Raw genomic sequence first — 57,671 nt, 5'->3', positions numbered from 1 at the left:
CGCCCGAGCACAAGGTGCTGCTCGCGGCCACGCTCAAACAGAAGGGCGACGTGGTCGCGATGACCGGCGACGGCGTCAACGACGCGCCGGCGATCAAGGCCGCCGACATCGGCATCGCCATGGGCAGCGGCACCGACGCGGCGAAGAACGCGAGCCGCATGGTCCTCGCCGACGACAACTTCGCCACCATCGTCCACGCCGTGGCGGAGGGCCGGAAGCTCTACGACAACCTCACCAAGTACATCCGGTTCGTCCTGGTGCTGCTGGTGACGTTCGTGCTGACCTTCCTCGGCGCCACGATCCTGAACATCGCCGCGGGCGAGCCGTTCACCCCGGCGCAGGTCCTGTGGGTCCACTTCGTGGTCAACGCCCCGTTCGGCTTCGCCCTGGGCTTCGACCAGGAGAGCCCCGGCCTGATGCGGCGCACCCCGCGCCCGCGCGGCGAGACGGTGCTGACCAGGCCCGTGATGGTCACCGTCGGACTCGCCGGGCTGGCGATCACGGTCGCCCTGCTCGGACTGATCAAGCTCGGCGAGGTGCGCTACCACAGCGCGCACGTCGGCAACTCGATCGCGTTCACCGCCTTCGCGCTCTGCCTGATCGTGGCGGCCTACGAGTGCCGCAGCGAGCGCGCCACCGCGCTGAGCGTCCGCACCTTCGACAGCAGGCAGATGAACCTGGCGGCCCTGGGCGAGTTCGTCCTGGCGGTGCTGGTCACCCAGATGGACGCCTTCCACCGCATCCTCGGGACCACCGACATCGACGCCCGGCAGTTCGGCTGGGCCCTGCTGGCCGCCGTCGCCCTCCTGCTGCTGTGGGAACTGGGCAAGTTCGCGGCCCGCAGAACGCCGGCCGCCCGTGCCGCGGCGCCCGACCCCCGGCGGTGACGGTGTTCCGGAGCCCCTGAGGAGTTCTTGACGACCTTGCTTTCGAGGACGCGCTGGAAGAGCACCCGGGGGCGGCACCCGAGGGTCGGTACAGGCGAACCAGTCTCGGAGGGTTGGCGCGCCGAGGCGACCGCCACCGGCGCGCCGTCGGGAAGCTTTCAAGCTTCAGTGGTTCAGGCTGAGTTGCTCGAACAGCCGGTGCAGGGCGGCGCCGGCGAGGTGTTCGCGGTGGCTGAGGCAGTTGCGGGCGTCGAGCAGGACGAACAGGGTCTGGGCCTGGGCCTGGGTGAACCGGAGCCGGCCGTGGCGCTTGGCGGCCGCGAGCTGGCCGAGCTCCAGGGAGCGCAGCCGCTCGGTCGTGCTGGTGCCGGCGGGCATGGTGCGGTCGGAGCCGTAGACGGCGAGCATCTCGGCAGGGGGAAGAGTGGCGGTGGGCAGCACCCTGGTCGCCAGGGCCTCGCGGGCGTCGTCGATGAGCGGGAGCAGGGTGCGGTTCTGGGCCAGCCAGACGCGTTTGTCCAGAGTGGAGCCGCTGGACGTGGCGGGGTGGGGGCGCAGGTGGCCGTCCCAGGAGTCGACGGCGCCGGCGTTCCACCGCGGATGCAGGGCGGCGGGCGGTTGCGGGGCCAGGCCGCCGCTGTGCTGGGTGGGGGAGGGGGAGCCACCAGGGGCGGGCGCCGGGACACGGGTGTCCCCGCAGGCGCCGCTCAGGGCGGTGGACAGGCTCTCGGGCCGGCCGTCCCAGGAACGCGCGAGGGCGGCGGCGAGGTCGAGGTGGGGGCCGCAGACCTCGACGATGGTGGCCTGGACGAGCACCTCCTCGATGCGGTGGCGGCCGGTCAGCGCGGCGCGGGCGCGCAGCGGACGGTTGACGGCGGTGACCGAGGCAGTGTCGAGGCGGCCGAGGGCTCCCCACCACCAGTGGACGGCGACGTCCTCGCCCCTGAGCCGGTCCGGATAGTCGGGAGGCAGGTCGTCGGGGGTGGCGATGACGAGCAGCCGCGGGCGCTGGTCGGGCGCCAGGCCGGCGGCCTTGGCGGCGGCGGGCAGACGCAGCAGGAGCTGGGCGAGCGCCTCGGGGTCCTTCTCGTCGGCGGCGTCCAGGACGTAGACGCACCCGTCGGCGTGATCGGTGGTCAGCCGGTCGTACACGGAACCGGCCGACGCGCCGGGCAGGAGGCCTTCGAGGCGGGCCTCCAGGTCCCGGACGCGGTCGGGCGCGACGCGGGGGCGGGGGACGGGCGGTGCGGGCGCGGGGGCCACGGCCGGGCCGGCTCCGAAGATGGAGGCCATCATCCCGGTGAGGAAGCTGTCGTCGATGTCGAGCACGGGCGGCTGGCCCGACCACAGCGGCTCGGGCTCGGGCTCGTCCGGCTCGGGTTCGTCCGCTGCCGACGGTGCGCCCGGTGGCGGCACCCGCAGCCAGTGGGGCTGGGTGGTGAGGATGCCGGGCAGGAGCGCCGCCGAGTCCGGCATCGCGGCGGGGACGAGCAGCAGGCAGCTGTGCCCGGCGGCCAGGTCCTTGGCGACGCGTCGTATCCAGAGCCGGACGCCGGGCAGTGTGGTGAGGGAGTGGGGGTCGGAGCCCGCCGCGGTCCGAGGCCCGGAGTCGGCCGTCACTCCTGCCCCGCCGTGGCGGCCAGGGCGCGGAAGGTCACCGGGTCGAGCGCTATCCCGTTGTCGCCCTCATCCAGCACCCCGAGGTCGGTGAGCCGCCGGACGAGGTCCAGGACCTGGTCCTCGGGTACGTCGATGATCGACGCGATCCGGGCGGGGGTGTCCTCCTCAGGGGTCTCCAGGAGTTCGGTCCAGCGGGTGAGGAGCTCGGCGAGGTTCCTGTCGAGACCGACCTTCTGCAGGTGCACGGCACCGAAGTCGGCGCGGGTCGTCGCGTTGCGGACGCCCTCCAGGGCGGCGTCGACGGAGGTGCCGGTGCGGGAGACCTGGTGGACCGTCTGCTCCACCAGCTCCGGCCAGCCGCCGGTGGCCTCCACCAGCCGGCGCCGACGCTCGGGCGTCTCGAAGGGGGACTCGGGCCAGGCGCGCAGGCTGTCGGCCGTCCACCGCTGGGGCCGGATCGCCTCACCGATGAGGTCGGTGCGCTCGTAGACGCCCATCGGGTCGACGATGATCACCGCGGAGCGCGCGGCGGGGCTCGCCGCGGCGGTGTGCTCGCGCAGGCGGTCGAGGGCGTCGGTCAGTTCGGTCTGGCTGCGGCGGCGGAGGTCGACGATGACCAGCTGCGCGTCCTTCTCCTTCGCCTTCGCCTTGGCGAGCGCGGTGAGGCGGGACTTCAGACCGGGGCCGTCCGTGCGGTGCACGGTGATGCCCCGGGCGGCGGCGTAGGCCTCGACGGCGTCGACCACCAGGGACGGGCGCAGCACCTCGGTCACGCACACCGCGCTCACCCCCTGGCCCGTGACGGTGTGCAGCTGGTCCTCGGTGAGCGGACTGAACGTCTGGATTCCGCTGGGGGAGTGGCCGAGCAGCCGCCGGGAGTAGCGCGGGTTGTACTCGATGGGCAGCCGGAACTCGGTGTCGCGCAGCTCGTGTTCGAGCGCGTCGGGCGTGCCGAGGACACCGACGACGTTGGGACTGCGGACCGCGTAGGTCGGGTCGTCGCCGGGCTGGCGGACCAGCAGACCGAGGCCCACCATCTCGTCCAGGTAGATCCGCACCTGGCTGGAGTTGAGGTTGTCGAAGCCCTCCCGCCAGCGCTCGCGGGCCTCCTGGAGGAGCTCGTCGGGCTGGTAGCCGCGCCGGTGCGCGTCCTTGAGGCTGAGCAGGGCGATCACCAGGGTGAGCACCCGGTAGCGGTCCTCCAGGTTGATCGTGATGCGCATCCGCTCGGCGATGCGTTCGCGGACCTGCGGCGAGGCGGTGACGGCGCGCACGTCGGCCTCGGTGACGGTGATGGGCCACCGGTCGGCGACGGGCTTGGCACGCAGCGCCGAGACGAGCTGGTCGCAGAAGATCTGCACCAGTGACGCCTGGAAGTTGGTCGCCGCCAGCACCTGCCAGGCCAGCTCGGGCCGCTCGAAGGTGTAGCCGAGCGCGGCCATCGGCTCGACGACCAGCGGCTGTGCCTCGGTGGGGTGGAGCGGGCCGACCAGGACGTCCGGCCCGCCGTGGGTGAGCGGGACGTTGGACAGCGTGCCGAAGCGCTGGACCTGGTGGAGGCCGGCGAAGACGACCTTGAAGCGGCGCCCGGTGCTGTCCATCAGCCGCTTGAGCCGCAGGACGTTGGGGAACGTCGACTCGCCGCCGTGGCCGTTGGCGGAGCGGGAGTCGGCGGTCAGGAAGGCGTCGGCCTCGTCCGCCAGCACGAGCAGGCGCCGCTGGGGGTCGGCAGTGAGCCAGTCTTCGATCTGCTCCAGCACCTTGTCCGGGACCCACTTGGTGCCGACCTGCTCCAGCACGCCCACGCGCTGCAACTGGGCGGCGAGGTTGGGCCAGATCCGCTCCGCCGGCTCGGCCTCGCCGATCCCGTGGGCCTTCAGGTCGAGGTAGACGACCTTGTGATGCTCGGTGGCGAAGGTGGACTCGACCCGGCGCAGCAGTGCGGACTTGCCCAACTGGCGTCCGCCGTAGAGGAACAGGCCACCCAGGGGGTCGACGACCTGGTTGATCTCCTGGGTGCGGCCGTAGAACACCTCGGGCGGCACCAGGCCGGCGACGAACGGCGTGTAGGGGTTGAATCCGGTCCAGGGCAGGGTGACGCGCTGAAGCGCGCGGAAGCTGCGCGGCGAGCGTGCGGCGATCCAGCCGAGCACCGCCGGGTCGACGACCAGCGCCTGACGGGCGCCCGCCCGGGCGCGCTCGGCGAGCTTGCGGCGGCCGGCGAGCCCCAGCGGGTGCAGGTAGAGGATCAGCGTGGCACCGCTGTCCCGTGCGTCCAGCAGGTCCAGGACGCTGCGGCCGACCGCCTCCTCGGGGACGATGACGACGGTGTACCGGCCCTGGGCCCGGGAGCCGAGCGAGGCGACGTAGCCGGGCCTGGACTCGCTGACCTTGGCGCGTACGGTCGTGCGCAGCAACCCAATGCGACGCTGGCCGTCGTCGACGTGGGTCAGGGAGCCGGGGTCGACCTCCAGGCCCAGCAGGCGCAGCACCCGCGGGAGGTGCCGCTGCCACTCGCGCGCCCGGGTGGAGGCGTTGCACAGCGCCTCCCACGCCTCCAGCGCGGGCCCCACGGCCTCGGTCAGCTCGCCGTTCGGGGCGTAGCGCCGGGCCCAGGGCTCGGCGCTGTAGCCCTGGCCCTGCCGCTGGGTGACGCTCAGGCCCAGGCCGGCGGAGAACTCGGTGAGGTCGGCGCCCCAGTCCAGGGCGCTCCAGTCCGGCAGCGGCTCGCCGCGCCTGGCCAGCGCCAGGTACTCCGCGGCGGTGACCAGGTCGTGCTTGTCCAGCGCCTGCTCGAACCGGGTGCGGTCGGTCTCGGAGAGCTCCAACTCGGCGATGTCGGCGCGCAGTTGCCCGGCGTACGCGGAGACCGCCTCGCTCAGCCGCCCGGCCAGTGCCCGGACCTGCTCCACCGCCGCGCGGTAGGCGCCGTCGGGCCGGGGCTGCTCCAGTCCGGCCAGTTCGGCGCTGAACTTCCGCTCCGCGGCCGAGTCCGGCGCCTGCTGGATCCGCAGTTCGGCCAGCAGCCCGGAGGCGTCGGCGTGCTCGGCCCGCAGCCGGGTGCTCCAGCTCGCGCGCGCCGCCTCGATCGTCCGGGCGTGGTCGGCCCGCACGGGCGCCTCACCGACGGCCGGCACCGCGCCCTCGCCGAGCGCCGCGGCCAGCGCCTCGGCGAGGTGCAGGTCGCCGTGCTCGCAGTGCGCCCGCAGCGCCGCGTCGCCGTCGATCCGCGACAGCAGCGGCGACAGCGCCGCCTCGTCGAAGCCGTCCGCGTCGGGGTCGGGACTGCCGTCACCCAGCCGCGGCAGGCCGGCCAGGACGAGCAGCGGCCGTACGTCGGGCCGGTGGTCGCGCAGGTCCTCCGGGAAGCCCTCGTCGTCACCGACGCTCAGCGCGGTCGCCGCGGGCGCCTTGCCGCACAGCCACTGGCGCAGCAGGTGCAGCAGCGCGCCCTCCACCCCGGGAGGCGCCGGCTCGTTCGTCACACGGGTCAACACGCCCTTCAGCGACCCGGAGAGTCCGGCGCCGGCCTGGGACGCTGCGATGCTCCGCGCCCGGTCCAGCAGGTCGCTGACGCTCGCGATCGCCCGCAGCAGCGCCTGCTTGGCCTTGGCCTCGATCGGCTCTCGAGCCTGCTTGCTGGTGCGTACCATGACGTCGGCGTCCAGGATCAGCCGCTCACCGCAGTCCCGCCGCGCGAACTGCTCGGCCACCGCGTCCAGAGCCTCCAACCCCGCCCGGCCTTGCGCCCACTCCACGATCGTCTGCAGCGTGGTGCCCAGCGGCTGCCCGTCCGACGCCAGGCGGGTCAGCACCTGCGTCGCCCGCGCGTAGCTGGTCCTGCGCTGGGGCAGCGTCACCAGCAGCTCGCGCGCCTGGTCGCCGATCACCTCCCGGGTCAGCCCCGGCGCCGGGTCCACCAGCCATCCGCCGGCCGGGTTCACCCGCTGGCAGTGGCGCACGGTCGACGCGGCGGCCTCCAGCAGCCGCGCCCAGGGCGCGGGCAGACCGGTGATCGGCTCCGCCTGGTTGAGCAGGTCGTTAGGCCAGCCCGCCACCAGGCCCGCGCGCAGCGAGGCCACAGTGGCGGCGATCTGCGCGCTCCGGTCGTCCCGGAACTCGGCGGCGCCGTGCCCGAAGGCGGAAAGCACTGCAGTGGCCGTGTCGTTGTCCTGGCACGCGAACGCGGCCTCGGCGAACGCCAGGGTGTCGGCGCGCAGTGCGCCCTCGTCCGAGCCCCGGGTGTACCAGAACGCCTCGGCGAGCCGGCCCTGGCGCACCAGTTCGGCCACCGGGCCGGCACCTCCGGCCGACGGCTCCCAGGGGAGGAAGGCCAGGCGCTGCTCCTGCTCCTCTTCCTCCTCCGGCTCCGGCTCCTGCTTCGGTTCGGCGACGGTCACCGGCCGGGCCGTCGACTCGGACGTGGGCGGTTGCGCCGGGGTGGACTTCGGTACCGGCTCCTCCCGCAGTTCCGGCGTCGGCTCCGGGTCGGCCGCCGGAGCGGTGTCGTCGTCAGGCCCGTCCTCGTCCGCGGGGATGGCGTCCGCCACCGGCTCCGGCTCCTCCACCGCTTCCGGCGTCGGCTCCGCGGGCGGTTCCGGCTCCGCGGGCGGTACCGGCTCTGCGGGCGGTACCGCGGGCGGTTTCGGCGCCGCGTCCTCTGCGACGGCGGGCGCCTGTTCCGGCATCAACTGTTGGGGCAGGTCCAGGGATGCGGCCGCCGGTGTGGGCAGTACGCCGCCGAGTTCTACGATCTGCTCCGCGATCCGGCCCCGGGCCGACTCCAGGCCGGCGCGGGCGACCTCGTCGTCCTCCTCCTGCAGCATGTCGGCGTACCGGTCATAGCGGACCCGCAGCTCCGCGGCCCGTGCGTGGCGGGCCGCGGCCTGCTGCTGCGCCGCGGCGAGCTCCGCGATCACCGCGTCGAGGTCCTCGAATGTCGCGGCCGCGTCCCACCGTTGCCCGGTACCGGTGATCTGCTCGGCGAGCCGGGCCCGGTCGGCCGTGTACACGGCCAACCTGTCGTCCAGGTCCGCTGGTTCGACCGTGCCGCCGCTCTCGACCAGGTCCGCGAGGGCGCGCAGGTCCCCCGCCAGCGCGGCGGCCGCGTGCCGCAGGGCCTCCGCGGCGGCGGACAGGTCCTGGGGGGCCGGCTGGCTCTTCACCTGAACGTTCCTCTCCTGCTCGGATTCGGGGGCCAACGGCGCGGTCGCTTCCCGGCCCGCCGGATCACGGTGGTCGGGCACCGCCGTGCCGGGGGTGTCGGCGCACCGTAGCAGCTCCACGACGGCGACGTCCCAGTCCTCTTCGAGCTCCGGGCGGTGCTGAACGAGGTGGTGGAGGCGGGCGTGGGCCAGCACCGGGGGGAGCTGGGTCAGCATCCGGCCGAACCGCTCCGGGTCGGGGTCGCGCAGCTCCTCCGCGGAGAAACCGTGGACTCGCCTCAGCAGGTGGTCCGCGAAGTCGGCCGCCTGCTGCCCGATCGAGTTCAGGACGTCCAGCGGTGCACGCCCCAGGAACGCCCGCGCGGTCAGGAGTTCGCGGCGCTTCCACACGAACTCGCGCGGCCTGCCGTCGACCCGGATACCGGCCAGGAAAGGAAGTGCGGTCGGGACCCGAAGGAAATCGCCCAGCCGTTCGTCTGTGAGGGAGCGAAGCCAACCACGTAGATCACCCGCATCTTGCTGCACAAGCGGGGAGTTTGCCAGACCGCGCAACCGGCCGACACCCATACCGCGAGATCCGCCCACATGGCCGCGCGCATGTCAACCACGCCGCACCTGACCGTATGTCACAGTCCGGTCCCCGCCGTGTCCCGGCGATTGTGACGCCGTTCGTGGCACCGGAACCGGCCGGTCGGCCGTCCTGTGGTGTGTCCGTCGCCAACAGCACGCACCGCCATGGGGGAGCCACCATGACCGTCCGCCGCCACCGCCGCCCGCTGCTCGCCTCCGCCGTCCTCGTCGTCGGGGCGGGGCTCGCGCTGACCGCCTGCGGGCCGGAGAACACCGACGCGGCCGGCGGCTCGACGGCCTCCGCGGCCGCCACGCCCTCCGCGGCCGCACCCGCCACCGGGGCGCCCACCGCGGGCGCACCCGCCACCGGGGCGCCGTCGCACTCCGCTCCGCCGAAGCCGTCCGGCGCGAGCACGTCGGGCGGCACCAAGTCCGACGGGGGGAACGCCGGCGCCGCCGCCCGCCCCTGCGACATCCAGAACCTCTCGATCCAGGTGACGATCCGCTCCGGGGCGCCGAGCCAGCGGGTGATCGAGGTGCACAACACCGGTGCGAGCGCCTGCAGTCTGAGTTCCTCCCCGGCGGTCGACCTGGGCAACTCCACCTCGCAGGACCGGAGCGGGAACATCCGGCCGGTGCTCGCCGGCGGCACCTCGCGCTTCCCGGTCGCGGCCGGACAGAAGGCCTACGCGGTGATCGACCTCGACCCGAGCGGCGCCACCGCCGGCGCCGCCCCCGGCATCAACGAACTCAACGTGCTGGTCGACCAGGACGGCACCAACATGCCCCTCGCGAACACCCGGAACTTCCCGCTCGACAGCGGCGTGCACGTCCTGAACCCCAAGCTGGGCCTCTACCGCTCCACCGTGGCGGACGCGGTCGCCTCCATGGCGGCCGCCCCCAAGTAGCCCCCGAGCGGACCCCTGAGCAGGCCCCCTCCGGCTCGCCGTCCGTGGCGCCGTCCGACCCGCCGTCGCCGGGGGCGGGCGGTCCGCCTCGCACCGGCATCACGGAGCGTGGCCCCGATCACGGAGGGTGAGTCGGAACAAGGCCCCCAGCGACGGTGTTTCCCGGATGAACGGGCACGGCTGCCCGACGGTGGTCCCGCGTCCCGTGGTCCTGTGGTTCCGTGGCACCGGGCACGGCTGACCGGTGTCCGCGCCGCCGCGGTAGGAGGCCGGAATGACATTCGACGATGCCGGATTCGGGGGAGTGGACGGCTCGCGCTACCTGCCGATCGCCGAGCACGGCCTGATCGGCGATCTCAGGTCCGCCGCGCTGGTGGGGACGGACGGCACGATCGACTGGTACTGCTGCTCGCGGTTCGACGCTCCCAGCGTCTTCGCGTCCATTCTCGACGCCGACCGGGGCGGGTCGTTCGAGCTGGCCGCCGACGTGCCGACGCGCACCCGGCAGTTCTACTTCCCCGACACCAACGTGCTGATCACCCGGTTCTTCGCCACCGACGGGGTGGCGGAGATCCAGGACTTCATGCCGGTCGTGGACGAGTCGCGCGAGGCGGGCCGGCACCGGCTGATCCGGCGGGTGGTCTGTGCCCGGGGGACCCTCCCGTTCCGGGTCCGGGTGGCTCCCCGTTTCGGCTTCGGGACCGAGCCGCACACCATGCGCCTGCGGCCGCACGAGGCCGTCTTCGAGTCCCCGTCGATGGCGCTGGCGCTGACGGCCACCGTGCCGCTGGAGCGCGACGGCGTGGACGTGTGGTCGCACTTCAAGCTCCTCGAGGGCGAGTCGGCGGTGTTCGCCCTCGACCGGGTCGGCGGTGACGTCACCCCGAGGTCGTGCCCCCGGGCCGAGGCGGAGGACGAGTTCGAGGCGACGGTGCGGTTCTGGCGCCACTGGCTGGCCGGCTCCCGGTACCACGGGCGGTGGCGCGAGATGGTGCACCGCTCCGCGCTGCTGCTGAAGCTGCTCACCTATGCGCCGACCGGTGCGATCGTGGCCGCGCCGACGACCAGCCTGCCCGAGCGGATCGGCGGCGAGCGCAACTGGGACTACCGGTACGTGTGGGTCCGCGACGCGGCCTTCTGCGTCTACGCGATGCTCCGGCTGGGTTTCACCGCGGAGGCCGAGGCCTTCATCGGCTTCCTCTCCGAGCGGGGCATCCTCCGCGGCGGCGGTGCCGGCATCGGCGACGCGGGGCCGCTGCAGATCATGTACGGGATCGACGGGCGCAGCGACCTGCCCGAGCGCGAGCTGTCGCACCTGGAGGGCTACCTGGGGTCCGCTCCGGTGCGGGTGGGGAACGCCGCCACCGGCCAGCTCCAGCTGGACATCTACGGGGCGCTGATCGACTCCGTCTACCTGTACGACAAGTGGGGGCAGCCGATCAGCAGCGACCACTGGGACCAGGTCGGGGCCGTGGTGGACTGGCTCTGCGACCACTGGGACCAGCCCGACGAGGGCGTCTGGGAGACCAGGGGCGGCCGCAAGGACTTCCTGTACTCGCGGCTGATGTGCTGGGTGGCGATCGAGCGGGCGATCCGGATGGCGAACCGGCGCGGGCTGCCGGCGGATCTGGCCCGCTGGCAGCCCTGCCGGGACGCGATCTACCGGCAGATCATGCGGGCCGGCTGGTCGGCCGAGCGCCGGGCGTTCACCCAGAGCCTGGGCGGCGACATCCTCGACGCCTCCGTGCTGATGATGCCGCTGGCCAAGTTCATCTCGCCCAACGACCCCAAGTGGCTGTCGACCCTGGACGCGCTGGGCGCGGAACTCGTCTCCGACTCCCTGGTCTACCGCTACGACCCGCAGGCCAGCCCGGACGGCCTGCGCGGGGCCGAGGGCACCTTCTCGATCTGCTCGTTCTGGTACGTCGAGGCCCTGGCCCGCGCCGGACGGGTGGAGGAGGCCCGGCTGGCCTTCGAGAAGATGCTCACCTACGCCAACCACCTGGGCCTGTACGCCGAGGAGATCGGCCCGACCGGCGAGCAGCTCGGCAACTTCCCGCAGGCCTTCACCCATCTCGCGCTGATCAGCGCCGCCTTCAACCTCGACCGCACGCTCGGCTGACGCGGAGTCACCCCTCGCCGGGTTGATGCCCCCGGTTGATGTCGGGGTTCCGCGGGAAGAAGAAGACGAACGAAGCCGAATGATCAGGGATTTGCGTGCTTCGGGCGAATTGGGCGCTTATCATCTGAGGTCGTACAGGAATCAACACTTCCGGAAATGCTCGATCGCGCACCGAGCATCGACCGCCCCTGTTGTGACCTCTGCCACAACATGACGCGGCTTCACGCTTTCCCTGACGGAACTCATATGGCCGAATCACTTCGTGATGGCCTGATGTCATATGACCGTTCGTCAAACGTTCATAATGAATGGCAGTGTGTAGGCGGTCGTATCCGACCCTTTCTGCACCATGTGTGTACCGATCGTGCACACGATGACGAATGGCTGAACTGTGCGCATGACCCGTTCGGATCGCAACGACGCGACCACGCGGCCCCGCCTCCTAGGCGCAGGCGAAAAGCTCACCCTCGAGGAGTTCTCCGGACTGGCCGGCCAGGTCGGGGGCTATCCCTATGTGAAGATCGTGCTCGACCGTGACGAGTCGGTGCTCCACTTCATCGACAGCGCCGACGGCATGCTCCACGTCCGCTACATCGGGTGCGAGATCCTCGGCATGTCGATCGACGAACTGGCGGGGCAGCTCGATTCCTTCAACGACGGCGTCTACCGGAATCCCGACCGCCGTTTCTATCTCGGCACCCTCGCCCGCCACACCCGTCGCGCCACGGAAAGCGGCGACGAGGCCGAGACCTTCCTGTCGCTGGAGACGGTCGACGTCGACACCATGTCCCAGGACATGCTGCGGTTCTTCTACCACCGGGTGCGCGAGCACCTCGACCCGTCGCTGCGGCTGGTCCTCAAGCCGGCCTGCCACCAGCAGGAGGTCTACCTCGCCGACATCCCGGAGAGCGAGATACCGCGCGTCCTGTCCCACGAGCTCTACTCCGCGGCCTCGTTCGTGCCGTTGAACCCCGGGACGGCCCACGGGCGGCTGCGGGTGTTCCGCTCGGAGGAGGACTACCGGGCCGCCCCCGAGCCGCTGGAGTGGTACGACATCGTGGTGATGCCCCGGGTGCCCGAGGACATCCCCCGGGTGTCCGGCATCATCCACACCGAGCACACCACGCCGCTCTCCCACATCAACGTGATGGCCGCCGGCTGGCGGATCCCCAACGCCGTCGGCATCGGAGCCTTCGACCGGATCGACCGCGCCGCTCTGGCCGGCCGGTGGGTGGACTACCGCGTCGAGGCCGACGGCGGGGACCTCCTGCTGGAGGCCGCCGAGCCGGGCGAGACCGGGGGAGCGCGGCCGGCCCCGCCGGTCGACCGCGTCACCGTGGACCGGCCCGACCTCGCGCCCACGCCCGTCACCGCGCTGTCCGAACTGCGCGAGGGGGACCACGTACGGTTCGGCACCAAGGCCGCCAACCTCGGCGAACTCACCCACCTGCTGCAACACGGCTCACCCCGCTGGCTCGGCTTCTACCAGGTGCCCCGGCCGCCCCGGGCCGACCTGCTGCGCTACCTGGCCCGGCAGCTCGACCTCCCGGAGGACACGGACGAGGCCGAACTGAACGCCGCCGCACGGCTCCTGGTGAAGGAGTACGCCCACGTGCCGCGCGGGATCGTGCTGCCGTTCTCCCTCCAGCAGCGCTTCCTCGACTCCTCCGAGCAGCTCCGGGAGGCCCTCGACCGGATGGCCGCCGCGCTCGGGGACGAGGCCCCGCGGATCGAGGAACTCTGCCTCGACGTCCAGCGGTTGATCCGTGACACCCCGCTGCCCGACCCGATCCGCACCGAGATCGACCGGGCGGTCGACCGCCACCTGTACGGCGCCCCCGTCCAGGTCGTCCGCAGCTCCTCCAACGCCGAGGACCTGGCCGGCTTCTCCGCCGCCGGACTCTACGAGTCGGTGGCCGGCGTCAGCGGCACCGACGCGCTCCTCGACGCCGTCCGGGAGGTCTGGGCCTCGCTGTTCTCGCCCCGGGCGGTGCTGCTGCGGCGCCAGGCGGGCATCCCCCTGGACCACTGCCGGATGGCCGTGATCGTCCAGGAGCAGGTCGGCGCCACCGTCGGCGGCGTCCTGGTCACCTGCAACCCGCTGAGCCCGCAGGACTTCCGCGACGTCTACCTCAACATCTCGCCGCGCTCGGTGACCGACGTGGTGGACGGCCGGGGCGCCCCGCTCCAGTACCTGTACAACACCATGGAGGGCGGCAGCCGGACCATCTCGCTGGGCACCGCCGCCACCGACCTGGACACCGCCACCAAGGACGTCGTGCGCCGACTGGCCCTGATCAGCCGGCTGTTGCAGTCGCACTTCTCGCCCGACGAGACGTACGCGGCCCCGGTCGACATCGAATGGGCGATCGAGGGCGACCAGATCGGCCTGCTGCAGCTGCGCCCCTTCCGCACCGCCGGCTGACGCGGCCGGACCGCCGTACGGGCCCCAGCCGCTCCCCGGCATGCCACGGGCCGGAGCGATCCTCCGAGGCCGCGGGCGAGCCCCACGGGCCCGCTCGTCGGCGTGCCCATGGACGAGTGAACTTCCTTCAGGAGAAAGTACGTTGAACAAGATCCTCTACGTCTACGTCAAGGGCGGCGCCCCGCTGGAGTACGCGTTCCCGCGCATCGCCGCCTGCGGCGAGCTGCACGTCCTCGCGCTGGCGCCGCTGCCCACGGCCGGGGAGGACGTGTGGCGTCCCAGCTGCACCAGCATCGAGCTGGTGCCCGACGCGCCGCGCGGCGACGACCTGGTCGAGCTGATCGTGGAGTACGCGAAGGCCATCGGGGCCGACGCGATGCTGACCCTCTCGGAGTTCGCGGTCCTGGCCGTCGCGCACGCCGCGAGCCGGCTCCACCTGGCCGGCCCGGGAGAGGGGATCATCCGCGCCCGGGACAAGCGGCTGATGCGCGAGGCGTGGGCGGCCGCCGGGGTGCCGATACCCGCGTTCCGCCGCGTCGACAGCCTCACCGACCTGACGACCGCGCTGGCCGAACTCACGCCCCCGCTGCTGCTCAAGCCGGCCTGGGGCGCCGGATCGGTCGCCCAGATCGTGCTGGACTCGGTCGAGGAGGCCGCCCCGGCGTGGGCCGGCATCGAGAGCGGGCTGCGGGCGGGCAGCCAGGTCGGCATGAACGAGCTCTACGCCGCGGACACCGACCGGGACCGCCTCGTCGAGTCGATCGCCCAGGGCTCCATCGAGGGCTGGTACCAGGAGCCCGGCTACGGCGACTACGTGAGCGTGGAGGGGATCGTCGCGGACGGCGTCTACCACCCCCTCGCCATCACCGCCAAGCTGCCGACCGTCCCGTCCTTCGTCGAGGTGGCCAGCACCTCGCCCTGCGTCCTCGCGGAGCCGCTGCAACGCCGGATCGAGGAGGTCTCGCGGCAGGCCGTCGACGCGCTCGGGCTGGAGAACTGCGGCACCCACACCGAGCTGAAGCTGATGGCGGACGGCGAACTGGTGGTCATCGAGACCGCCGCCAGGTTCGGCGGCCTGCTGACGACCAGGCAGGTCCACGAGGTCTTCGGGCTCGACCCGATCGGCATGCTGGTCCGGCAACTGCTCGGCGAGCGGGTCGACTACCCGGCGGCCATGCCCCTCGACGGCGTCGGGGCCGCCGCCTCGCTGGCCGTCGTCCCGGCCGACGCGGCGGGCGTGCCCTGGCGGACCAGCCCGGTCTGGAACCCGCAGGCCGTCGACTGGCAGAGCCTGCTGTCGCCGGGCAGCACCATCGAGGCCGTACCCGCCTTCGCGATGCCCGCGGGCCGGACGGTCCCCGCCTTCGACCCGTCCGCCGGGTCGCGCAACTGGCTCGGCGTCTACCTGCTGAGCGCCGTCGACGCCGCCACCCTGCAGCGCGACTGCAACGCCGTGCTGAACGGCATGGAAGCCGCCCTGCACCGGGCCGCCTCCTGAGCCGGCGCACCCCGGCATCCCCCCGACCCCACGACCGAGGTTCCTCCATGCGTGTACTGTTCGCCGGCGTCCCCGGCATCGGCCACCTCTTCCCGCTGGTCCCGCTCGCCAGGGCGATGTGCGAACTCGGCCACGAGGTCGCGGTGGCCTCGATGGACGGTGGCGAGGCCGTCGCCGCGGCCGGGATGCCGTACCTGCCCATCGCGCCCGGGGTCGACTGGCGCAAGGTGATCAGGGAGGCCGGCCGCACCCGCCGGCCCGACCTGATGCAGCGGGTGGTCGAGAGCAACTCGGCCGACCGCGAGGCGTTCGTCCCCCTGGCCGCCCACGTCAACAGCGACGTGGCCGACGCGGTGGTCGAGCTCGCCACCCAGTGGCGACCGGACCTGGTGGTGTACGACTACCAGTTCCCGGTGGCCCTGCTCGCGGCGACCCGCCTCGGCGTGCCGGCCGTCCAGCACGACCTGGGGTTCGTCCGGACCCCGAAGCTGCGCGCGCTGATGCTGGCGGAGATGGCGGACACCTTCGCCAGGCACGGGATCGACCGGCTGCCCGAGCCCGCGGACATCATCGACCTCGCGCCCCCGAGCATGGCCGGGGACGAACGGTACGGCCGCTCGCTGCGGCCCGTCTCCTACAACGGCGAGGACGAACTCCCCGCCCACCTGGCCGTGCCCGCCGACCGCCCGCGCGTGGCGGTGACGCTGGGCACCATCCCGCCCAAGACGGACGGCCTGACCAGGCTGGAGCGGGTGATCGCGGCGGCCGCCGACATCGACGCGGAGTTCGTGCTCGCCACCGGCGACCTCGACCTCGGCACGCTCGACACCCTGCCCGACAACGTCCGCGCCTGCGGCTGGGTCCCGTGGCGGGCACTGCTGGACACCTGCTCGGCCGCCATCCACCACGGCGGCGGCAGCACCGCCCTCGGCGCCCTGGACGCCGGCATCCCGCAACTCGTTCTCCCCGACGGCTCCGACCGCTTCATCAACGCCGACGCGGTCCGGGCCCGGGGCGCCGGCCTGCGCGCCGCCGCCGAGGACATCGGCCCGGCGCTGCTCGACCGGCTGCTCACCGACCCCGACCTGATCCGCGCCGCGCGCGAGGTCAGCACCGAGATCGCGGCCATGCCCTCGCCGACCACCGTCGCGGAACACCTCACCCGCCTCGCCGGCTGACGCGGCCCGGCGGTGGAGCCGTCCGCACGGCACGCACTGCCGTGCGGACGGCGACCGGCCGCTCAGGCCTCGCCCGCGGCGGTGGCCGTGAGCGGGCCGAAGGTCTGCCGGAGGTCGACGACCGTGGTCGGGCCCTTCACCCAGGCGAGCGGGGCGTGGTGCACCCGGACCCCGGCCGGGGGTTGGAGCAGGGCCTCGCCGGCCGTGTTCTGCGGCCACTCCACCGAGCCGGTGGCCGTCCGGGCCGGGACGAGCCAGTAGTCGCCGCGGGTGTACGCGCCGCCCGGCCGGAAGTACACCTGGGCGCCGTCCTCCAGGTCCAGCCAGGCGCCCTCCTGGATCCGCAGGGCGCCGCCGACCAGCGGCAGGGCGTCCCGGCCGCGGGCCGCCCGGTGGTCCCAGCGGCGCAGGAAGGGGTGGCGCTCGGCCAGCCGCCCGACCTCGGGACCCGGTTCGGCGGACAGCCGCACCCGGCGGCCCGGCAGGTCGGTCTCCTCCACCTGGAGGAGGTCCGCCGGCTCGTCCCGGCTGACGTACGCGCTGTCCCCGACCTCGACCCAGTCGCCCACCGAGAGACCGAGCTTGTCGTCGTCGCCCAGCGTGGTGAGGTCGACCCAGACACCCTCGATCGAGGCGACCGGAAGGACGACCGAGCCGTTCTCCCGGGACCACTTGAACGTGGCGCAGCCCTCGGCGGAGCCGCCCCGGTGGACCTCCACCCGGTACAGCTGGTTCTCCGGGCCCCGGTAGGCGTCGTCGGGGTGGGCCAGGCACGGGTCCTCGTTCGCCCGCTCCGGCCGCCGGGCGCGCGCGGCCAGCCAGGAGGCGGGCCGCTCGTGCGGTTCGGCCCACGCGTCGAAGGCCTCCCTGACCCGGGACACCCCGCCGTCCGGCACGCTCAACTCCGAGGCGGGCAGGGCGAGTACCTGCCAGACGACCTTGGCCCGGGCCGCCGTGTCCGGCATCGCCGCGCCGAGCGCGACCTCGCGGATCTCCGGGTCCTCGACCGCGGTGACGCTGCGCTCCCAGACCTTCAGGTAGACCAGGAACGGGAAGTCGCCGGGCAGCCGGTCACCGGGCCGCTCCTCGTCCCGGTAGGCGTCCGGCTGGTCCCAGTACGTCCAGACGGCGGGCGCCTGCCGGGCCTCGCCGTCGCTGCCGCCGGTGCCGCCCCAGTCGCCGTCGTCGGGTACGGCGAGGCCCTCCTCGGGGCGGTAGGACTCGCACAGGATGCCGTCCACGTAGTACCGGCCGCCGCCGATGGTGAGGTCGTCCACGTCGTGGTTGCCCGGCACGTAGCCGATCGCGAACCCGGCCGCCGAGGCCGGTCCGCCGCGGCGGCCGATCAGGTCGGCGGCGAGCGTGCGCAGCTGGTAGCGCTCGATCGCGGCCTGCTCGTTGGCGTCGGCGTCGAGCTGGACCCGGCCCTGCTGGGTCAGCACGGCGGAGTAGTGCTTGCCGGGCCGGAACGTCAGGCGCGAGAAGTCTGCGTGCACGGTTTCCCTCTCACAGTCATTGGTCGGGCGGGAGCGGTCGGGCGTCAGGAGACGAAGAAGATCCCGGCGTCGGTGCCGGCCGGGGTGTACTCGGCCAGCCGCGCCCGCAGGTTGTCCTCGCGCTGGGGCTGGAACAGGTCGTGGAAGGCGCCGAGTTCGGAGCGGTCCTCGGCGCCGCGGGTGATCTCCGGCGCGCACCCGGCGGCAAGCCGGCCGTAGTCGGGCGTGCCGTAGCGGAGGCCGGCGAACAGCGGGCGGACCCGCTGGGCCTCCACGTCGCGCAGCCGGGCGGCCTGCGCCGGGTGCAGTTCGCCGCGCTCGACCAGCCCGGTCACCGCCGAGCGCACCAGGTCGGGCTGGCACTCGTACCGGCGCGGGGTGCGCGAGCCCGGGGGGACGTAGCAGAACCGCAGGCAGCCGAGCGAGCGGCGGGCGACCCGCAGCAGCCCGGTGAACACGCAGTCCTCGGCGAGCGGCACCGCGTGGGTGTGGACCTCGCCGACCACCGTGGAGCGGTGGGCGTGCAGCAGCGCGTGGGCGTGCTCGCAGTCGGGCCCGGAGAGCGCCGGCCGCCGGTGCCCGGTGGCGTCCAGGACGCTGTCGCTGAGGTGGATCTCCAGCGGGTCGTCGTCCACCTCGTCGCCGACGACCTGGATCGAGCCCACGATGCTGCGCTCGATCCGCACGCAGGCCGTGGTGTGGTCCAGCACGAGGCTGGGCTCCTGCGGCGAGTGCGGTTCGCAGTGCGGCTCCAGCGACCAGCCCGGCACCAGGGTGCAGTGCCGCAGGGTGACGGAGGCGAGCGGCCCGGTGACGTTGACCCCGCGGCCGGTGACCAGCAGGCCGTCCAGGACCAGCCGCCCGCCCGGGCGCACGCCCCGGACGTTGAGCGCGTCCGGCCGGTTGCTGTACCAGTCGAGCAGCCGGATCACCGGCCGGGTGCCCTCGGCGGCGCGCAGTTCCAGGCGGTCGTCGGCCTCCAGGTCGAAGTCCAGCTGCTCCTGGTAGGCGCCGCTGTGGGTGATCTCGATGACGGCGGCGCCGCCCGCGCTGCCGTCCTGCTGGTCGGCGCGCCACTGCTGGTAGGCGTCGTTGATCCGCTCGTACGGCCCGCCGGGGCCGACCCGGTAGACCGTCCGTCCCGGGGCCTGCGGGCGGTCGCGCGGGTACTCCCCGCCGCCGGTGTCGTCGCCGAACGCGTAGTGGTAGTCGACCCAGACGCCGCGGCGCGGGGCGGAGCGGGCGCCGAAGGCGATCCGGCCGAGCACCGGGTCGACGGCGACCTGGCCGCGCTTGGGCCGGTACGCCCAGTCGGTCAGGTCGGCCACCGTGATCTCGGCGGGCGGGACCGGCTCCTGGGCGCCGTCGCGCCAGATGGCGAAGCTCTTGCCGGGACCGTAGTAGTCGGCCAGGCGCTCGGCCAGCTGCCGGCGCCGGATCGGTGCCGGCACGTTGTCCAGCGCCGCGAGGTGGGTGGCCGACGGCTCCGGCTCGGGCCGGGTGACCAGCGGGGCGTCGTTCCCGAGGACCGAGAACGTGAAGAGGTTCCTGGCCCGGTCGATGCAGTAGGCCGGCGCCCGGGTGACCGGGTACGGCTTCAGCCGCCACACATACAGGGCGACACCGGCCGGCGTGCGGCCGCCCTGGCGGCGGGCGGAGGCGGCGCGGCGGACGTCGGCGGTGTGCGCCTGCCCGTCGAAGGGCCCGCCGAGCAGGTCCAGCTCGGCGCCGCGCCGCACGTCGACCAGTCGGCCCCGGCCCAGCCGCTGACGGTCGGCCGGCCCCTCGTCCGGGCGCAGCAGCCGCACCGGCTGGGTCTCGCCGAGCAGCCGGGAGAGTTCCACGGCCCGGGCCGGCCAGTCGGCGACCGAGGCGGACAGCTCCTCCAGCAGGGCCAGGGTGCCCTTGCGCCGGCGGTAGGCGACGGTGTTCGCGACGTCGCGCCGCGGCGCCAGCCGGGCGGCGAGCCGGTCGCGGGCCGCCGCCCGCTCGGGGGAGGCGCCGCCGTGCAGCCCGGTGGCGAGCACCTCCTCGTAGCCGGGCAGGATCCGGTAGCCGACCAGGTCGCCGAGGTAGGCGACGGCCCAGTCGGCGGCGGTCTCCACGAACCAGTCCCGGTAGCCCTGTTCGATGCCGCCGCGGACGACGTCGACCTGCTCGGCGATGACGGCCAGCAGGGCGCGCAGCGGCTCACCCGCGTCGGCGTCCCGCAGCCGGTGCCACTGCGGCAGCAGCTCCAGCAGTGCGTCCGGGTCCCGCCCGCTCGGGTCGGTCATGAGCGGACCTCCTTGAGGATCAACGTGTCGGGCAGATTCGGCGACAGCATGGCGAGTTGGGCCGGACGGATGCCGCGGAACACCGTCAGCACCCGGCCGGGCGGCAGCGGGCGGGTGTCGGTGACGGCCGGGTTGAGGCGCAGCAGCTCCGCGACGGAGATGCCGCCCCGGGCGGCGACGTCGGTGAGGGACTCCCCGGCGGGGTCCTTCACCCGGTAGCGCTGCTCCTCGAAGCGGGCGAGCCGGGCCGGGACGGTCGGCTGCGGTTGGGCGAGCAGGTCGGACAGCTGCTCCAGGCCCTCCGGGGTGAGGCTGCCGGGCACGCCCGTGAAGGCGTCGACGTCGACCCGGTCGACGCCGGGGACGGCCTGGGCGACGGCGAGGACCTCGGACTGGTGGGCGCTCTGGCCGAGTTGGCGTCCGGCGTAGCCGAGGCGGTCGAGCAGGGCGCGGCGCAGTGCCGGTTCGACGAGGTCCCAGGAGTGGTCCGGGTCGACCTTCACGCTCAGGGCGACGACCAGCAGGACGGGTTCGCGCAGCGCGACCTCGACCGGAAGCCTCGGGTCGCCGTAGGCGGTGAGCGAGGAGTGCAGGGTGCGGATCAGGTCGGAGTCGGCGGTGAGCGGGATGTCGTCCACCCCGGCCACCGTGACGTGGACGAGCTCCCGCCGGCCGTCCGAGAGCCGGGTGGCGCAGGCTCGCCCGATGCCGGCCCGGGAGCGGGTGAAGTCCTCGTAGTCGGTCACCGAGACCAGCCGGTCCAGGGCGGTGACGGCGAGCGGGATGTTGCGCCGGGCGAGGCCGGGGCCGTCCGGGCCGGCGCCGCCGGTGGCGGGCAGGGGGTTGACGACGGCGGAGACGCCGAGCGGGCGGGTGGTGAGCTGGGTGATCCGGCCGGCGCCGACGTTGCCCGACTCGCCGATGCCGATCCGGTAGCGGGCGCGGACGTTCTCCCGGCCGGTGGGCAGGCGTGAACCGTGCACGCCGTCGCCGAAGGTGACGGTGGTGCGGCCGTCGCTCGCGGTCGCGGTGACGTAGACCCGTTCGTCCGGGCCGCGTCCGGCGAGGCTGTCGACCTCGTGCCAGCGCACCCCGTCGACCCGGACCTCCAGGGTGTTCCGCGCGCCCCTGGGGGTGTCGGCGGCCAGCCAGGTGAGCGGCGACTGCCAGAGGGCGAAGCGCTGGCCGGGGACGCCGGCGTCGCCGCTGCCGATGGCCTCGTCGCGGGTGGCGCCCTGGGTGGCGCGCACCACGTTGCCGAGGATCTGGACGGTGTCGCGCCGGTAGCGGTGGGCGAGGCGGGCGCTGAGCGTGATCGTGGTGCGGACGGTGTCCCCGGGCAGCCGCGGGTCGACGCCCTGTTCGACGCCGGCGATCATGGCCAGTTCGGTGCCCCGGACGCCGGTGGTGTTCGGGATGTCGGTCCGCTCGCCGTCGACCGCGATCCACCGGCCCGGGGTCAACCCGTCGTAGAGCCGGGCGAGTTCGATCCGGTCGCCGTGGACCTCCTCGGTGACGGGCTCGTCGGCGAGCCGCAGCGACTCGCCGCGGGCGTAGACGGTGGCGTCCCTGATGTCCGAGAGCTGGGTGTCCTTGTCGTCCAACCAGGGCTGTTGCAGGGAGAGTTCGGTCACCTTGCCGGTGATGCCGAAGTCGGCGCGGGAGATCACCCGCACGTCGGTCACCCGGGTGATGACCTCGGCGAGGTCGCGGCTGCCCGGGATGCCGCCGTCGAGGCCCTTGCGCGGGCGCTGGACGACCACCCAACTGCCGGGTGCGATCTGGTCGTACACGGCGTCGAGGGTGAGGACCGTACCGGAGACCGGCTGCAGCTTGGTGGTGAACACGACCTCGACCGCGGGCGCCGACTGGTCGGTGCCGGCGTAGCGGTGCACCCGGACGTTCAGCTCGCCGGACTCACCGGTCTTCTCCTGGCCCGCGTCGAGTCGGTAGTCGAGCGCGGCGCCGGGACCGCCGTCGACCGTCACGTGGACGCGGCCGTCGTCCTGCGGGCGGGAGACGAAGACGGTGCGTTCGGGCAGCTTCGCCAGGAACCGGGCGCTGACCCCGGGTTCGTCGTCCGGGGCGGCCACGGCGGTGCGCAGGTGAGGCGGCGGAGGCGGCGGCTCGGTGGTGACCACCTTGACCTGTCCGGGGCCGAACGGGAAGGTGTGGTCCCAGGGCAGCGAGATGCCGCTGTGCACCAGGCTGCCCGCCTCGACGTACGTGAAGTCGGCGGTCTTCGGGATGGTGCCGGCGGTGTCGAAGGTGACCCGGACGCTGATCAGCGTGCTGCCGGCGAGCGGCCAGTCCACGTAGCGGTCGATCCGGCCGTCGTCGCCGTAGACGGGCTTGAGCGGCGCGGTGGCGCCGAACGGGGTGGCGACCACCCGCATCGCCTGGATCTCGTGCACGGCGAGCGGCGCCGTCAGGTCGACCTGCCGCCAGGCGGGGTAGAGGCCGTCGCGCAGCCGGGGGTCGAGCGCGGACAGCAGTTGGGCGCCGAGGTCCGATCCCGGCGCGAAGAGGCGCTGGGGGTCGCGGGCGAGATCCCGGCCGCTGAGCGGGGGCCTGGTGGGGGCGGTGCGCAGCGCCGCCAGCAGCGAGCCGAGTCCGCGGACGGCCGGGTCGGCGGCTCCGGGGCCGCCCTGGCCGGGCGCGGGCCGCTCGGGGGCCTGCGGCGGCTCCAGCTGGTGGGCGCGGTCTCGCAGGCCGGTCAGTTCGTCGCCGAGGCGCCCGAACCAGTCGGCCACCGGCTGCTGGGACCGGGCCAGTTCGGCCGCCTCGGCCGCCCGGGCCGTCACCGGGACGAGCCGGTCGGCGAAGTCCGCCGGGGTGCTCAGCGGACCGGACGGCAGGTCGAGGTCGGCGCGCAGCGGGGCCAGCACCTGCTCGTCGAAGTCCCGGATGATCCGGCTGCGCCCGGGTCGGGGGTTGGGGGCGTTCTCGGAGACGGTGATCCAGTCCGCCAGTTCGGCGCGCAGGTCCTTGAGGGTGCGCAGGTCCCGGGGCAGGCCGATCACCGTGACGTCGTTCTCGCGGTCGATCCGCACCTCGGGCACCAGCCGCAGCACCCGGTGGACCGGGTCGGCGGCCCGGTCGGCGCTGAAGACGAACAGCAGCCGGTCGCCGGGCCTGATGTTGTTGGCGGTGCCGGCGGCGAACAGCTCGGCGCGCCCGCCGGGGTTCAGCTGGCCGGGCGTCAGCTGGTAGGGACGGCGGCGCAGCACGGCCAGTTCGTTCCAGGCGGAGCGGGCGGGGAGGTCCTCGGCGGTCTCGAAGGACTGCGGGTCCTCGCCGGGGCCGGGGACGCTCTGGCTGCGGGCGCCGCGCGGCACGACCACGGTCGGGTCCTCGGCGGCCCGCGGGTCGTGGTCGAGGGTGTAGGCGAGGTAGGTGTCGGCGGCCACCCCGGGCCGGGGCCGGTGGCCGACCAGCCGGCCGAGCAGGGTGAGCGAGTCCTCCTCGGTGGCGGTGCGCAGGTAGCCCTCGTTGGCGATCCGCTCCGAGTAGAAGGTGAGCACGTCGGCGAGCACGGCCCAGGAGTCCAGCAGGGCGATCGCCGGGTCGTCCGGGGTGCGGACGGTCAGGTCGCGCAGCGCCGGGTAGGCGGGGCCGGACAGCCGCGCGAGCAGGCTGTCGAGGAACTCCCCGTAGCGGCCGACGCGGTAGCCGACGGCGTCCAGCCCGGGCGGGTTGAACAGCGGGGCCGGGGTCGCGGTGGCGGTGCCCGAGCAGCCGCAGGTGCACTGGCCGGTCATCGGCCACCTCCGATCACGATCGAGAGCCGGCCGTTCTCCGGCCGGTCGGGGTCGTTGTCGCAAGCGGCGACCTCCAGCGCGCCGAGCCGCAGCAGCCCGTCCGCCAGCTCGCCGTCGTCCCGCCCGAACTGCCGCCGCAGCCGGGTGACTTGAGCGCTGACCACGCCCGGTACGGCGGCGGCCGCGGCCACCAGCCGGGAGACCCGCACCGGGTCGCCGAAGCCCAGCGCGTCCGGGTGGAAGAAGCCGACGCGGCCGTCCGGCAGGGCGCGGCTGCCCAGCACGCGGCGCAACTCGGCCAGGACGTGGCCGCGTTGGTGGCCGGCGGCGGCGCAGATCCGCAGTTCGAGGTCGAGCGGCACCAGCACGGCCGGGCGGACCACCAGGTCGTGGCCGATCCGCCGGTACGCCTCCAGGCCGTCCCCGACCGCCTCCAGCAGGGCGGGGTCGGCCGTGGCCTGCCCGTACGGCTCCACGGCGACGTGGACCTCCTGGACGCTGCCGGTCCAGCGCAGTTCGGCGGCGGCCCGCCGGACGCCCGGCAGGGCGGCGGCCAGCTCCGCGTAGTCGGCGGCCGTGACGGCGCGCAGCCGGGTGCGGCTCAGCGCGAGCGGGGCCGACTGCCGTACCTGGTCGAGCGGTTCGGGCTCGACGCCGCCGGTCGCGGGCAGCGGGTTGCGGACCCGCAGCACCGCGTCCCGCGGCCGGGTGGCGGGGCCGCGCCCCGTCGGGCAGGGCGGCTCGTCCTGGCAGACCACCAGGCGGTTGATGGCCTCCGCGCCCACGTTCCCGGCCGTGCCGTTGCCGATCCGGTACGCGACCCGCAGCAGCGCGCCGGGCGCGGGCGGCAGGCCGTGGCGGCCGTCGCCGAAGCGCAGCGCGAGACGGCCGTCGTCCTCGCACTCGCCCACGAAGTGCCGCTCCCGCGGGCCGTCGGCGAGCAGGTCCCGGCGGGGCGTCCACTCCCGGCCGTCGATGGCGGCCCGGACGGCGGGCAGCGCGGCGCGCGGGTCCTGGACGGCGATGCCGCTCGCCGGGCCGGCCAGCGCGGGGGAGTCGGCGGCGAGCCCGGAGGCGTACCGGGCGCCCCAGCTCTGGGTGACCTCCCAGACGCCGGAGCGCCGCAGCACCCCGCCGGCGCGGGCGCGCGCGGTGAGCACCTCCAGGCGGCGCAGTTTGGCGGCGAGCAGCCGGCCGCGGCGGGCCAGCAGCTCGCGCAGCCCGGCGGCGGGCCGGTCGGCGAGGCGCAGCGCGTGCACCACCTGGGCGCCGAACAGCACGGTCAGCTCGGCGAGTTCGGCGCGGGAGAGGTCGTGGCCGCGGCTCGCCCGGTGCCACAGCTCCTCCAGCCGCTGCCGGACCCGCTCGGGGATGCCGGCGAGCAGGGCGGCCTGCCGGGCGCAGACGTGCGCCGGATCCGGGTAGGCGGCCGCCTGCGTGACCGGGGCGTGGCGCAGCAGCGGGCGGAAGGGCTGCGGCAGGACGGGGTAGCGGGTCTGGTCGAGCAGCGTCTCCAGCGCCGCCGCCTGGGCGTCGGCGGTGGGCGGCTCGACCTCGGCCCCCTGGCCGTCCTCGCCCTCCGCGCTCGCGCCCGGCGCCAGGTGGATGCCCAGCCCGGCCCGCCGCACCGCGGGCTCGCCGAGCAGCGCGTACAGCTCGCGGACCTGTTCAGGGCCGAGCTGGCGGCCGGCCCGGGTCTGGTCGAGCAGCCCGTGGACGGCCTCCGCCGCCGGGCTGCCCTCGGTGCGGTCCGCGCAGCCGCAGCCGTCCGGTTCGCAGGGCGCGACCCGGACCGGCTCCGGCGGCACCGTGAAGGTCTCCGGGGCGCCGCCGCAGAACGTGAGGGAGCGGCCGTGGTCGACCAGGGCGACGTTGCCGCGGGCGACGCTCACGTCGGCGATCGGGCCGCAGTCGCTCCCGCCGCGGGTGGAGAGGCAGACCGGGAAGGAGAGCGCGTCCTCCGGCGCCCAGGTGACCTCGACGACGGGCTGCTCGTACAGCTCGTCGACCAGGTGGGTGACGGAGGTGAGGCGGACGGCCTGGCGGTGCGCGGGGTCGGCATCGGCGGCGGCGCCGGTGCGCGGGCCGAGCACCTCCTCGACGACCAGCAGGTCGCCGGGGCGCAGCGCCAGGCGCCGGGTGCGGTGCCGCGGCCGGCGGGCCTCGGGGTGGTCGGCCTCGGGGCGGTCGAGGTGCCGGTCGGCCTCGGGGCGGTCGGGGTGCCGGTCGTTCTCGGGCCGGTCGTCGTGCCAGTCGTCGCGCAGGGTGGCGGAGGTCGCGCCCGCGGGCAGGACGCAGTCCTGGTCGCCCCAGGTCCAGAACCGGATGGTGTTGTGCGCGGGGTGCAGCACCAGGTCCGCCCCGCCGAGGGGTTCGAACACCTCGACGGCGGCGGTCCGGGCGAGCGTGTCCAACTCCTCGTCCGGGATCACCGTGGACGGCTGCGGGCGCTCCTGCGGGCCGAGCCGGCTGACGTCGACGGCGGCGAAGCGGAAGGTGCCCTGCGGCAGGGTGAGGTGGCGGTCGGTCTCCAGCGCGACGAACGCCCGGGCGTTGCAGCCGTCGTGCACGGCGTAGTCGATCAGCCGGACGTGCCGGCGCACCGACACCCGGCGGCGGGCGGTGTCGAGGTAGGCCTCGGTGGCCACCGCGTCCTGCTGGTAGGAGAGTTGGTCGGCGGTGTAGGCGAGCAGCTCGACCAGCGTGATGCCGAGGTCGGGCAGGTGCCGCTCGGTCCAGCCGGGGGTGGTGAGGCTCATCCGGTCCAGCACGAGCCGCCGCATGCTCTCGTAGTCGCGGGCGGTGTAGTCGATGACCGGGGCCGGCCGCAGGGAGGGCGGGCAGCTCTCCTCGGTGCGGCAGTCGTAGGGCGAGGGGCAGTCGGCGCCGAAGGAGAAGTCGGTGCTCGCGTACCTCGGGTCGAAGCCCGGGTACGGGCGGCTGCCCGGGCGGCCGTAGGCGTCCGCCTCGACCGCGGTCAGCCGGTAGCGGGAGGTGTCGCCGGCCCGGTCGAGGGTGACGAGCATCCGGTCGTCCAGCTCCGGGTCGTCCGCGCGCTCGATGTCGACCGCGAGGGCGCGCAGGCCGGTGATCCGCCGGCCGCCGTCGACGCGGATGTTCTCCGGGCCGAGCTCGTCCGGCGCCCGGCCGAGGAAGGTCACGCTCAGGGTGCGCCCGTCGTCGTCCGGCTCGGCGCCGTCCAGGCCCAGCAGCCGGGCCGCGCGCACGTCGGCGCGACGCGGTTCGGTCCCGCATCGGACCGACGGGCGTTCGGGCTGCCCGGTCACTTCGGATCGGCCGGTCATGCCGCCACCCCGCCCTCGAACACGTCCTGCCGCTGCGAACCGGTCAGGCGCACGACGTACGCCAACTCGACGCGCACCACGTCGTCCTCGCTCTCCACGTCGAGCGAGACGACCTCGATCACGTCGCCGAGCCACCGCTGCAGCGCCGCCTGGACGGACATCTGCAGGGTGGCCGCCAGCTCCGGGCTGTTCGGCGCGAAGACCAGGTCGAGCAGCCCGCAGCCGAAGTCGGGGTGCATGACCCGCTCGCCGGGGCTGGTGAACAGCAAGTGCTCGATCAGGTCCCGCACGTGGTCGTCGTACGCGGCCTCGGCGGTTCGCCCGCGGCTGTCGATCCGGAACGGGAACGCGAGGTCCGTCCGGGCCGGACCGGGCGGCGGACTCGCCGGCTCGACGGCGTGCGTGGCCTGGCCGGCGTTCCCGGAGTGCGTGGCGTGCTGTGTGGTGCTCATACCCCCTCCGCCCGCTGTTGGACGACGGTCACGATCGGCGGCCCCTGCGGGACCTGCTCGGCGCTCTGGCACAGCCCGACGGCGGACCGCGGCAGCGCGGGGGAGCCGTTCACCCGGATCCGGGCGGACGGCACCACCCAGTGGATCGTGACGCAGGGCTGCGGTTTGCCGGCCACGGTGAACGGACAGCCGGTCACGGTGTACGGGTCGGCCGTACTGGTGACGGCCTGGCCGGCGACCAGCACCCGGGCCTGGGCGGGCCGGGCCGTCGCCTGGGCGCCGTGCGGGCAGGTCACCGTCGCATTGACGTGCAGCAGATTTCCGGGCACGAGTCTCTCCCCCGTCAGGTCACGCTCAGGGCGTCCTGGTTGATGGAAACGGTGGCGCCGACGAGCGAGATCGAGGCGCCCTGGCCGTTGCTGATCTGGATGCCCGAGTCGTTGATCACGATCGAGGCCCCGCTCGGTGTGCGGAGGGTGATCCCCGTGGTCGGATCGTCGGACAGGATGATCACCCGCCGCCCCGAGGTCTCCAGCACCGCGTTCGGCGCCCCCGGCGGGCCCGTCCTCGCCTCCACCGGGACCTCCGAGGCGGAGCCGTACCAGCAGCCCGTCCAGATCGGGTAGCTCTGGTCGCCCTGCTCGAACTCCAGCCACACGCCCGCCCCGACCGGCGGAACGGCGTAGTGCCCCATGCCCGGGCCGGCCACCGGGAAGCACGGCATCGCCCAGGTCGACACGGCGTCGCCCAGCACGTCGGGCACCTGGGCCTGGATGCGGCCGATCCCGAGCGGGTCGACGTTGTTCACCACCGTTCCCCGGAACTTGCCGAGGTAGCGGGTCGGTTCGGCCATGCTGGCAACTCCTGGCAGTCGATCGTGGCGGCTGTGGGGCGGCTGCGGGGTGGCTGTGGGGCGGCTACGGGACGACGGTCGGCTGGAGGGCGATCAGGCCCTCGCGGGCCAGCGTGAAGTTCTGGGTGTACGAGCCGCGCTTGAGGTTGTGGGTGACGCTCTTGACGAAGTACAGGCCGTCATAGGTGAGCCCGGCGCCGCGCACTCCGACCAGCTCGCGCGGCCGCAGGACGTGGCCGTACCGCACGACGTCGAGCTGGCCGGAGCCCGAGACGGCGTCCGCCGACTGCATCGCCTGGGCGATGGTCTCGGCGACGGCCTGGGAGGTGTCCTTCTTGGCGGTGTCGGCGATGACCTTCTTCTTCAGCGCCGGCGCGGGCCTGAGCGCGAGCGGCGGGCGCAGGATGCTGACCTCCGGCACCGGCAGGATCGCGGAGACCTTGGTCGCGGGCAGCTGGATGCGGGCCTCCGGCTCCTCGCGGGCGGTCCCGTCGAGGGCGAAGGTCAGCTGGTCGACGTTGGACAACCCGTCCATGTTCACGTTCAGCGCGTGCTGCGGGACGCCGAGCCGGTTCTCCGGCCCCCAGTAGGCGCGGCTCGTCCCGGGGACCGGGCCCGGGTCGAGGTAGAACACGTAGCCGTTGGCCTTCGCCAGCTCGTTGACGTACCCGAGGTCGGTGCCCTTCTGGAAGTCGATCCGCCGGGTGGGCATCGGCGTCTGCGGCACCAGCTCGGGGATGACCAGCGGCACGATGCCGTACTGCCCGTACTTTCCGATGATCGCGGCGACCCGGGCCGCCGGGGACATCGCCGGGAAGGGCACGCCGGCCTGCTCCTCCAGGTCCATCAGCACCGTCAGGTCCTCGCCGGTGACGGTGAGCGTGGACTGGCCGGGCTGGTTGCTGATGCCGACCTCCTGGCGGATGATCACACCGTCCATCAGCACGCTCGGGGTGCCCGAGACGACCGCCATCAGCACGACCCTGATCTTCGGATCGAAGAAGCCGCCCGGCAGCAGCGCGGTGTTGATCAGCCCCCGCTTCGACAGGTCGAAGGCCAGCTGGAACCCGCTGCGCTGCCCGGACGCCACCGTGACCTGCGCCGACAACAGGGCGTCGGTCACCGGCTGCGGCACCGGCACCGGGATCTGCGGGCCCATCAGCAGGGTGAGGTGGATCGACCCGACCGACCCGCCCCCCGTGACGGCCGAGGCCTCAGGCATTCCCCACCCCCGGCACCCCGCCCGGCAGCGCGACGGTGATCCGCCGGCCCGGCGTCGCGGTCAACTCCCGTGGATCGAGCACCGGGTTGGCGTCGGCGATCCGCCACCACTGGTCGGCGCGGCCGAGGTAGCGGTACGCGAGCAGATCGGGGCGGTCACCAGCACCGACGACGTGCTCGGCGAGCGGGGTCAGGCCGTCCGGGCTCGGCAGCAACCGCCGCCTCAGGTACGGCACCTGCCGCCCGTCCGGCTCCGTGTACAACGCGACAGGGACGTCGTGGTACCGGCTGGTCGGCGGGTACGGCGAGGGCGCGGGCAGCGCGTTCAGCGGCTGGTCGACGGTCATCGCAGCCCCCCGCCCAGGCCGAGCGCGCTCAGCCGCCCGTCGGCCGCGGTGCCCACCAGCCGCTCCTTCTGCACCAGGTGCGCCAGGTAGAGCTCGGCCCCGCGGTGCCCGGCCGGCAGGTCGTTGACGGTCAGGACGCGCAGGCCGATGGCGACGGTGGCCCTGATCGGGTTCAGGTCGATGTCGAACGCCTCCTCGGTGATGGTGAGTTCGGTCAGCCGCACGGGCAGGATCCGCTTGCCGCCCCAGGTGAACAGCGTGAGCGGCGCCTCGACCGGCGTGATCTCCAGCGTCCCCACCGCCGCCAGCGCCTGGTTGGCCCGCAGCTGCGAACTGGCCGGCTGCGCCAGCAACTCCAGCGCGGCCAACTGCGGATGGATGCCGTTCGGCGCCGGCACCTCCAACTGGTCCGTCGCGTCCAGCTCCGCGGTGAACTTCCACGTCTCCACCGCCGGCCCCTTCAACCGCAACGCCTCCGTCCGGTCCCCGCTCCCGTCCGCCCCCGCCACCTGCGGAGCCAACGACCGCTCCAGACTGTCCGGATTGAACTGCAGCACGACCACCCGCTGCGGCGTCCCCCGCAACGCGTCGACGATGACCAGCCCGGCCCTGATCGGCCTGGGGGCGTCCGCGTACCCGGCCATCAGGAGTCTTCCTCCGGTCGGGCCAGTCCCTCCAGCAGGATCTGGGCGTTGTGCCGGACGTGGTCCACCGGATCCGTCCGGCTCAGCTGCTCCACCAGGGCCACCAGGCCGGGCCAGGGGAGGTATCCCGTCGCGAGCACCACTGCCTGCCGGACGCCCGGATCGTCGTCCCGGGCGGCGTCGGCCAGGGCCTCGACCACCGACGGGTCCTCCGGTCCTTCGGCGGTGAGCGCGGCGGCGTAGAGCGCGACGAGCCGGTCATCGCGGTCGGACGCCCGGCGCAGCGCGGTGAGGGCCTCGTCGAGCGTCCACACCCGGCAGAGGGACCGGAGTTCGGCCTCCGCGTCGGCCGTGCCGTCACCCCGGATCGTGACGTACCGCATGCCGATGTTCCCGTCGTCGACGTAGTGCACCTCGGCGCTGCCGTCCGGGGTGAGCCAGCTGGCGATGACGGCGCCGTCCTCCTTCCGTCCGAGGTCGAGGAGGGTCCAGTACAGGTCCCAGATGACCAGCTTGAAGTCGTGCTCGGTGAATTCGGGCCTGAGCACCAGGCGGGCGAACGATCGGGTCATGCCAGTTTTCCTCTTATTTCAGACCGTAGAACTTCAGCAGGAATTCTCGGACCAGCTTGTTGCCGGCTTCCAGGGTCTTCTCCTCGTTTTCGCCGAGGATCCCCTGGCCGCCGTTCTGGAGGACTGCCCAGGCCTCGCCGAGCTGGATCTCGCGGAACCGAAGTTCCTCGCGAGTGGCCCCGGTGCCCTGGAGCCTGGTGCGTTGGCCCTCGTCCTCCTGGGTGAGACCGCGGGCCGCGGCTGCCGCGCGGATCATCGACATCGGGAACCGGCCGCGCTGGCCCAGCCGCCGGTCCTGGTTCTCCTCCCCGTTCTCGTTCGTGTTCTCGTACTCGGCGAACGCCTGGTGCAGGTCCAGCCCGCCGTTCTTCCGCCCGCGTGCCAGCAGATCGGTCGTCACGGCCGCGAATCCGAGGTTGGCGGGGCTTCTGGCGGACTCGCGGACGAACATCAGCCAGTGTGCATTGCGCACGAGCTCCTGTTGGGCCGGCGTGAACGAAGGAGGCAGGTGGCTGTTCGTGCTGTACGCCCTCAGCGCCGTGGCGAAGTCGATCTCGGACAGGCCGAGCCGGGTCAGATCGGTCGCGATCTCCGGGTACGCGCCGACTCCCTGGGTGATCGCGTTGGTGCCGCCCCGCTTCTTCTGTTCCTTGACCGGTTCGCCGTTCGGCCCGACCAGGTAGTGCTCCATCTTCCCGGTCGTGACGGCGTACGGAGGGAGGACGACGCGAGAACCGCTCGGCGCGGCCGAGAGTTCGAGGCTCGTGCCGCGGTTCCTGAGGTACCTGACGACGCCGGGTATGTCCTGTGAACCCTGTGTCCGGAGCGGCTGGTTCACGGCGTCGGCACCGGCCTGGTGCTTGAGGATCCGCATGTGCGTGGCGACGGCGATGACGTCGGCCCGCTCCAGCAGGGCGGTCGCCTCCGTGCGGATGATCCGGCGGACCTCCTCCGGCGTCAGCTCGAAGCCGCCCCCGGCCACGGCCCTTGGGTTGAGCAGGGCCTCGACGGTGAAGGCCGGACTCCCCGCCTCCGCCAGCGAGGTGAGCCGGTACCAGGCCCGCAGCCCGGCCAGGACGGGCCGGAGGACCACCTGCCGGAGGCCCCGGGCCAGCAGGCGCTGAATCCTCGGCCGGATGCGGGCCACGATCAGGTCCAGCCGCTGCTGCTTCGCCTGGGGCGAGTTCTCGTGGGCGCGGCGCTCGGCGCGCTGTTGCCGGCGCTTCTGCTGCCAGGCGCGGAGGCGCTCGCGTTGCCTGCGGTAGGCGTCGCGGATGCGGTGGGCGCCGTTGGTGAGGGCGCGGCCGAGCTTGCTGTGGAGCAGCTTGCGGCCGAGGGCGCGGGCGGCGGTGCGGACGCGGTTGAGAGCGGCCTTGACGGTCTGGCGGGAGGCGTTGAGGGCGCGGCCGACGGGGGAGGTGGGGCGGCGGCGGGGGGTGGGCTTCGGGCGGGTGACCTCGCGGCGGGGGCGTCCCGGGGTGAGTGCCGGGCGCTTCGCGTGTTCGATGGTGTGCCGGGCGGGCCCGGTGCGGGCGGGGCGGGTGGCGGTCCGGCTGGGGGAGGGGCGCCGGCGGAGCGTCCGGGTGGCCCGGCGCAGGCTCGCCCTGGCCTTGTCGACGGCCCGTCCGGCCGCCTTGCGGGCGCCCCGGCCGGCCCTGGCGAGGCCCTTCAGGATCCGCTGGGCGATCCCCTTGAGTTTGGTGCCGACGGCCTTCCCGGCTCCCTTGAGCTTGCTGAGCAGGAAGTTGGAGATGAAGTCGAGCAGTGCGACCACGCCCGCCGCGACCGCGTCGGCGAACAGGCAGGCGGCTGATCCGGACTTGACGGCCTTGAGGAAGGCGACGAACTTCCCGATCGCGGCGATGATCTTGCTGATGGTGTTCCATGCCGCGACCAGGCCCTGGATGACGGCCATGATCGCACCGGCCGCCGGCACGATCATCGACACCAGCTTCTCGACGACGATCGAGACGATCATTCCGGGCAGCGCCGCCACGATCGCCTGCCAGGCCATCCGTCCGATCTGGGCCATCGAGATGCAGCCCTTGACCAGGACGTTGACGATGGTGGAGGTCAGGCCGACGACCGACTCCACCTTGTCGTTGAACCACTGCTTCACCGCGCTCTTGATCGCGCCCCACAGGTAGTGCTGGATGCCGTCGACCGCCGCGGTGCCGAGCTTCTTCAGCCACCCGCCAGGGTCGGGGGCGATGTCGCCGATCAGGGCCGCGAACTCGCCGAACACCGCGATCGCCTTCTGCACGAAGTCGATGGCGTCCATCACCGCCTTGCGGACGGCCTCGATGGCGGCCTTCAGCCCCGCCTCCAGCGCGTCCAGCAGCGCGTTCAGCCCGGCCGCCAGCGCGTCGAGCAGCTTGTTGACGGCGTTCTTCAGCTTGTCGGCCCACTCGTTGACCTTGGCGACGGCCTTGTCGCGCCACTCCTCGATCTTCCTGCGGAACTTGTCCCGAAGTTCGGGGAAGGCCGCCAGCAGCACGTCGCAGATCTTGATCAGCGCGTCCGCGAGCTTGTTGATCAGGTCGACGGCGAACTTCCGCGCCTGGTCGATCGCCCAGTTCGCGAACTTGCGGAAGCCGTCGATGATGTCGTTGATCAGGCCGCGGAAGTAGTCGAAGACCTTGGTGACCGCCTCGACCAGCGCGTCGAAGGCCGCCTTGACCTTGGACTTGACCCAGCCCCACCAGCCCTCGGACTCCTCCTTCTTGCGGTCCTTCTCCTTCTGCGCCTTCTCCTCGGCCTCCTTCCGCTTGTCCTGGATCTTCTGGTTGTCCTGCTGCTGACGGTCCTGGACGTCCTTGTCGGCCTCGGTCCGCTTCCCGTCGATCTGCCCGGTCTTGTCCTTGTGCTCGGCGCCGGCGTCCTGGTCCGCGCCGGAGACCTTCTGGTCCTGCTCGGTGCGCCACTGCTCGCGCTCGGCCCTGACCTTCTCCGCGGCGTCGCCCCGCTCGCCGGCCTGGGCCTGGGCGTCGTCGGCCACCGCCTGGTCGATCTCGGCCTGGTTCTGCCGACGCGCGTCCGCCTCGCCCTGCTTCTGCTTGGCCTGCTCGGAGCCCAGCCGGCCCTGGCCCTCACCGACGGCGGCCTGGATCTGTGGCCCGCGCTCCTGCTGGGTGACGATGCCGATGCCCGGCTTGGTGTCGGCCGCGCGTCCGGCGCCGGCGCCCCCGCGCCTGCGGCCGCCGCCCGGTACGGAGGCGGTGAGGGTCTCCTTCGGCACGTCCGGGTAGATCCGGTCCTCGCCCATCGGCTTGGCGGCGTCCTCCCGGCCGACGCCGAGGATCCTGGCGGAGCTGTCCTTGAGCTTCGCCGCCTGCCGGTCGGTGCGCGCCGGGTCGCTCTCGCCGGTCAGTTCGACCCTGGGGGCCGGGCCGACGGTGGTGTTCAGCGCCGGGTCGGTCGAGGGCACCCCGTCGACGGCCCCCTGGACCTGCTGCACCTCCTGCGCCGAGACCTGGCCGCTCGCGTCGTCGGCGACGTGGGGATCGGCGACCCGGTCGGCGGGGTTGCGGCCCTCGACCTTCTTCTGCCCGGCCTGCTGCTGCCCGCCGTCCGCGCCCTGCGGACCGACCCGCTCCAGCCGCTCCGTCACCGCCTCGGCCGGCGGCGCGGCCTCGGGCGGGCCGGACTGGGTCTGCGGCGCCCCGGACGGGCGCTGGACGGCGGGCGGGGCCGCCTGCAGCCGGGCGTGCTGCTCGCCGACCGTACGGTCCACCGAACCGTCCACGCCGTCCAGCGTCACGGCCATCTGATCGGGCGGCAGGCTCGCGGCGGTGGCGAGTGCGCCCTGGGGGTCCTGGCCGGAGACGTCGGGCGGAGCCGGCTTCTCCTGCCGCTCGGCGGGGGCTCCGGCCGCGCCGCCCCCGGCCCCGGCCGCGCAGCCGCCTCCGGCGCCACCGGCGGCACCGTCCGGCTCCGCCTCGGTGGTGGGCTGCTGGGGGCCCGCGCAGGAGCCGCCGCCGGACTCCAGGGAGGCGTCCGGGGCGGGCTGGGCGCTGAGCCCGCCCGGTGCGTCGGACTGCTCGGCCGCCGGACCGGCGGCGGCGTCGGACGGCGCGGAGGTGTCGGACGGTACGGCGGCGTCGGACGGTACGGCGGTGGACGGCGCGGTGTCGGGCTCGGCCCCGGGCGGGCTCTCCGGGCCGTCGGCGCCGATTGATCCCGCCCCGGCGGGGGCGGCGGTGCGCTCCCGGGCGCTCGGCTTCTCGGAGTCCCGCGCCTCGGCGGCGGGCTCTTCCGGCTGCTGCTCCTGCGGCTCGTGCTGCGGGTCCGGGGCCGGCTGCGGCTCCGGCTGCGGATCCGGGGCCGCAGCAGGGGCGGCCGCCTGGCCCTGGGCCGGATCGGGGCCCACCTCCTGCTCGACCGGCTGTTCCGGCTGGAGGTCACGGCTGCCGCGGTCCTCGGCCTCCACGGCCTCCGCAGCCTGCCCGGCGGGCCCCGCCGTCCCTGCCGTCCCGGCGTCCGCGGCGGGGGCAGGCTCGGGTGAGGCCGCCGGCTCCTCGTCGCCCTCCGGTCGGCTCGCCCGCTCCTCCTGGACCGCCTCGGCCTTGGTCGCGGGCGGCTCGGGGAACGCCGGCGCCTCGGCGTTCGCGCCGGGCGCGCCGTCCGCCGACTGCGGGATCCGGTCGACGGTCGGGACGGCGGACACGTCGAGGTCCGACGTGGGCAGGAAGTCGGCGGGCCCCAGCTCCGGCTCGGCGGCGGACGACTGCGGCGGCTGCTCCCGGTCCGCGTCGGGGGCGTCGTGGACCTCGGCCTCCGCGCCGGGCTCCATGCCCAACGGCCGTTCCTCGTCCCGGGTTTCGCCCTGCGCTTGGTCGTCCTTGAGTAGTCCGTGCCGGGCGAGCGGGCTGTCCGGGGCCTGCGCGATCGCGTCCAGGCGCTCGGGTTTGACGGGCGCGGGCTGCGGCGGCGGGACGGCGGCCGGCTCCTTCGGGGTCGTACCGGCCGAGGGCTGGGCGGCGGCGTCCGGCTGCCCGGCTTCGGGCGCCCCGGTCACGGGGGCGGCCGCTGCCCGGCCCGCCTCCTCCGCCGCGGCGGGTGCCTCCGATGCCGTCCCGGGAGCCGCTGCGGACGCCTCCGGGGCGGCCTCGGGCTGCCCCGTCGGTGCTGCACTCTGTGGCGTACTCTGCGGTGTACTCTGCGGCGCCCGCTTGTCCTTGCCGTCCACGGGCGGTGCTTGCTGTTCCTCCTGCTGCTTCGGGCCCTGCTCGGTGCCCGCTTCGTCGTCCTGGCCCTTGCCGTCCTGGCCCTTGGGGCGCTTGCGCCGTCCCTTCGGGCCGTCCGGCCGGTCCGCCTCCTGGTCCGGCTGCCGGTCCCGCGCCTGCCCCGGCTCGTCGGCCCTCCCGTCGCCGGCCCGCTCCTCGTCGCTCCGTTCGTCGCCGGTCCGTTCGTCGCCGGTCCGCTCGGCGGCGCCGGTGACCGGCTCGGGCGTCTGGGCGCCGTCGATGTCGGCCGGGCGGTGCTCGGCGGCCTCGACCAGCTCCAGCACCCGGGTGTAGTCCGAGGAGGGCATCCGGTCCGCCAGGCGTGCGAGCACGGATTCCTGCAACTCGGGTGCGAAGCGCGCGAGTTGCAGGCGTACCCTGCCGGAGGAGTCGGTCGGGTCGCCGCGCAGCGAGCGCAGGATGCCGGCCGCCAGCCGCTCGACCAGGGTGGCCGGGTCGAGCCGCTCGGTGCGGAACCGGTCGGCGTCGACGGTCGCGTAGCGGAGCCAGCCCGGTGTGGCACCCGGCGTGGTAGCCGGCGTCGCCGCCGTCGGCCGGTCGGCGCGCGCGCCGTGCTCCGCCTCCCGTTCGATCGCGTCCAGCGGCAGGCTGACCGCGCCCAGGTCACGGCCGGCCCGCAGCGCGCCGAGCGGGTTCGGGGCCTGGACGGTGTGCAGCAACTCGTGGGTGAGCAGCCGTCGGCCGTCCTCGGCGGCCGGCCGGTACTTGCCCTCGCCGAAGAAGAGGTCCGGGCCGACGGCGACGGCGTCCGCGCCGATCAGCTCGGTCAGCGCGGCGGAGTCCCGGTCGGTGTGCACCCGGACCCGGCTGAGGTCGTGTCCGAGCCGCGCCTCCAACTCCCGCCGCACGCCCGGGTCGAGCGGCTGGCCGGCGCCGGAGACGATCTCCTTCGGCTCGGGCGTACGGGCCTTCGGCGTCCGCGTCCTGCGCCGGGCCGCGCCCTGCTTGGTGTCCGGCGCGGAGTCCTTCGCGGTGGCGGTGGGTCGCGTCATGTCCGCCCCCGTCCCGGCGGCCGGGCACCGCCGGATCGCACGGATCGCCCTGACAGCCCGGACAGCCCGCTGTGCACGGCGCGGGCGAGGGCCTCGCCGAGCCGCTGCGGTGAGACGCCCGCCGGCAGCGGCGGCAGCCCGGAGAGCACGTCCAGCGTGCGGTCGCCGCCGACCGCGAGCGGCACGCCGCGCGCCTCGACCAGGCGGGTCAGTTCGCTCCGGAACGCCGCCGCCAGCCGGTCGTGGTCGATCCGCGCGAAGCCGTCGAGGACCAGCTCGCCGATCTCGACCTCGATCCGCCCTGTGTTCCCGAGGCCGGTGTCGCTCCACCCGGCGCCCTCACGCCCGGTGCCCTGCCGCCCCGTCTCCGCCCCTTCGGTCAGATCCATCCGCCGACCTCCGAGGGCGTCAGCGAGCGCTCCAGCTTCAGGTACTCGGTGCGCGCGGCGGCCAGCAGGTGCCGCATCTGCATCGGGCAGCCCTCGTCGGCGGCCTGGAAGGCGGCGGACAGCGCGATGTTGCGGATGGAGCCGCCGGCCACCGTGAGCTGGGCGAGCCGCTGCGGATCGATGCCCTCGCTGGGAGTCTGCTTGGGGATGACCCGCCGCCAGATCTCGGCGCGCTCCGGCACCCCGGGGAACGGGAAGTCGACCACGAACCTGATCCGCCGCATGAACGCCGGGTCCAGCGCCTTCTTCATGTTGGTGGTGAGCACGGCCAGGCCCCGGTAGGCCTCCATCCTCATCAGCAGGTAGCTGACCTCGAGGTTGGCGTAGCGGTCGTGGCTGTCCTTGATCTCGCTGCGCTTGCCGAACAGCGCGTCGGCCTCGTCGAACAGCAGCAGCGCGCCGCCGCGTTCGGCCGCGTCGAAGACCCGTCGGAGGTTCTTCTCGGTCTCGCCGATGTACTTGCTGACGACCTGGGAGAGGTCGATGACGAACAGGTCCACACCGAGCTGCCCGGCGACGACCTCGGCCGCCAGCGTCTTCCCGGTGCCCGACCCGCCGGCGAACAGCGCGGTGACGCCGAGACCCCGGCGCAGCACGGACTCGAATCCCCACTCCTGGTAGACCGTGCCGCGACGGCGGACGTGGGCGACGATCTCGCGCAGCGTCGCGCGCTGGCGCTCCTCCAGCACCAGGTCCTCCCAGTCGGCGCGCGGCTCGACCCGCCGGCCCAACTCGTCCAGGGACATCCGGGCCTCCACCAGTCCGGCCTGCCACGCCAGTGGGCTGACGTCCCGGCCGTCCTCGGCCGCCCGCCGGGCCGTCGCCGCGGCCGAACGGATCACATGGCCGGGCAGGGAGAACTGCGCGGCCAGTGCCCGGAGTTCGCCCTCGGTGACGCCCGGTGCACCGTCCAGCGCCGCGCCCCAGATCGCCAGCTGCTCCTCGGGGCCGAGCGCGGGCACCGTCAGCCGGGCGCGGTCCGACACCCCCGCCGGCGGCGGCTCGTCGCCGGACACCACCAGCGGCACCCCCAGGCTCGCCAGGAAGGCCTCCGTCCCGTTCGGGGCCGGCCGGCGCTCCCCGCCCGGCTCCCCGCCCTCGACCAGCAGCGCGGCCGGGATCAGGATCGCCTCCCGCTGCCACAGCCGGGCGAGTTGCTCGCGCTCGGCGGGCTCGGTGGGCAGGTCCTCGCGGTGTGCGGCGTAGAGGCCGAGCCCGGCGCGGTGGGCCGCCGCCGCCGCGATCTCCCAGCGGGTGCGGCGGTCGGCGCCGGTCAGTTCGGTGTGCGGCGGGCCGGACAGCCCGGCCGCGGTCCACCCGTGTGCCAGCTCGGCCGCGCACCGCTCGTGCGGGCCGGGCAGTTCGCCGGGCGGCCCGACCCGGGTGAGCAGCCCGTGCAGCCGCACGTCGAGGTACGGCACGCCGACCAGGAAGTGCAGCACCCGCTCGTCGATCCGCAGCCGGGAGGCGGTGAGCGCCGTCTCGTCGTCCAGTTCGACCAGCCGGAAGCGGCGCAGCGGGGCCACCGGGGTGAGCGCGCTCCAGTGCGGCTGGTCCAGGGCGGCGAGGGCGAGCGAGAAGGTCGGGTACGCGCGCCCGGGGTCGCCGCCCGCCGCGGCGCAGCGGGCGGCGGCGGTGGGGTCGATCACGGGGGCGGCGGCCAGCACGAGGACGTCGCGCTCGAACGGGGTGAGCCCGAAGGAGGCGCTGAGCGCGTCCAGGGCGGTGGCGGTCGGTCGGCGCCCACCCCGGCGGCCGACAGCGGTGGACGGCATGGGCTTGTCGGACGCCGCGGGCTCACCGGACGCCGCGGGCCCGGGCTCACCGGACGCCGTCGGCCCGGACCCGTCGGACGCCGCCCGGTCGGTGCGGCCCGCCGCGTGCGCGTCGAGCCGTTCGAGGACGGCGGCGACCGCGGCCGACAGCGACCGCAGGTGCGCATCGTCCGCCGGGCCGTCGCGGCCCTGCCTCCGGCGCGTGCTCATCTCTCCCCCCGTCCTGCGGTCAGTGCGTCAGGTCCACGACGGGCCCGGCGAAGGACCCGTCCCCGGACACCGTCAACTCGCTCGGCACGCCGTCCACTTGGACCCGGGCCAGGTACGTCGTCGGGCGGACGCCGACGACCGGCACCCGGACCACGAACGGGTCGGTGCGCGGCTGCGGCGGCGCGGGCGCGCGGAACTGGTGGCTGGCCCCCGGCCGTCCGGCGGGCGGGTGCAACTCGTCCAGCAGCAGCAGGACCTGCTGGTCGTCCCGGAGCGGCAGGTCCAGTCGGACGTCCAGCCGGGCCGACACCCCGGCCGGTCCGTCCGTGCGGCCCGCCGTGCCGATCGGCGCGACGATCCGCGGTTGCCGGGCGAAGGTCTGCGCGTTGGACTCCACGGCGAGGTGGTCGGCGGCGGGCCGGCCGTCCAGTGCCAGTCCGTGCAGCACCTGCACCTGGTACACCCCGGGCGGAAGGTCCTCCGGTACGGCGACGACCAGCCGGTCGTCCCGGACGACACGGGGGTCGACCGCCACCCGCCGCTCGCCGAGCCGGGCCACGACCAGGTCCGCGCGCAGGCCGGAGCCCTCCACCACCAGCTCCCGGTCCTTGGTCACCGGCCCGTCCTCGGGGGCGCCCGCGGACCCGGCCGGCCGGGAGAGCACCCGATCGACGACCGGGCCGCGGGACGGCACGGCCCGCACCGTACGGCGCAGCACCGGCTTGCCGGCCACCGGGTCGGTCCTGCCCTCCACGAGGACGGCGGTGGCCTGGTAGACCACGGACAGCGCGTACGGCGTCTGGAGCAGGGTGCTCCACAGCTTGGACAGCTCCTCGAGGTCCATCGTGGTGGGGGTGAAGCGCACGCGCTGCGGCGAGGCGGCCAGGTCCGCCCCGACCAGGTACGGCTGGGCAGCCGCCTCGTCGATCAACTGCCTTGACAACACCGGCTGTTCGGTCAACGCCCGGACCACGCAGCCGAGCAGTCGCTGCCCGACCAGCTGGGCCTCCTCGCCGTAGCAGCTGATCAGGTAGTGCAGGTCGAGGGCGGCGGTCGGTCGGGTGAGCACGGTGCCGTCCGTCGCGCGGGTGGGCGCGTCGCGGTTGCGCAGCGCGGCGTTGGGCGTGACCTGGTACAGGAAGACGGTGATGGTCGGGTCGGCGGGCGGCTCGGTGAGCGGCCTGCGGACGCCGACCTCGACCGCGAAGGGGATGTCGGGCGAGAGCGCGCGGGTGATGAGCAGCCGCAGCGCCTCGCTCACGGTCGCGATCGCGAGGTGGTTGCTCATGGGGTCCGCTCCCTCGACGCGCCCACCCGCCCGGTCATGACGGCTCCCGGCTGAGGTACCTGTCCAGGTCGACGGCCGGGGCCGGGCGGGCCGCCGCCGGCCTGCGCGGCCCGACTGGGGTGCGCTCGGCGGCCCTGACCTCGACCCGCCCGATCTGGACCCGCACCACCCGCTCGACGGGCCGCTGCCGCCCGCGGTCCCCGCTCCCGGGCGCGTGGCCCAGGGCGGCCGCCAGGGCGGCCCGCCGTCCGGACGCCGGTGCGACGGCGGGCCGCACCGGTACGGGCGGCGCCCCGGCAGCCCGGGGGACGGCCGTCCGGGACGGTGCGGTGCCGGGCGGTGCGGTGCCGGCCGACGGGGCCGCCGGGCGGGCGGCCCGGGCCCGCACCACCGGCTCGACGGCCGGCGCGGCGGCGGGGGCGATCGGCGGCGCGACCAGCAGCGGTGTGCGTGGCAGCGGAAGGACGGGCGCGGCCGCCGGCCGGTCGGCGTGGGCCGCCGTCCGGGGCGCTCCCTCGGCCGGGGCCGTACGGGGTACCGCCGTCGGCCGGGGGAGCGGTCCGGCAGCCGGCCGCACGTCCGGCCGGTCCGGTGCGGCCGACTCCCCGTCGACGTCCGGCCGGGCCGGACCGAGACCGTCGATCCGTTCGAACGGCCCGGGCAGGCGCGGCCGCACGCGCACCACGGCCTCGGGCCCGGCGTCGGACCCGGACCCGGACCCGGAACCGGCCCGGTCCCGGCCCCGGGCGCCCTTCGCGACCAGGCGGTCGAAGTGGTCAGGCATCTGCACACAGCTCCAGGTAGTAGCGGCGCCGCAGCGGGCTGAGCGCCAGGATCTCCGCCTCGCTCCAGCCGTAGGCGGTGGCCAGGAGATGGACGTCGAGCAGGGTCGCCCGGGCCCAGTCGTCCAGCTCCTCCCAGAGGTAGGAGGCGATGTCCAGCTCGGCGAGGGCCTGCCGGCCGCACTCGGGGCAGCTGAGGTTCAGCCGGACGTCCGCGCACGGGTCGGCCGCGGCGGCGGCCTCGGCGATGCGCCGCTGGACCGGTTCGGGGAGTTGCCGGGCGGCCACCGGCTCCCCGCCGTGCTCGGCGGTCAGCACGCACCGCTCCAGCAGGACGGCCCTGCCCCGGCCCGCGGGGGCCTGTTCGGCGGCGGCCACGTCACCGGCGGTGGGCAGCCGGAAACCGACCCGCCAGCCGTCCAGTTCCAGCCGCAGCGGCCCGGCTCGGCCCGGCCGGGTGCCGTCGCCCGACTCCGCGGCGCCACCCGACTCCCCGGTACCGCCCGACACCGCCGAACCGACCAACTGCCGGGCGTCGAAGGCGAACTCCATCTCCTCCGCACAACCCGGGCAGCCGGCCCGCACGTTCAGCTGCTCGCCGAACAACTCCACGCGCAGGCCGAACAGTTCGGCGTCCCGCTCGCCGAGCGGTACGGCCAGCAGCTCCGCCGTCCCCGCCCCGGGGCGGGCGACGGTGTGCAGCAGCAGGGCCCGCCCGCTGCGGCCCGCCGCCAGCCCGGCCTCCCAGGTGGCCAACAGGGCTGCCTGCCCGGCGAGTTCCATCGGTCCCCGCTCAGGCCGGCTGCTGGAACGACGGCTCTTCCGGTTCGGGCGTCTCGTCGTCCCGCTCCCAGCCCTCCACCTCCAGTTTGAGGCTCTGGATCGCCACCGCGTTGGCGTTGGCGTCCAGTTCGCCGAGCACCTGGTACTCGCTCGGCCAGGCGCGGTACAGCTTGTGGGCGACCGCCACCTGGCCGGCCTCGTTGAGCACCTGGATCACCAGGTCCTTGCGGAAGTCCCGGAGGGAGACCTCCGCCCCGCGGCCCGCGCCGACCATCCAGACCTTGTTGGCCCAGCGGTCGAACTCCGGGTCGTGGGTGACGCCGCGCTCCAGGGTGACCGCCTCGAAGTCGGTGCGGCCCGGCGACTTCCGCGGCGCGCTCGGATCGCCCCCGCTGCGGTGCTTCACCACCTCGGTGGTGCGCTTGAGCGGGCTGACCTTGCTGACCCCGGCGACGACCCGGCCGTCCCAGACCACCAGGAACTTGAAGTTCTTGTAGGGGTCGAACCGGTGCGGATTGACGGTGAACTCGACCATGGAGATCCTAAACCTCGAACTGTCCGGCGAGCTGCTCGATCTTGACGATCACGAATTCCGCCGGCTTGAGGGGCGCGAATCCGACCACGACGTTCACCACGCCGCGATTGACGTCGTCCTGCGTGGTGGTGTCCCTGTCGCACTTCACGAAGTAGGCCGAGCGCGCGGACGTGCCCTGGAACGCGCCCTGCTGGAACAGCGAGTGCAGGAACGCGCCCACGTTCAGCCGGATCTGCGCCCACAGCCGCTCGTCGTTGGGCTCGAACACGACCCACTTGGTACCGCGGTAGAGGCTCTCCTCCAGCATCAGCGCGAGGCGTCGCACCGGGACGTACTTCCACTGCGAGCCGAGCACGTCGGCGCCGGCCATCGTCCGGGCACCCCACACCACCGGGCCCACCACCGGGAACGTCCGCAGGCAGTTCACCGCGAGCGGGTTCAGCAGGCCGTTCTCCCGGTCCGTCAGCGGGACGGTCAGCGCGCGCACCCCGGGCAGGCCGGCCTCGGTGCCCGCGGGCGCCTTCCACACGCCCCGCTGGCCGTCGGTGCGGGCCATCACGCCGGCGATGGTGCCCGACGGCGGGAAGGTGCGCAGCCGGCCGGTGAGCGGGTCGACCAGCTCCAGGTGCGGGAAGTAGAGCGCCGCGTGGTCGCTGCGCACCGAGTCGAAGGCGGACAGGCCCGTCCGGGCGGCGTCCAGCGTCGTCCACGCCTGCGGCGAGTCGACGATCAGGAACATCCGCTTCTCCGCGCAGAGCGCCTGGGCGGCCGAGACGACCGTGACGGCGTCGTCGACGTTGGTGTAGCCGGCCAGTTCCGGCAGCACCAGCAGGTTGACGTCCTGCACGTCGCGCAGGGCCTGGATGCCGGTCTTGGCCGCCTCGCTGCCGATCAGGTCGGTCAGGCCGGGGGCTCCGCCGTCCTGGCCGCCGGCGAGGGCGAGGACCGGCGGGCTGACCGAGCCCTCCAAGCCGAGGTTGTTGGCGGCCTCGCCGAGGAAGCGGACCACGTCGGCCGGGTCGGTGGAGCCGGCGACGACCTGGAGCTGCCGGCCGAACACGGTCACCCGGGTGCCCGCGAAGACCCGGCTGCCCGGGGCGTCGGGCAGCGCGCGCAGCTTGCGTTCCAGCAGCAGGGCGAGTTCGGGGACGGTGGTCGGCGCGGCGCCGTCCACGGCCGGGTCATGGATCCGGACCGTCCGGGACACGTCGCCGATCTTGACCTGGATCTCGTGGGTGAGGTCCGGCAGGGTGGCCGCGAACGGCTTGGAGACGGTGCCCACCGGGTCCGGCCGGCTCCCCGCCAGGACCTTCACCCGGACGACCGTCGAACCGTCGTTCACCACCGTCTCGGCGAACCGGGGGCTGGTATCCCGGACCGACAGGTCGGTGAAGGACTCCCGGACGGCGCCCGAGGTGTCGAAGACCTGGAGGTTGAAGGTCTCGGCCGGGGTCGGCGTCCGGTAGTCCACGGCGACCCGCAGCGCCGCCCCCCAGAGCCCCGGCTCGACGGCCGTGACCTCCAGGGCGGGGGTGGCGGTGGAGGTCTGGGTCGACTGGAGCGTGACGCCCGCGGCGGCGCCGGTACCGGCCGCCGCGACCCGGACCACGACGCCGATCGAGCCCCCGTTGAGGAAGAACTGCTGGACGGCGTAGCTGACCGGGCTCTGGCTCGCGAGCCCGCCGAAGCGGCGCTCGAAGTCCGCGAAACTGGTGACGGTGACGGGCTGGTCGAGCGGGCCGCGCCGGGTCGCCCCGACGAAGGCGGTCACCGAGGTGCTCACCGCGGTGATGGTACGGACGCCGCTGGGAAGCTCTTCGATGTAGACGCCCGGGTAGGTCGGTGTCGTCGGCAAATTCCCCCTCCGTTCACTTCGTGCATCAAGGGACCCGGGAAAGTGATTCGAACCGGATTGCGGGCACGCCGCACGGTCCCGATGCATTGGTGGCAGGCTCAGTCTCATATTCGGGTGACTGGCCGTCAAGACCCGAACAGGAAAGGCAAATTGTATTACTGCACTAATCGGGCAGGGGGCGCGCAATTGGCGACTCCGCGCCCCCTGTCGGTGCCCGGTGCGGCGGGTCAGCCGCCCTCGGGGAGGTTCCGGTAGTCGGGTCTGGCCGCCGGGGGATCCGTCGGCGCGGGTGTCGGGGCGGGCGGTGCCGGTTCGGGCGGCGCGGGCGCCTGCACGGGTGCGGGTGTCGACGCGGGCGTGGGCTCGGGCACGACCGGCGGAGTGTCCGCCGCCGGCGCGGTCGTCGGCGCGGTCGTCGGCGCGGGAGCCGGCTCGGAGGCCGGCTTGGAAGCCGATTCGGGTTCCGGCGCTGGTTCCGGCTTGGGAGCCGATTCCGGTTCCGGCTTGGGTTCCGGCTTGGGGGCCGCCCCTGGGCCCGTTCCGGGGGCCGTCGTCTGGTAGGAGGGCGGCCGCGCGGCCCCCAGGAACCAGCCCCAGGACGCGCCGAACCGGTGCTCCAGGAACCGGAACGCCGCGTAGTAGGCCGTGCCGAAGCCGGTGACCAGGGCGGAGGTGGCGGAGGCGTTGTCCAGGTGGATGCCGAGTCGCGCGGCCTGCACCACGAGGAAGGTGACGACGTAGGGCACGCACGTGCGCCACAGGGACAGGGCGAGTTGGTACATCGGTCCTCCTAGACCGACGTCAGTCGGCGACCGTGAAGCCGTGCGCCTGGCCGAGCCGGGTCAGCGAGTTGATGCCGGGGATGCCGTCCGCCTGCTGCCCGCTGTACCCGTACCGGCGCTGGAGGGCGGAGTAGGCGTCGATGGTCCTGGTGCCGAACGAGCCGTCGGCCCACTGCCGGTCGAGCAGCCCCTCGGCGACGAGGGCCCGCTCCACCGTGTACACGTCGTCCGCGTGGGTGGTGGCGCCCTGGGGCGCGTCCGGGTCCTGGCGGGCCGCCGCGACCACGTTCGACTTCGACACCTGGGCCAGCAGGACCGCTCCGCCGAGCAGCCGGCGCAGCGAGGCCTCGCCGGGCACGCCGTCCGCGTCCCCGCCGGAGTAGCCCAGACTGCGCTGGTAGTCGGCGTAGTTGAGGGTGTCGGCGTCGGTCCAGTCCGGGCCGGGGCCCTGGCTGTAGTGCGAGCCGAAGCCCGCCGCCGACAGCGCCTCGCCGACGAGGGTGACCTGCGGACCGTGCGCGCCGTAGCCGTACGCCAGCCCGCCGACGTTCTTCTGGTACCGGGCCGGGGTCGGGTCCGGCTGCGGCGCCGGCCGCTGGGGCGCGGTGACCACCGTCCCGGACGGGCGCGGCGCACCCGACGTCACCCAGGCGTACAGGGCCGGGCCGGGGCAGTCGGTCGAGTAGCCGTCCCGGTGCCCCTTGATCTCCGGACCGGCCGGGCCCTGCCGCTGGCAGTACTCGATGGCGTCCCGCAGTCCGTTGAGCTGCTCCGGGGTCGGCTCGGTCGACCCGGAGGAGCCGACCAGTCCGCACACCGCGTAGTGCGCCTCGTTGAGCGGGACGTCCCCGTTGGCGCTGTTGCGCCGGTTCAGGCCCCGGCCCTCGAACACGACGCCGTGCTCGCAGACCACGAAGCTGTAGCCGATGTCCGACCAGCCGTCGTCATCCATGTGCGACGCCTGGAGGCGCCGGACGTAGGCCGGGCAGGAGTCGTGGGTGGCGAAGGTGTACGCCGTGCCCAGGTAGTGCACCTTCACCCCGGCGCGCGGACCGGCGTACGGGATCGAACCGTTGGGCTCGCGCCAGGCCCGCGCGCCCCACTGGTCGCGGCTCACCAGCTGCAGCCCCGGCCAGTCGGGCTGCTGCGGCACGGGGTCCGGCGCCGGCGTGGGCGGCTCGGGCGCCGGTGCCTGGCCGGCCCCGGCCCACGCCTTCAGCTCGTCCAGCGAGCCGTTGAACACGTTGGTGTCGAGCGGGTCGTCGGTGTACTGGTGGAAGCGCCAGGACGCCTGGATGCGCGGCGAACCCGCGGACACGTAGTCCGCGATCCACAGGAAGTCGCCCGCGTTGTCGTCGGTCCGGAACCAGTAGTCCCGGTTGGTGTAGAGCCCGACCAGGTGGTCCGGGTAGCGCTGCTTGACCGCCGCCAACCACTGGTTCTTCGCCGCCGTCGCGTCCCCGTCGCCGACCGACTGCCCGTACGGCTCGAAGTCCAGCACCAGCAACTCACCCGCGGGGATCCATCCCACCACCCGGCAGAAGTGCTCCACCTCGCCGTCGACCGGATTCTCCACGTGCAGGAAGTGGTAGTGCCCGACCACCAGCCCCCGCCCCCGCGCGTCCGCGACCTTGGAGGCGTACCCCGACTGCTCGGTGTGCCCGCCCTCGGTGGCCTTGATGAAGACGAAGTCCGCATCCCCCGGAATACCCGACTGGAAGTCGGAGACGTCATAACCCTTCGCGTATGCCATCAGGAAGCTTCCCCCTTCGCGCCGATGGCAGCCACGGCCGACCGGCCCCACGCGGGGGCACACGACACCGGCCAGAGCGTCATGTCCACACTCCACAGTACAGCCGAAGAAAGGTCAACTCTCTTGTTTTCCAAGGATCTTGAATTTCCGGAAAATCCATCGCGCGGCCCGTGCCACTGGCAATTCCACCGACGAGTGAGGGAATCGTGATGGTTCGCCACAGGACTGCCATCCGAATCCGCCGGAATGCCCTCAACCGGATGCGAGCTGCCTCCCCATCCTGTCGGCCGCGCGCCCCTCGGACCACCGGGGCCCCGCCACCCAGCCCCGGAAGCCGCACCTCCCCTCGCCGGCAGACTCCCGCAGCACCGGCGGCAGCGGCCTCCCCGCCAGCCGCGCGGCGCCACTGCGCTGCGCGCACGCCGCACGACGAGCAACCCCGCGAGCGCGGCGCCAGGCACGACCACGAACGCCACCGAGGAGCAACCCCCGCGAGCACGGGGCCGACGCACCGATTGCCCACCGGTCGTCCTTGAGGCCGGAGCAACCCCCGCGAGCGCGGGGCCCGACAGCACTGGTGACTGCCGGTGATCTCGTTGGCGGAGCAACCCTCGCGAGCGCGGGGCCGACGCGCAGCGCCGTTACCGAGCGGCGTGCCGGCCGGAGCAACCCCCTCGAGCGCGGGGCCGACTCGGCGTCCGCTCGGCCGGGGGTCGGGCCCCGGGAGCAACCCCCGCGAGCGCGGGGCCGACCGCAGCCGTGGACGGTCCGGCGAGCGAAGACGAGGAGCAACCCCCGCGAGCGCGGGGCCGACACCTCCGACGGCGGGTTGGAGGTGTCGTAGCCGGAGCAACCCCCGCGAGCGCGGGGCCGACGCGCCGGGGGTGGGGATGGTCTGCCTGATCGGGGAGCAACCCCCGCGAGCGCGGGGCCGACGGCTCGTTCATGGTTTTGATCGGCGCGTACATGGAGCAACCCCCGCGAGCGCGGGGCCGACGAAGCCAGCAGGCAGTGCCCGAGCGTGTCGAGGGAGCAACCCCCGGGAGCGCGGGGCCGACCTGACGATCGTGGCGCCGATCTACGCCAGCCTTGAGCAACCCCCGCGAGCGCGGGGCCGACAAGCACCCGGACTACTCCGGCAGCCCCACCGAGGAGCAACCCCCGCGAGCGCGGGGCCGACATGCCACGGTGCGCACGGGCGCCCCTTCCGTGGGAGCAACCCCCGCGAGCGCGGGGCCGACACAGCGCCTGGGCGACCGCGCGCACCGCCAGCTTCAGCACGGAGCAACCCCCGCGAGCGCGGGGCCGACACTTCCTGACCTGCAGCGATTCTCCTCAGGGGGCGCCGATTGATTCAGTTCGATTCGGCAGACGGTCCATACCATCTTTCCTGAGTTATCGTCACATCTTCTAGCAGCCAAGCCAATTGTCAGTGCGTCCCCCTAGGCTCCCGAAGCGTACTCGCACATGGAGGTTGGGACGATGGCCGAGGACCGCTGGCGGTGGTACCCGCCCGAGGTCAGGGGCTGGCTGGGCGTGTTGTGGGGGAAGTCGGCCGGGCGGGCCGGGGGGTCTGCCAACCTCCTGCTGTCGCACATGCTGGACACCGCGGCGGTGGCGGAGGTCGTCTGGGACCGCTACCTGCCGCCTGTGACAAAGCAGCGTCTGGATGCCGTCGCGGGCGGCCGGGAGAAGGGCCGGCGCCTTTTCTCCTGGCTGTGCGGGATCCACGACTACGGCAAGGCCGTCCCTGCCTTCCAGCACCTGGACTCCAACTTGGCGGACGCCGTTCGCGGATCCGGCCTGTCCTGGAACAAGTTCGCAGTGAAATCCGAGTCCTGGCGGCACGACAAGGCCGGCGGGCGTCTCCTGCGCGCGGCGCTTGCCAAGGCAGGGTGGGCGGAGGAGCAGGTCGACTGGGTCTGGCCGCTGGTCGCCGGCCACCACGGACGCTTCCCCACGCTGGGCCAGCTGCCTCCGAAGAAGAAGAAGGAGGACCTTCAGGGCAAGGGCCCGTCGTGGAAGCTGGCGCAGTCGGCGCTGGTGGAGGTGTTCTCCCGTGAGTTGGGCTTCGCGGGGGAGTCGCCGCTGGCCGCGGTGGAGCCGGCCCTGGTGCCGGGCCGTGCGATGCAGCTCCAGCTATCCGGGTACGTCGTGATGGCGGACTGGATCGCCAGCGACGAGCGGCACTTCGCCGGGGTAACGGACCTTGCGAAGGTGACGATCGCCCAGGCGCGTCAGCGGGCCGCTGCGGCATGGTCGAGCCTCGGGTTGCGCGGCGGCTGGGGGGTGCTGCCGACTCCGGGCCCGGAGGCGTTCCGGGACCGCTTCGGTCACGGGACCCGCCCGTCGCAGGATCTGGTGCTCGATGTCGTGCGTCGGATGGGTGGGCCGGGGCTGGTGATCGTCGAGGCACCGATGGGGGAGGGGAAGACGAAGGCCGCGCTGGCGGCGGCGGAGCTGCTGGCCGCCCGGTACGGCCTGGACGGGGTGTATCTGGGCATGCCGACCCAGGCGACCTCGGACCCGATGTTCACCCAGGTCCGGTCCTGGCTGCGCAACGTCGAGGAGGGGCTGGAGGACCAGGTCGCGCTGCTGCACGGCAAGCGGATGTTCAACAAGGAGTGGCGCGGCCTGCTGGAGGACGCGGGCGAGGGGAGCCGGGACGCCGACGCCCGCTACTCGACGGTGGACGAGTTCGGCATGCAGTCCGATTGCTTCGACGATTACGGGGGCGGGGGCGGTTGTGAGGGCGGGGGTGTCGAGCGCAGGGCGCCTGCCGAGTGGTTCCTCGGCCGCCGGCGTGGCCTGTTGAGCCCGTTCGCGGTCGGCACGATCGATCAGCTCCTGTTTGCCGCGACGCGGACCAAGCACGTGATGCTGCGGATGGCCGGCCTGGTGGGCAAGGTCGTGGTCCTCGACGAGGTCCACGCCGCCGACGTCTACATGTCGCAGTTCCTGCTGGAGGGCCTGTGGTGGCTCGGGCAGGCCGGGGTGCCGGTGGTACTGCTGTCGGCGACCCTGCCGCCCGAGCAACGGCGCCGTCTGGTCGCCACCTACCTGGCCGGAACGCAGTCGGCAGAGGCTCCGGCGGCGCTGGAGGTGCCCGAGCCGCAGGGGTATCCGAGTGTGACGGCGGCGTGGCCGGGCCGGAATGGGAAGCCGGAGGTGCTGGTCGAGAGCACGGAGTCCTGGCGTGACGACCTGCGGGTGCGGGTCGAGGTCCTCGACGAACCGCCGACGAGGACCGATTCCCGGGCCGATTCCCGGAGCGGTTCCCGGGCCGCGGAGAGCGACGCCGGGCCGGCGGACACCGCCGTGGTCGACTACCTGAGGGAGCGTCTGGTCGACGGCGGGTGCGTCCTGGTTATCCGCAACACGGTGGACCGCGCCCAATCCACGTTCGACGCCCTCCGCCAGGAGTTCGGCGCCGATGTCCGGCTCCTGCACGGACGCCTGCACACGGGCCACAGGGCCGACCGCGCGCAGAAGGTGCTGAACCTCCTCGCCCCGCCCGCCGAGGGCGTCGAGCGTCCCGGCAGGCTGATCGTCGTGGCCACCCAGCTCGCGGAGCAGTCGTTCGACGTCGACGCCGATCTGCTGATCACCGACCTCGCCCCGATGGACCTGCTCCTCCAGCGCATCGGCCGCCTTCACCGCCACGACGGGGTGAAGCGTCCAGCCCTGCTGGAGCAGCCCACGGTCGTCGTCACCGGCATCAGCCTCGACAGCGACGGAGGCGCACCGCACATGCTGCGCGCCTCCGAGGGGATTTACGGTCGCTACCTCCTGCTGCGCACGGCCGCTGAGGTGGAGCGGGTGACGGCCGGTGGGGGCACCTGGAGTATCCCCGGCCAGGTGCCGGAGCTGGTCGCCCGGGTCTACGGGTCGGACCCGGTCGTCCCGGAGGCGTGGGGTGAGGCCGAGACGCAGGCCCGGCGGGAGTGGGAGGAGCGGCAGGCCGAGCGTCGCGCGAAGGCTGCCGAGTACGTGCTGACCCGCGCCGGGGAGCACGGGGCTCCGACCCTGGCCGGTCTGCACTACGGAGGCCACGGCACCGTGGCCGAGGGGCAGTTCGAGGCGCTCGTCCGTGACGGGGACCGGAGCGTGGAGGTCGTCCTGGTGCGCGGTACCGAGGATCGCTTCCGGGCGGTGACGGGCCGCAGGCTCGGGCCGAACGGCGAGGTCGCGGCGGAGGTGGTGGACGACGTGCTGTGCGGCATGGTCCGCCTACCCGCCAAGCTGACCGAGGTGGCCGAGCAGGGGCTCGGTCCGCTGCCGGGCTGGCGGGACCATCCGTGGCTTCGCTACAGCCTCGCCCTCTTACTCGACGAACAGGGCGAAGCGTCGCTCGGAGACTTCCGGCTGTGCTACGACGAGGCGCTCGGGCTCGTGGTGAGCGGCGGGCGTCCCTACCGGTAGAGCACGTGGGCGGAACGGACGCGATGCCGTTCCGCCCACACGCGCCCCTTTCCCCCGCGAACGCGGGGCCGGCGCACGTCCCCGCGAACGCGGGGCCGACGTGCTCTCGGCCGGGAGCCGGAAACACGGCCAGGGGCCACCCCCGCGCAACGCAGATCCGCGGGGCCGAGGGGCAATCTAAACATTCGCCCCACAACAGACCATCAGAGGTGCCAGGATTAGCCAACCACGAGCTAAACATGGCCAGTTGGGAGAACAGCGCGTGCCTGGGTACAACCTTGTCGAGGAACCGTGGCTGACGGCGCGGCCCGTCACCGGCGGGCCTCCCGTGGAGCTGGGGATCGCCGAGGCCCTGGCCCGGGCCCATGAGCTGGAGGGCCTCGTCGTCGAGTTCTCCACCCAGCTGCCGGCCGTCCTGCGCCAGGTCCTGCTGCCCGTCGTCGCCCACGCCACCGGCGCGCCCCAGACCCTGCGGGAGAAGGGCGACCGGCTCGCCCAGAAGGGCGGGTTCACGCCGGACGAGCTGAAACGTCTCCAGACCTACCTCGACAAGCACCGCGCGAAGTTCGACCTCTTCGACCCGGCCGCCCCGTTCGCGCAGGTCGCCGGGCTGCGAACGGCCAAGGACGAGACGAAGGGCTCCGCCGCCCTGGTCGCGACCGCCGCGAGCGGCAACAACGTCCCGCTGTTCGCCAGCCGTACGGACGCGGACCCGCTCGACCTGACACCCGCCCAGGCCGCGCACTGGCTGGTGCACACCCACTGCTGGGACACCGCGGCGATCAAGACCGGTGTCGTCGGCGACCTCGAGGTCAAGGCGGGCAAGACGACGGGGAACCCGACCGGCCCGCTCGGCCAGCTCGGCGTCATCATCCCCACCGGGCGGACCCTGTACGAGACGCTCCTGCTGAACGTCCCGGTCACCCCGCCCGGCGCCCTCGGCGTCCCGCAGTGGCTGCGGGCTCCCCACGGCCCGGCCTGGAAGCCGCGCCCCGCCGACGGCCTGCTCGACCTGTGGACCTGGCAGGCCCGGCGGATCCGGCTCGTCCCGCACCAGGACGACGGCCGACTGAAGATCGCCCGGGTGGTCATCAGCGCCGGTGACCGGCTCACGGTCCTGCCCGTGCAGGAGCCGCACACCGCCTGGACGTTCACCGCTCCCGCCAAGAAGTCCGCGTCGGCCCTGCCCGAGCGCAGGCCGCGCCGGCACACCCAGGGCAAGGCCGCCTGGCGGGGCCTGGACGCTCTCCTCACCCCGACCCGGCAGGGCCCCGAAGGCGGCTTCGAGACCAGCGTCCTGCTCGACGAGGCCAGCGCCCTGCAGGAGCTCGACAAGCTCGACGCCGACTACCCGCTGCAGGTCGAGACCTTCGGCATGGTCTACGGCACCCAGTCCTCCGTCGTCGAGGACGTCATCCACGACGAGATCCCGCTGCCGCTGCTGGCCCTCCACCAGGACAGCGAAGCCCATGAGCTCCTCCTCGACGTGGCCGAGCAGGCGGAACAGCTCGCGAAGGCCGTCAACAACCTCTCCGCCGACCTGCGCCGGGCCGCCGGCACCGACCCCATCCCCTGGGACAAGGGCCAGCGCCCCGGCGACCTCCTCCTGCACACCCTCGACCCGCTGGTCCGCCGCCTGCTGGCCGGCGTTCGTGCCGCCGGCACCGACGACGACGTCCTGGAGCGGGGCAGGCTCGCCTGGGAGGAACTCGCCAACCGCCGCGCGTGGGACGCGGCGAACGAGCTCCTGCTGTCCGCCCCCGCCACCACCTTCCAGGGGCGCACCGCCGGCCCGACCGGCAAGTCCGGCAAGCCGCAGACCTACAAGCTCGGTACCGCCGGTGCCGCGTTCCGGCGCCAGCTGAACGAGATCCTCCCCCGCTACGCCGAAGCCCTCCGGGAAGCGGCCGCCGCCCGGGCCGCCGAGACCGGACCCGACCCCGACCCAGCCCCTGGAGCGGACCTTGACGACTGAACACACCACCACCGCCAAGCGGCGCCCGTACTGGGACAGGCTCACCACCCCCGACCACAGCTGGCGCCTCGACCCCCGTACCGGGCAGCCGCGCCGCCCGGCCGGCGAGGACCTCGCGGCCCTGCGCTCCGGCCTCGGCCGTCCCGTCATGGACAGCCCCAAGATGTGGCCGCTCTACAGCTGCGAGGTCAACGACGTCCTCGCGCTGCGTGACGAGGTCTCCGACGAGCAGAAAGCCGAGCACGCCGCCCTCGCCCTCTACGGCCTGCACCAGCAGAGCCAGTCCACGCCGATGCACCGCCGCGGCATCAAGCTCGGCGAGGCCCTGCGCGCCCTGCGGCGCGACGGCAAGTTCAGTGAGGAAGCGCTCGACCGGCGGGTCGCGCAACTCGCCGGTGCCACCAGCGTGTCCGCGCTGCTGGTCCACCTGCGCGGCCTGATCACCCAGCTGCGAACCGTCGGGCAGCCGCTGGACTACAACCACCTGATGGCCGACATTCAGGCCTGGCATCACACCGACCGGCGCCCGGAGGTCCGCCTCAAGTGGGCCATCGGCTACCAGGCCTGGAAGGACAAGGCGCCCGACGCAGGCTGATCGCCCCGCGAACACCGCTGACCCCGCCCCCCAACACGGGCACCGCCACCGGCACCGCCACGGGCACCACACCAACACCGACACCACCGAGGAGAAGCGCATGACCGACCGCCTCTACATCGACGTGCACATCCTGCAGACCGTCCCGCCGGCGAACCTCAACCGGGACGACAACGGCAACCCGAAGGAGGCCTACTTCGGCGGCAAGCGCCGCTCCCGGGTCTCCTCCCAGGCCTGGAAGCGCGCCACCCGCCTCCACTTCGCCGGGAGTCGCGACCCGCAGGACCTCGCCACCCGCACCAAGCGGATCGCGGCCCAGCTCGCCAAGGGCATCGCCCAGCGCACCGGCATCACCGCCGAGGACGCGCAGCGGATCGCCGACGCGCTGATCAAGTCGACCGGAATCTCGGCGGGCAAGAAGGCGGGCGACACCGCCTACCTCCTCTTCTACGGCCGCCGCCAGCTGGACGGCATCGTCGGCCTGGTCGCCGACACCGCCGCCGACCTCGCCACCCTCGACGCCAAGGCCCTGGAGGAGGCGGTCAAGGCCCTCCCGGTCAAGGAAGAGCTGCAGAACGGCCACCCGGCGGACGTGGCGCTGTTCGGCCGGATGGTCGCGGACATCCCCGGCCTGAACGTCGACGCCGCCACGCAGGTCGCGCACGCGATCTCCACCCACGCCACCGAGCTCGAGTTCGACTACTACACGGCGGTCGACGACGAGAACACCGCGGACGAGACCGGCGCCGGCATGATCGGCACGATCGGCTTCAACTCCGCCACCCTGTACCGCTACGCCACCGTCGGCCTGCACCAGCTGCGGGAGAACCTCGGCGACGACAAGGCCGCCGTCGACGCCGTCGACCTGTTCGTCGACTCCTTCGCCCGCTCCATGCCCACCGGCTACGGCAACTCCTTCGCCCACCGCACCCGCCCCAGCCTGGTCGCCGTCGTCGTGCGCGCCGACCAGCCGGTGAACCTCGTCTCCGCGTACGAGAACCCCGTCCCGGCGAGCCGGGGCATCGTCGCCGAGTCCGCGCGCCGCCTCGCCGGGGAGTTCGCCACCGCCACCGAGCAGTGGGGCGACGCCCCGCTGTACGTCGGCATCTGCCACACCCTCGGCGCCGACGCCGACGAGACCGGGCACAAGCTGGCCGAGGCCTTCGGCGCGAACCGCACCTTCCCCGAGCTGCGCGACGCCCTGCGCACCGTCCTCACCGAGCGGGTGAACGACAACTGATGCCCGCCGACCCCACCCCCGCACCGGACCCGCGGGACGAGGAGCAGGCGGTCCTCGTGCTGCGCCTCGCCGGCCCCCTCCAGTCCTGGGGCGACCGCAGCGCCTTCAACCGCCGCGACAGCCGGCCCCAGCCGACCAAGTCCGGTGTCATCGGTCTGCTCGCCGCCGCCGCAGGCCGCCCGCGCGAAGCGGACATCAAGGACCTGGTCGGCCTGCGCCTGGGCGTGCGCATCGACCAGCCCGGCACGCTGCTGCGCGACTACCACACCGTCAGCGACTACCGGGGCCGGCCGCTGCCGCAGGCCGGCGTCAATGCCAAGGGCGTCCAGAAGCCGACCTCCCCGGCCAAGGACACCCACGTCACCCACCGCTACTACCTCCAGGACGCGGTGTTCGTCGCCGCCGTCCAAGGCCCGGCCGCCCTCGTCACGGCGCTCGCCGAGGCGATCCGCCGCCCCGCCTTCCCGCTCGCTCTCGGGCGGCGCTCCTGCGTCCCCACCCAGCCGATCGCACTCGGCGAGGTACGCGACGGCACCCTGGAGGACGTCCTGGCCGAGGAGCCCTGGCAAGCCGGCAAGGCCGCCAAGCAGGCCTACCGTCGGCGGGCCGAGCAGGGGGCCGAGCCGTTCTCCCCCCACCGGATCGACCTGGCCGCGACCTTCGACGACCCGTCGGGCGACGACACCCTCCAGGACGTCCCGCGCTCCTTCGACCCCCGCGAACGCGGCTTCTCCACCCGGCGGATCCGCCACGCCTGGCTCGACGTCCCCACCGGCCTGGACCCGTCCGCCACGACCACGCAACCGGCCGCAGCCGCCGGCGGCCACGACCCGTTCGCCCTACTGGGCTGGTGACCCGATGACCTACCTCTCCCGCGTCCGCATCAACCCGCTGCGCGCCGCCAGCCGCAACCTGCTCGCCAACCCCCGCGCCCTGCACGGCGCCGTCACGGCCGGCATCCCCGACACCGCCCCCGGCGACCGAATCCTGTGGCGCCTGGACGCCGACCACCCGCGCCGCCCGATGCTGCTGGTCCTCACCCCCTCCAAGCCCGACTGGACCCACATCGTCGAACAGGCCGGCTGGCCCGACGCCGAAGGCGAGCACTACGCGATCCGCGACTACACCCCGCTGCTCGCCCAGCTCGCCGTCGGCCGGGAGTTCGCCTTCCGGCTCAAGGCCAGCCCCGTCCAGAACACCTCCAAGCCCGAGAAGGCGAGCGCACACCGCACCAAGACCGCCGCCGAACTCCACCACCGCTCCTACCGCATGGCCCACCGCACCGCCGCCCAGCAGCTCACCTGGTTCCTGGACCGCACCGACCGTTGGGGCTTCACCGTCCCCGCGGCGCGCACCGACGACCCGGCACCCGGCCTCGAACCGTCGGCCTCCGACACCCCGGTTGACGTACGGCCCGCCCGGGAGGTGAGGATCACCGACCGCAGCCGCAGCACCTTCACCAAGCCCGGCACCCGCACCCCGGTCACCCTCACCACCGCCACCTTCGAAGGCCACCTGCGCATCACCGACCCGGCCCTCCTGCAGGCCGCCCTCCTCGGCGGCATCGGCCCCTCCAAGGCCTACGGCTGCGGCCTGCTCACCCTCGCCCCGCTGCCCGCCGGAGCCCGCTGACCGATGGCCGACATCTGGTGGAAAGCCCACCCCCACGACCTGCACCGCCTCGCCGAC

General features: G+C 73.9%; 36 protein-coding genes and 1 CRISPR repeat array (2 of these 37 only partly in view). Of the genes, 13 read left to right on the top strand and 23 right to left on the bottom strand.

Annotation, left to right across the window (positions count from 1 at the left end; all coding sequences use genetic code 11):
- Positions 1–887, top strand: partial view of a cation-translocating P-type ATPase gene (locus tag ACZ5OX_RS17850; RefSeq protein ID WP_465630829.1) — the final stretch only. The gene continues 1,855 nt to the left of window position 1, outside the view; only the last 887 of its 2,742 coding nucleotides appear in the window; its start codon lies beyond the left edge, outside the window; the stop codon is at positions 885–887.
- A gap of 165 nt (positions 888–1,052) precedes the next feature.
- On the opposite strand, the gene ACZ5OX_RS17845 is transcribed toward ACZ5OX_RS17850, so the two are convergent.
- Together ACZ5OX_RS17845 and ACZ5OX_RS17840 are read right to left on the bottom strand one after the other, a co-directional pair.
- Positions 1,053–2,507, bottom strand: coding sequence for a hypothetical protein (locus ACZ5OX_RS17845; RefSeq protein ID WP_465630827.1), 1,455 nt, complete (start codon positions 2,505–2,507; stop codon positions 1,053–1,055).
- Positions 2,504–8,062: a hypothetical protein gene (locus tag ACZ5OX_RS17840; RefSeq protein WP_465630826.1), complete on the bottom strand. Its 5,559-nt coding sequence runs from the start codon at positions 8,060–8,062 to the stop codon at positions 2,504–2,506. The genes ACZ5OX_RS17845 and ACZ5OX_RS17840 overlap by 4 nt, the downstream gene beginning before the upstream one ends.
- A gap of 359 nt (positions 8,063–8,421) precedes the next feature.
- Between ACZ5OX_RS17840 and ACZ5OX_RS17835 the strand changes: the two genes are divergently transcribed.
- From ACZ5OX_RS17835 to ACZ5OX_RS17815, 5 genes are all read left to right on the top strand, one after another.
- Positions 8,422–9,150, top strand: coding sequence for a DUF4232 domain-containing protein (locus ACZ5OX_RS17835; protein ID WP_465630824.1), 729 nt, complete (start codon positions 8,422–8,424; stop codon positions 9,148–9,150).
- 274 nt (positions 9,151–9,424) lie between these two features.
- Entirely contained in the window at positions 9,425–11,272 is a 1,848-nt protein-coding gene (locus ACZ5OX_RS17830) for a glycoside hydrolase family 15 protein (protein WP_465630822.1), read from the top strand.
- Positions 11,273–11,669: 397 nt separating this feature from the next.
- On the top strand, positions 11,670–13,697 hold the full coding sequence (locus tag ACZ5OX_RS17825) for a PEP/pyruvate-binding domain-containing protein (RefSeq protein WP_465630820.1): 2,028 nt from the start codon (positions 11,670–11,672) through the stop codon (positions 13,695–13,697).
- Between the two features lie 142 nt (positions 13,698–13,839).
- On the top strand, positions 13,840–15,195 hold the full coding sequence (locus tag ACZ5OX_RS17820; RefSeq protein WP_465630818.1) for an ATP-grasp domain-containing protein: 1,356 nt from the start codon (positions 13,840–13,842) through the stop codon (positions 15,193–15,195).
- A gap of 47 nt (positions 15,196–15,242) precedes the next feature.
- Positions 15,243–16,373 (top strand): nucleotide disphospho-sugar-binding domain-containing protein, encoded by a 1,131-nt coding sequence (locus tag ACZ5OX_RS17815; RefSeq protein ID WP_465630816.1) that lies wholly within the window; start codon positions 15,243–15,245, stop codon positions 16,371–16,373.
- Between the two features lie 62 nt (positions 16,374–16,435).
- Here the strand turns inward: ACZ5OX_RS17815 and ACZ5OX_RS17810 are convergent, their stop codons facing one another.
- The 21 genes from ACZ5OX_RS17810 to ACZ5OX_RS17710 form a co-directional block, all read right to left on the bottom strand.
- Positions 16,436–17,869 (bottom strand): DUF6519 domain-containing protein, encoded by a 1,434-nt coding sequence (locus tag ACZ5OX_RS17810; protein WP_465630814.1) that lies wholly within the window; start codon positions 17,867–17,869, stop codon positions 16,436–16,438.
- Between the two features lie 44 nt (positions 17,870–17,913).
- Positions 17,914–20,145 carry a hypothetical protein gene (locus ACZ5OX_RS17805; protein ID WP_465630813.1) on the bottom strand — a complete coding sequence of 744 codons (2,232 nt, stop codon included), beginning with the start codon at positions 20,143–20,145 and terminating at the stop codon, positions 17,914–17,916.
- Positions 20,142–23,906 (bottom strand): putative baseplate assembly protein, encoded by a 3,765-nt coding sequence (locus tag ACZ5OX_RS17800; protein ID WP_465630811.1) that lies wholly within the window; start codon positions 23,904–23,906, stop codon positions 20,142–20,144. Before ACZ5OX_RS17800 ends, ACZ5OX_RS17805 begins: the two co-directional genes overlap by 4 nt.
- Positions 23,903–27,211: a putative baseplate assembly protein gene (locus ACZ5OX_RS17795; RefSeq protein WP_465630809.1), complete on the bottom strand. Its 3,309-nt coding sequence runs from the start codon at positions 27,209–27,211 to the stop codon at positions 23,903–23,905. The genes ACZ5OX_RS17800 and ACZ5OX_RS17795 overlap by 4 nt, the downstream gene beginning before the upstream one ends.
- Positions 27,208–27,663, bottom strand: a complete 456-nt coding sequence (locus tag ACZ5OX_RS17790; RefSeq protein WP_465630807.1) for a GPW/gp25 family protein — start codon at positions 27,661–27,663, stop codon at positions 27,208–27,210. The genes ACZ5OX_RS17795 and ACZ5OX_RS17790 overlap by 4 nt, the downstream gene beginning before the upstream one ends.
- Positions 27,660–27,992, bottom strand: a complete 333-nt coding sequence (locus ACZ5OX_RS17785; protein WP_392870837.1) for a hypothetical protein — start codon at positions 27,990–27,992, stop codon at positions 27,660–27,662. The genes ACZ5OX_RS17790 and ACZ5OX_RS17785 overlap by 4 nt, the downstream gene beginning before the upstream one ends.
- A 14-nt stretch (positions 27,993–28,006) precedes the next feature.
- Positions 28,007–28,516 carry a phage baseplate assembly protein V gene (locus ACZ5OX_RS17780; RefSeq protein WP_392870840.1) on the bottom strand — a complete coding sequence of 170 codons (510 nt, stop codon included), beginning with the start codon at positions 28,514–28,516 and terminating at the stop codon, positions 28,007–28,009.
- A gap of 64 nt (positions 28,517–28,580) precedes the next feature.
- A complete protein-coding gene (locus tag ACZ5OX_RS17775; RefSeq protein ID WP_465630805.1) occupies positions 28,581–29,738 on the bottom strand; it encodes a hypothetical protein in 1,158 nt (385 codons plus the stop codon).
- Positions 29,731–30,084, bottom strand: coding sequence for a hypothetical protein (locus tag ACZ5OX_RS17770; RefSeq protein ID WP_465630803.1), 354 nt, complete (start codon positions 30,082–30,084; stop codon positions 29,731–29,733). Before ACZ5OX_RS17770 ends, ACZ5OX_RS17775 begins: the two co-directional genes overlap by 8 nt.
- A complete protein-coding gene (locus ACZ5OX_RS17765) occupies positions 30,081–30,728 on the bottom strand; it encodes a CIS tube protein (RefSeq protein ID WP_465630801.1) in 648 nt (215 codons plus the stop codon). The genes ACZ5OX_RS17770 and ACZ5OX_RS17765 overlap by 4 nt, the downstream gene beginning before the upstream one ends.
- A complete protein-coding gene (locus ACZ5OX_RS17760) occupies positions 30,728–31,300 on the bottom strand; it encodes a HEAT repeat domain-containing protein (protein ID WP_465630799.1) in 573 nt (190 codons plus the stop codon). Before ACZ5OX_RS17760 ends, ACZ5OX_RS17765 begins: the two co-directional genes overlap by 1 nt.
- A 13-nt stretch (positions 31,301–31,313) precedes the next feature.
- Complete coding sequence (locus ACZ5OX_RS17755; RefSeq protein WP_465630797.1) at positions 31,314–37,538, bottom strand: eCIS core domain-containing protein; 6,225 nt, start codon at positions 37,536–37,538, stop codon at positions 31,314–31,316.
- A complete protein-coding gene (locus tag ACZ5OX_RS17750; protein WP_465630796.1) occupies positions 37,535–37,927 on the bottom strand; it encodes a hypothetical protein in 393 nt (130 codons plus the stop codon). Before ACZ5OX_RS17750 ends, ACZ5OX_RS17755 begins: the two co-directional genes overlap by 4 nt.
- Positions 37,918–39,972, bottom strand: coding sequence for an ATP-binding protein (locus ACZ5OX_RS17745; RefSeq protein ID WP_465630794.1), 2,055 nt, complete (start codon positions 39,970–39,972; stop codon positions 37,918–37,920). The genes ACZ5OX_RS17750 and ACZ5OX_RS17745 overlap by 10 nt, the downstream gene beginning before the upstream one ends.
- Positions 39,973–39,991: 19 nt before the next feature.
- Positions 39,992–41,260, bottom strand: coding sequence for a Pvc16 family protein (locus tag ACZ5OX_RS17740; protein WP_465630792.1), 1,269 nt, complete (start codon positions 41,258–41,260; stop codon positions 39,992–39,994).
- 34 nt (positions 41,261–41,294) lie between these two features.
- Positions 41,295–42,044: a hypothetical protein gene (locus ACZ5OX_RS17735; RefSeq protein ID WP_465630791.1), complete on the bottom strand. Its 750-nt coding sequence runs from the start codon at positions 42,042–42,044 to the stop codon at positions 41,295–41,297.
- Positions 42,037–42,825, bottom strand: a complete 789-nt coding sequence (locus ACZ5OX_RS17730; RefSeq protein WP_465630789.1) for a hypothetical protein — start codon at positions 42,823–42,825, stop codon at positions 42,037–42,039. Before ACZ5OX_RS17730 ends, ACZ5OX_RS17735 begins: the two co-directional genes overlap by 8 nt.
- A gap of 10 nt (positions 42,826–42,835) precedes the next feature.
- Positions 42,836–43,360, bottom strand: coding sequence for a phage tail protein (locus ACZ5OX_RS17725; RefSeq protein WP_392870870.1), 525 nt, complete (start codon positions 43,358–43,360; stop codon positions 42,836–42,838).
- Between the two features lie 7 nt (positions 43,361–43,367).
- Positions 43,368–45,215 carry a phage tail sheath C-terminal domain-containing protein gene (locus tag ACZ5OX_RS17720; protein WP_465630786.1) on the bottom strand — a complete coding sequence of 616 codons (1,848 nt, stop codon included), beginning with the start codon at positions 45,213–45,215 and terminating at the stop codon, positions 43,368–43,370.
- 227 nt (positions 45,216–45,442) lie between these two features.
- Positions 45,443–45,997: a hypothetical protein gene (locus ACZ5OX_RS17715; protein ID WP_465630785.1), complete on the bottom strand. Its 555-nt coding sequence runs from the start codon at positions 45,995–45,997 to the stop codon at positions 45,443–45,445.
- Positions 45,998–46,016: 19 nt separating this feature from the next.
- The gene (locus ACZ5OX_RS17710) at positions 46,017–47,750 is read right to left on the bottom strand and encodes a peptidoglycan-binding protein (protein ID WP_465630783.1); all 1,734 of its coding nucleotides are present in this window, start codon (positions 47,748–47,750) and stop codon (positions 46,017–46,019) included.
- Positions 47,751–48,229: 479 nt separating this feature from the next.
- A CRISPR array of direct repeats spans positions 48,230–49,060; the repeat unit is 29 nt; unit sequence GGAGCAACCCCCGCGAGCGCGGGGCCGAC.
- A 172-nt stretch (positions 49,061–49,232) separates the two neighbouring features.
- Between ACZ5OX_RS17710 and cas3 the strand changes: the two genes are divergently transcribed.
- From cas3 to cas1e, 7 genes are all read left to right on the top strand, one after another.
- Positions 49,233–52,172, top strand: a complete 2,940-nt coding sequence (gene cas3 / locus ACZ5OX_RS17705) for a CRISPR-associated helicase Cas3' (protein WP_465630782.1) — start codon at positions 49,233–49,235, stop codon at positions 52,170–52,172.
- Between the two features lie 262 nt (positions 52,173–52,434).
- Positions 52,435–54,147 (top strand): type I-E CRISPR-associated protein Cse1/CasA, encoded by a 1,713-nt coding sequence (gene casA / locus ACZ5OX_RS17700; RefSeq protein ID WP_465630780.1) that lies wholly within the window; start codon positions 52,435–52,437, stop codon positions 54,145–54,147.
- Complete coding sequence (gene casB / locus ACZ5OX_RS17695; RefSeq protein WP_465630778.1) at positions 54,137–54,742, top strand: type I-E CRISPR-associated protein Cse2/CasB; 606 nt, start codon at positions 54,137–54,139, stop codon at positions 54,740–54,742. The genes casA and casB overlap by 11 nt, the downstream gene beginning before the upstream one ends.
- Positions 54,743–54,842: 100 nt before the next feature.
- Positions 54,843–55,982 carry a type I-E CRISPR-associated protein Cas7/Cse4/CasC gene (gene cas7e, locus ACZ5OX_RS17690; RefSeq protein WP_465630776.1) on the top strand — a complete coding sequence of 380 codons (1,140 nt, stop codon included), beginning with the start codon at positions 54,843–54,845 and terminating at the stop codon, positions 55,980–55,982.
- Positions 55,982–56,836: a type I-E CRISPR-associated protein Cas5/CasD gene (cas5e, locus tag ACZ5OX_RS17685; protein WP_465630774.1), complete on the top strand. Its 855-nt coding sequence runs from the start codon at positions 55,982–55,984 to the stop codon at positions 56,834–56,836. The genes cas7e and cas5e overlap by 1 nt, the downstream gene beginning before the upstream one ends.
- A gap of 4 nt (positions 56,837–56,840) precedes the next feature.
- Complete coding sequence (gene cas6e, locus ACZ5OX_RS17680; RefSeq protein ID WP_465630772.1) at positions 56,841–57,614, top strand: type I-E CRISPR-associated protein Cas6/Cse3/CasE; 774 nt, start codon at positions 56,841–56,843, stop codon at positions 57,612–57,614.
- 3 nt (positions 57,615–57,617) lie between these two features.
- A protein-coding gene (gene cas1e / locus ACZ5OX_RS17675) for a type I-E CRISPR-associated endonuclease Cas1e (RefSeq protein WP_465630770.1) crosses the window boundary here: on the top strand, positions 57,618–57,671 show its 5' portion. The gene runs 969 nt beyond the window's last position; 54 of the gene's 1,023 nt are visible here — the first part of the coding sequence; the start codon lies at positions 57,618–57,620; its stop codon lies off the right edge, out of view.

This window comes from Kitasatospora sp. NPDC032121 (assembly GCF_055580145.1).
This window is presented reverse-complemented; position numbering and strand designations above follow the sequence as displayed.

What these genes read in the sequence shown, in the direction of transcription:
- ACZ5OX_RS17770 (WP_465630803.1), bottom strand. Translation starts at nt 30,084, where the DNA reads ATGACCGTCGACCAGCCGCTGAACGCGCTGCCCGCGCCCTCGCCGTAC.
- ACZ5OX_RS17710 (WP_465630783.1), bottom strand. Translation starts at nt 47,750, where the DNA reads ATGGCATACGCGAAGGGTTATGACGTCTCCGACTTCCAGTCGGGTATT.
- ACZ5OX_RS17830 (WP_465630822.1), top strand. Translation starts at nt 9,425, where the DNA reads ATGACATTCGACGATGCCGGATTCGGGGGAGTGGACGGCTCGCGCTAC.
- ACZ5OX_RS17775 (WP_465630805.1), bottom strand. Translation starts at nt 29,738, where the DNA reads ATGCCTGAGGCCTCGGCCGTCACGGGGGGCGGGTCGGTCGGGTCGATC.
- cas7e (WP_465630776.1), top strand. Translation starts at nt 54,843, where the DNA reads ATGACCGACCGCCTCTACATCGACGTGCACATCCTGCAGACCGTCCCG.
- ACZ5OX_RS17825 (WP_465630820.1), top strand. Translation starts at nt 11,670, where the DNA reads ATGACCCGTTCGGATCGCAACGACGCGACCACGCGGCCCCGCCTCCTA.
- ACZ5OX_RS17750 (WP_465630796.1), bottom strand. Translation starts at nt 37,927, where the DNA reads ATGGATCTGACCGAAGGGGCGGAGACGGGGCGGCAGGGCACCGGGCGT.
- ACZ5OX_RS17760 (WP_465630799.1), bottom strand. Translation starts at nt 31,300, where the DNA reads ATGACCCGATCGTTCGCCCGCCTGGTGCTCAGGCCCGAATTCACCGAG.
- ACZ5OX_RS17745 (WP_465630794.1), bottom strand. Translation starts at nt 39,972, where the DNA reads ATGAGCACGCGCCGGAGGCAGGGCCGCGACGGCCCGGCGGACGATGCG.
- ACZ5OX_RS17715 (WP_465630785.1), bottom strand. Translation starts at nt 45,997, where the DNA reads ATGTACCAACTCGCCCTGTCCCTGTGGCGCACGTGCGTGCCCTACGTC.
- ACZ5OX_RS17730 (WP_465630789.1), bottom strand. Translation starts at nt 42,825, where the DNA reads ATGGAACTCGCCGGGCAGGCAGCCCTGTTGGCCACCTGGGAGGCCGGG.
- ACZ5OX_RS17800 (WP_465630811.1), bottom strand. Translation starts at nt 23,906, where the DNA reads ATGACCGGCCAGTGCACCTGCGGCTGCTCGGGCACCGCCACCGCGACC.
- cas3 (WP_465630782.1), top strand. Translation starts at nt 49,233, where the DNA reads ATGGCCGAGGACCGCTGGCGGTGGTACCCGCCCGAGGTCAGGGGCTGG.
- cas5e (WP_465630774.1), top strand. Translation starts at nt 55,982, where the DNA reads ATGCCCGCCGACCCCACCCCCGCACCGGACCCGCGGGACGAGGAGCAG.
- cas6e (WP_465630772.1), top strand. Translation starts at nt 56,841, where the DNA reads ATGACCTACCTCTCCCGCGTCCGCATCAACCCGCTGCGCGCCGCCAGC.
- ACZ5OX_RS17725 (WP_392870870.1), bottom strand. Translation starts at nt 43,360, where the DNA reads ATGGTCGAGTTCACCGTCAATCCGCACCGGTTCGACCCCTACAAGAAC.
- ACZ5OX_RS17735 (WP_465630791.1), bottom strand. Translation starts at nt 42,044, where the DNA reads ATGCCTGACCACTTCGACCGCCTGGTCGCGAAGGGCGCCCGGGGCCGG.
- ACZ5OX_RS17835 (WP_465630824.1), top strand. Translation starts at nt 8,422, where the DNA reads ATGACCGTCCGCCGCCACCGCCGCCCGCTGCTCGCCTCCGCCGTCCTC.
- ACZ5OX_RS17805 (WP_465630813.1), bottom strand. Translation starts at nt 20,145, where the DNA reads ATGACCGACCCGAGCGGGCGGGACCCGGACGCACTGCTGGAGCTGCTG.
- ACZ5OX_RS17755 (WP_465630797.1), bottom strand. Translation starts at nt 37,538, where the DNA reads ATGACGCGACCCACCGCCACCGCGAAGGACTCCGCGCCGGACACCAAG.
- ACZ5OX_RS17795 (WP_465630809.1), bottom strand. Translation starts at nt 27,211, where the DNA reads ATGACCGGCCGATCCGAAGTGACCGGGCAGCCCGAACGCCCGTCGGTC.
- ACZ5OX_RS17815 (WP_465630816.1), top strand. Translation starts at nt 15,243, where the DNA reads ATGCGTGTACTGTTCGCCGGCGTCCCCGGCATCGGCCACCTCTTCCCG.
- ACZ5OX_RS17790 (WP_465630807.1), bottom strand. Translation starts at nt 27,663, where the DNA reads ATGAGCACCACACAGCACGCCACGCACTCCGGGAACGCCGGCCAGGCC.
- ACZ5OX_RS17780 (WP_392870840.1), bottom strand. Translation starts at nt 28,516, where the DNA reads ATGGCCGAACCGACCCGCTACCTCGGCAAGTTCCGGGGAACGGTGGTG.
- ACZ5OX_RS17765 (WP_465630801.1), bottom strand. Translation starts at nt 30,728, where the DNA reads ATGGCCGGGTACGCGGACGCCCCCAGGCCGATCAGGGCCGGGCTGGTC.
- ACZ5OX_RS17740 (WP_465630792.1), bottom strand. Translation starts at nt 41,260, where the DNA reads ATGAGCAACCACCTCGCGATCGCGACCGTGAGCGAGGCGCTGCGGCTG.